This is a genomic window from Mesotoga sp. B105.6.4 (assembly GCF_002896535.1).
Taxonomy (GTDB): domain Bacteria; phylum Thermotogota; class Thermotogae; order Petrotogales; family Kosmotogaceae; genus Mesotoga.
In genome coordinates this window covers 1-45,994 of sequence record NZ_JWIM01000071.1, presented here as the reverse complement: position 1 = coordinate 45,994, position 45,994 = coordinate 1, and the positions used below count along the sequence as shown (strand labels likewise).

Sequence of the window (45,994 nt, the reverse complement as noted above, 5' to 3'; positions counted from 1 at the left end):
TAAAGTTCTTAGATTTCGTGGGTTTTATAAACATGACTACCTAATACCATAGAATACCTTCCAAAAGCAAGTAATTGTATAATCAATACTTAAATCCAACTTTTCATTAGTTACCACTAAAAAATATAGACAAAAAAATAGCGTTTACGAAACCATGCGGGTTTCAGTCGCTATCTTCTCTGTTTTATGGGTTAAAGTGATAAAGTCAAGAGACAATATCTGCAGAATGGATGTAATAGCCACGCTGATGAAGTCTGCAACAAATGGTAAAACAAGGACAATGACAAGCTCCGCTCTTATACCACAGTTTATCAGCAACGTGCCTGCTGCAATCCCCTTTTCCTCGTTTACCGAGAGCAACGAAGGACTTTTTCTGGGCGTGAACATTGGAGGTAGCGGCACTATCATAGCCTCTCTGCCTAATCTGATTGCTTATAGAATCTACGTGAAAGATTGGGGCAGAAACCTCAGATACCCCGCAGTATTCACGATTTCGAGTTCCATAACACTTTTCCTAAGCCTCATTTTCGGCTATCTAAGTCTCAAACTTGTTGGGTTTCAATAGCCTGCAATTGAGAGTTCGGTCACATTATAGTCAAGACTGTTTGGGCTCATCTGCTTTGTATAAAGAAGACGACCGGTTTTTCGATCGTAAACGTTTTGATTGGCGTACGTTCCGTTTGTCTGTTGAAGCATTATAACTTCAGTTCCATCTTGAAGCTTGCCAATGTAGCTCACACTGGTTACAACATTCGTGATGGGATCTCGATCGATGTCCTGTACCTTTGTGAGCGAATTAAGGGCTTGAGCAGAAAGCCATATCGGGCCGTTCAACTGAGCCACACCGGTTACGGTGTGAAATTCCCCCGGAAGGGTTCCGTACTGCATGATTGTCATTTTTACGTAATCCCAGGAAAGCGAGGATGTTACCGGAGTTATCGTAACCTGAGTCTGTGCGGGAGTGGTATATGAGCCGGGTATGTTGATCGTGTAAGTTCCTGAATATGACGTGGTCGTCAATTTCCAGGAGGGCCTTTGAGAGTTGAACCAGGGGAGCTCAACATATCTAGCAGAAAGAAACTCCATTATGTTTTGATGTATATCTGTCCCCGATTGAGCTTGAGTCAGAAGATAAAGAAGAATACCTGAGGCTCGGTCATAAGTATAGACGTGTTTAGCATTTATTCCTCTCGATTCAATCCTGACGGCCTGCACCGTCTGCCCGCCGTATTGAATAGGCATCTCCGCAGCAGTCGTATTATCGCTGTTGAATTTCGACAAGTCGTTGAAAACCGCTGGATTTAACCACAAGTCGGAAACACCCGGTTTCTCTATAGTTCCAAATGAAAGACTGGGATAATAGCCGCCCCTCATCTCCATAAAATAAGTTTGTAAGAGCGCTAAGGATCCTTCTTCCAATGCAACAACATCCATCTGATAGAGGCCTACGCCGGAACCGCCGGTATCCGACAACCCTCCCCCGGGTTTCATCACGGCAGTGCTTGCCCTGTAGCTGAGCCTAAGTCCGGGAGCCATCCATTCAAGGGGACTATCCGAGTATTCGGGAAAGATAGCTAGCCAGACGCTATTAGCAAAAACCAAGGAAAACGCAAAAAACGCAACGAATAGTATGCTTGTGATTTTTCTGGTCATTCGACCCACCTCCTGCTTATTAGATTGTACAGCAGTAAAGGTTCGAAAAGCGACAGAGAAGAAGGCAGGAGATAGTAGGGAGACCCGCGGAAGAGTCTTCAACAATTCGTTTGCAACAGCCGATTTCGAGCGACCAGAACTCGCCTAAGAGAAGCCAAGATTCGATACTATGGTCACCTAATGCTTTTAACAGTCGACTTATCGAGCAAGAGTGGACTACTTCGCAATGACAGTAGTGAATTCAATTGTTGTAGAAGTTATCGGAAGCATATCCGGTCTTATGCCAAGAATTCCCGACTGCGGTGTCGGTTCGGCTCTTACCCGAACGGAGTTTTCAATCCTCGAGTTCCAGCCAGCCTCTTCAAGGCCCCTTACGAATTCTTTCGAGACGTGAAGGCCTCTGTCACTCACATGAGCGAGGTTTGGATCACCGTCTTCAAAGAAGATGCAAAGCGCTATCAGCTTTTTCGAGACACTTCTTACCTCTTTGAAGACTTTCTTGGAATCTTGCATGTTTTGAAACCCTACGGCACTTACGATGACATCTATTGAGTCATCTTTGAGCGGGAGATTTGCTGCATAAGCAATGATTTGAACAACTCTCTCTCCCCAGCCTCTGTAACGCAAGTACTGGAGAAGCCCGAAGCTGCTCGAAGGACTAATATCGACAGCCAAGTATTCTTTTTCGGTAGAAGACAGTAGTTCTTCAAGCAGTCCGCCCATTCCGGTTGCCAGATCGAGGACCAAGCCCTGTTCCTTCTTGATCAGTTAAACGGTACGATTGAGGCTCTCGGTCATCGCTTGGTTGTATTCTTCTGTGTAAAGGACCTCTCTCGACGGTCGGAGAAGTCTCTGGAAGTCGTCAAATTCTCCTCGATACCAGAGAGCGGTAGCCTTTATCAATCTGTCAGCCGGAGAAAGCTCATCCTCAGAAGACTCAAAGAAACGCCTTTCAAGCTCCTCCTGACCGTTCATAAAACCCTTTCCGACCAACACCCATTGATCCTCACCCGACAGAAGGAAATCCAATACTTCCATTCGTTTTCGAAATCTCCGATAACAGGAGGTGCATTCAAAAACATCTTCATTACTTATGATAGAAGAACCACACCCGGGGCACTGCAGAAGCCTCTTGATGTTCATCTTGGCACCTCCTTGGTGGCAAATAGAAGAGGTTATTTGTGTCTTCATTATAATGTTGAAAAGCCAGAAGAGTCAGAAAGGCTCTCTCAAAAGCTCAAAAAAACCTCTTCAATAGTCATGCTTGATTATTCGGTTAGAAGTTGACAGCTCTGTCTGACTGAGGCAAATAAACGAGACAGTAAATCCTATAATTGTTTGCACGGAATCGATTAGCTATGAAAACTCTGTTCGTCATATGTAATGATTTTACCCAAATGGAGGTGGGGAAACGAAAGCCAGAATATGATTGGCGGTAATCTTTGTGTTTCTGATACCCAGAAGTTTTCTAGGTGCCTGATCCACGGGGAAAAAGACATAGTATTCTATGCTGAAACGAAGATCGGGATTATAAGAATCACACCAGAAGTTACGGAGCTCTTCTCTACTACACAGAATACAGCGCTTTCAATATGGAACAACAACCTCTATGACTATTACAATGAATATTCACTTGTTGATGGAAAGGTAGTAGTCAATCGGTTTTCTTCTACACGAATACATGCAGTTTGATTTGGATGGAAAAGATTGACAGCGAGAGAGATACCGTGACTTTCTATGATATGAAAAGAAAATCTGCAGGCAAGTTTGATATGCTTCACGATGCGGACAACCTGCTTCAGAATATGTATGGTATTTTCCTCGACGAAAGAACGTTTGTTCTCTCGACAAACGGACAGGATACGGTTCTTAAGTACCTAATGGAAACAGGCCAAATTCTGCCAATTGCCAGATCTGAATACGGAAAGCTCAGTTCCATATACTTTGATCAGGGAGAAAATGAGTACTATATTGCCATTGCCGAAGAGTTGTCGTCCAACTTAACAGGACTTGTACTGGTAGGAAAAACCATATACTTTACTGCAAACTTTGGAAACGGGCTTTTCAGTTACGGCATAGACGATGGCAAGGCGACACTTCTTACGCCTCTCAATTATCCCACCTCACTGGTTGCAATGTCCTGGTAACAAATCCGTCTCAAAGGTTGTTGCATAATCGAATAGAGAAGTGTTCCGAAAACGGGGAGATGGATCGTTCCTGCTCGAAAAACCCAACTACTCGATTGTGGCTGACCGCTTTAACTCTTTTGAATCCCATTTGGCTGTAAGGTCTGTTTTAGAAGGAAATACAATCGGTCGCGTATATTCGAATGATTTCACAAATCCAAATCTGGCAGTCATATGGCCTCTCACAAATGCTCTATAAGTAGCAGGTGATTACTCAAATCACTTGAGCTGTCCGAATTTCTGCAGAAGGAAATCATCCCGGGCAACAAGAAATGGGGTACTCCAGGTCTGATAATCAGTTTTGATCAATCTTCAGAGTGCAAATACGAGCTCGCTAATCTCTTGGGAGACAAAGCAGACGAGATGCCTAGGAGATATTATAATTCCGTGAAGCTGAGAGAGAGAAAACGGCCACCTACCGGTTTTGAGATCATGACTGTGAAAACAGCGCTGGAGGACAGATCGCTCAAAGGGCAGACCGGCTGGTTCAATGCCTTCTGGCCGGATACTTGCTCCTTTCTGCGCTCAGGAATAGGATACTGCGTGGTGAAGAACAACCAGATAGTCGCTTGGTGTATCACGATATACTCTGGAGAGCGTCGGAAATTGGGGCTAGAGACCCAGGGGATTTTCGGGGGCTCGGTCTCGGCTCTCTTACGTCAGCGCTCTGCGTAAGAGATTGCGTTGATAAAGGGCTCAGGCCCGAATGGCACTGCAGAGAGAGCAACTCAGCCTCAATTGGGGTAGCAGAGAAGATAGGATTCTCGGATCCTGTACATTACAAGAGTCTCTTCCTGAATTTGACAAAGGGCTTATAGTATCTATACCCGGTTAGTTTTCCAAGTCGGCCATAAAAGGACCAGTATCTTGACTTACCCTGGCAATTGAACTTCAGCTTAGGCATTGATTCGTTAAGTCTTAAAGAGAACTTATTGACCAACAGAGATGAAGTAGTGAATTGTGATAACATAAACATGAATTTGTGCTAAACTTTATATGAAAGCCACGGGACAATTTCTCACAAGGCCGGATCGTTGAAGCACGGTTCTCATTTAGTAATCACAGCCTTCCACTCTTTCTTCTGGCTCTTTCCGTAACTCGAATAAGGAGGAATGAAATATGTCTTATAAACACTACTATGTTGGTGACAGCGCTATGCAGTCTGGGGACTACGAGGTTCACACAAGGGACTGCGTTGAGATGGTGAGGATAAAGTCGAGGACTTACCTTGGCTATTTTGACAACTGTCAGGATGCAGTAAGGAAGGCAAGTGATATCTATCCCAATGTGTGTGGATGCAAGTACTGCTCTCCCGGGTGTCACAGGAGGTAGCCATCGCAACTGCAGGGAAGCAGCAGAGTAATTATGGGTTTGGTTAGTTGAATGAGCAGGTTACGTCAATAACAAGATTGAATGCCTCAAGGGATCTCGTTAAGTTGAGTTTTGGTCTAATTTCACATGCCTGATTTTCCGACTTAATGACTGCGTTATCCTCTTTTCGAGAATGCTACTCATCCTAGAATCGTTTCGATCTTAATTGCTTTTGTGTTCTAAGAGACAATTGTGGACTCTTGGAGGAGAAAGCTATTTGAATGACGAAAGAATGAAGGTCGAAATCGATTTTGCAACTGGGAGAAAACACTTTCAGAGGGTTTTGCGCAGCTACGTCTACAACTGGAAAGAATCTGAACTGGTTGACAGAAAAGAACTAAACCTGAATCAATTTGTTGCGTATGATCTGGACTACAAGAATACAAAGAAGGCAAATTACACCAGGATCAGTTCCAGTGTGAACGAATTACTGTTCTCCAAACACTTCATGGGTCAGAAGGAAGTTGAGGAAGAAAAGAGGGAGCTCATTAAGCGCGGGATTGTCGATTCGGAATAAGCTTCTTTGGTTTTTGGAAAAGGATACGCTTCCCAGAGAAACATCGTTCTTTACACTGCTCTGAAGAATCACATAGATTGCCTTCTCTATCTTGATGATGATGAGTATCCAGTTGCCGTTATGAACAACATGGGTTCCGTTTCGTGGATAGGCCAGCATGTTTTGAAACATTTTGAAAACGCATTTGAATTAAATCGACCGGGCCGACATCACCTACGGTTATCACTGTGGTTACATTTCGCCGATCCCATTCATAGAGTTTTCGCCAGCGCTACCGGAAGATACGTTCAGACTGTTTATTGAGGCGATAAGTAATGACATAGTTAAGTGGGAGACCCTTAGAAGACTTATAGTACCTGGAGGAGTCTCGTGCGCCGATCCGGACATACTGAACAGTGGTGAAGTCTTTGAAGTTGAAGAGGTAAATCATGCGAAGTTTATCTCAGGATCGAACCTCTGTTTGAATCTTAAGGACCCGAGCAGACTATTTCCCTTCTATAATCCCCCTGGAGCACGAGGCGAAGATACTTTCTTGAGTACCTGCCTGAGTGACAGGAAGGTGCTGAAAGTTCCACGTTACGCCTTTCACAACGCTTTCTCGACATACAACCATGTTTTGATGGGTGTTCTCCCCACAGTCTCAGACCAATAAGAGCCGACTCGAGAGAGATAGTAAGGCGTTTCTACAGGTCCTGTATTGTCCGGATAAGATACAAGCCTCTGCTTCTCTACATAACTAATCGCGATAACTATTCAGAGAAAATCGAAGAGATGAAAATCGACCTTAGGGAAACATTACCTTGCATTTCATCGTACTTTGGTACCGATTCATTCTACAACATTTCCAGAGAGCTGAATAAGTACCATAAGTCCGTTGAGAAACACTACGAACAGTTTGAAAGAACTAAAGGGATCTGGTCAAAGATATCTGGTTATCTCCGGGAAGCTTATTAAGGATTGTGAATAGGTATTTGATCTGAAGCTTATATGGAGTTCCCAAAGGAAAAATCAGAACTTCTCGGGTTTTTCTGCATGGAGATCGAAGATATGTCCACATTCTCTGCAGACGCGCACGATTACCTTAGAGCCCATCGAAAGAGGCTTTCCCAAAGGCATTAGCGCTGCATAACCTGACCAGTAACCCTTTCCTATGTCCAGCGAGCCACAGTTTGGGCACTTGTCTGTTCGAATCATCGAATACCTCCAGTAGTCATTTCAAAATTGAAATGATCCAGTATTCCATTAGAACAAATCTAGAACGCTTAAACAATCTTGCGTTGCTGTCAACCGCCAGTTGACTCTAGAACCATGTTGGTACTCAGTTCAACAGTAAGCATTTCGCTTATGTCATGAGCGCCGCATTGTTAGAGCTTGAAAATCATGACCAAAGCGGGGGATAAGCCCTTCATCTTTTTGAAGAAATGAAGGCGGCGAAAAGAACCACAACTCCTCCTGCAAGCAGGATTGTCCACCCAAGCCAGTGAACTTGCGGTCCGCCGATTATATTCGCTATTTCCTCTCCAGAACTACCGGGGACATTGCTCTGGATAAGCTCTTTAAACTGAGTTCTCAAGGAGTTCTCGTCGGGCAGGTCCTTAATCACGGTAATCAACCTCGCTACTACAACCCCAATCGAAGCAAGCCCGGAAAGAAAGACCATCGATCTCACTTTCACGATTCCCATGATACCTGCAAAGATAGCAATTGCTAGTGTTAGTGCGCCATACAGATCTCCGCCGTTGAAAAAGGTCGCTTTGCTTCCTCCGGGGAAACGTACTATCGGCAGGAACAAACCAGCTATAATCATTGCCGCTCCGATAACGGCGAGAAAGATGCCCTTTTTCACAATCTCCACCTCTTTTCTGATGTCCAACGAGTATTAGACTTTTATCTAGCCTCGGCCAATAATTTCAGAATACCATTCCAAGGTGTTGGATTCTTATCTCATCGGGAGAGCCCTGATTGTGAAAATGTCGGTTATCAGATCGCGACTTCAAGGTTTTCGTTTCCGAATTCGCTCTCCACAAACAGGAACTGCATTACCTTCTCCAGAGGCTGAACATCCTTCGGACTTTCTTCTGGCATCATGTGGACTGAATTCTGAACTACCATTCTCAGTGGATCAAGGTTCCCAAAGTAGAAGTCCTTATAGATTCTGCTCCACCAGATCGAGATCTCTGTATAAGAGATTGCTTTCAAAGCCTGTAAAGAAAATCTCTACGCAGTCCACGAACTTTCTTTGAATGTCTATTTCTTCAATATATCCGTAGAGTTTCTCACCTGTATTTATCTGAGGGTAGTATATCCGGATTGTGTCTCTGGCCTCATCGAATGTAACTGTGAATTCCATTTTGACTTTGTTTCGTTCTGTGTGGTGTAGTAATCCGAACTCTTCTCAAGAGCGAAAACTGGTGCCGTCGCAAATAAGGCAAATCCTAACAATACTATCAAACTCTTATATCATATAGACCTCCCAACATCGTTAGATAAATCCGATAAAAGTTGTTCAATTATACAAATTCTCATTTTTCCTAGAGAAGATTAACAAACTCTCTAGAGTGAATGGGCAGAAAATCTTTGGCGAAGACGAACAGTATATAGACCTAGATAGGAGTTGTGTTCTCGTTCAAAAAAATGATTAAATTTGATAAAATTGGTCATATTAAGAACTTTGTTTTAGATATCGGAAGGAACAGTTCTTAAGATCGATCTGGTCACAGCTCTTAAATGTTATGGAGGGAAATCTATGAAACCAAAAATATCGGTGCTATTTACAGCCTTACTAGTTGCGTTTCTTATATCACCGCTTTCTGCAGGAAATCTGGAACCTCTAGCAAGAGCCCCGATTATTGCAACGGCGATAGGCGACGGTGCTGCATCAGACGTTCTCGCTCTAGTCTGTGAAATGCACGGAATTGATTACGAGAACATCCTTCAGTTGAAACCCGAAGACTTCACCGAGAGGCTCGACTCGAAGAACGCGCCCGGAACACTTTTTATTGCCCCTGGTGCCATGGTCGAGGGGGATCTATATACCGTATGCGGCGTTGAGGAAATCGATGTCGGTCAGGAGGTCTCCAGAATAGAGGAGCTCGTATCGATAGCGAAAGCGCGAGGAGTTCCTGTTGTAGCCATTCATATTGAAGGTGGCTTCACTTCACCAGACAACGATCCGAGGCAGTCCTTCGACTTGCTTATGCCGAAAGCCGACTACATAATTCTGGTATCACCGGAAGGACCGAGTGAGTATTTCTCCGCGCTCTCGGAGGAAACCGACGTTCAGCTGATAGTGGTCGACAAAGCTGAAAGAATTATCGATGCTCTTGATCTCTTATTCTCAATGGGTGGATCTTGATGTAACGCTCGAAACATAGTCTCACATAATCAGTCTTTAAATCTCTTTGATAGCTTCGGATAGAATGAGAGTCCTCATAAGTCTTCTTTAAGAATCAAAGATTGAAGTTCCTTCCAGGATTGATGGTTTCTGGGTGTTGAAATATTCAAGTATATTAAGACACCCTCACTGTTTATTGACTGAACGATAAGGGCTTTCAATTTGCTGAAAGATTAACATTGCAAAATTAGTTCTTGACCACTTTGCATTCTTCTTGAGTCGATCCAGCTCATTGCCCACCTTTTTGCCAGTGATAGAATTGACACGCGGGAGGAAGGAATAATAACCCCGGAAAGGATGGTTATCTATGGATTCTGAAAAGCTTACGGAGCACGAATGGCACAAAAAGCAGGCGATAGAGAACTTCAACCTTACATGGGACCTTATAGACAAGAAAGACAGAACTGCAGAAGATGACCTTCTTATGATACACACCGCTCACGCATCACGCTTTCACTGGGGTGTGGTGGGTACCCCGATTGAATTTGCGAGGGGCGAGTGGCAAGTGTCCAGGGTTTATTTTTGCTTAACATGGCGGAGTCAGCTTTGTATCATGGTGAGCTTTCGCTGAAATATTGCACCGACAATGCCATAAGTGGTTTCGATCTTGCCTTTGGCTATGAAGCCGTTGCGAGAGCCTACATGATTGCAGGAAAACGTGACCGTATGGATGAGTACATAAAACTGGCAAGAGAAACAGCCGATTTAATCGAGGAAGAGCAGGACAAGGACTACTTTCTTTCGGAGCTGGAAAGCATCTCCCTCTAGCAGAAATTGAAAGCTGGCTGACTGAAAATGATTCCGGACCAAACGCAGCAGAAAGACAAATAAGAAGGGCCCCTTTCGCGGGGCCCTTTATTCAGAAAGCAAGCTAATTGACTTCCTGCAGAGCTGCCTCTTCAAGGTATTCAGCGAGTTCAAACAGGTCTACTTTGTAGACTCCCCATCCTGCCTCATCAACCTCTAAGAAATCTATTCCGCGAATTGCATTCCTCTCAACGTATCCCTGACCTTCTGGAGAAGATCGATAGAGAAGAGGTCCGGCGGTCTCGATGGGAAGAATCTTCCAGTTGTTCGTGGGGGCGGGATCTACTTCGCCAATATATTGTATGTACTTTATTATTGCCTCCCGGTTTATCTCCGTTGTGGCAAGTATAACGTTATCGGCTACATGTGGGAAATTTCCTCCTCCGCTCCCTCGGTAGTTGTTTGTCACTACCAGGAACTCCATTGACGCATCAAGCGGATTGCCTTCGAAAACGGCAGAGACCAACCGTTGACCCACGGGTTTAGTAATGTCGTAAACGTATTCTATTCCTTCAATCACATCGAAGTTGTATTCCCTGAAATCGTAGTTGACAATATGTTGCGGCTCTGCAGACGACGGGTCGATCTGATTGAAGTTACTTGCGGCCGCCTCAAGCCAGTCTTTTATCTGTTTGCCGTTAAGTTTTGCCACATATATAGTATTCGGGTAAATGTAGATGTCAGTAATTGAGCCGATCGAGATGTCCCCTTGAACGTGTGTGAAATATGTCGGGCCCTGTCTGCCAGCAATGAATGGAGCAGCAGCGCTGAGAATTGGGAGCCACTCGTATTCGGAACCAGCAAATTCACGCTCCGCCCACCATATTTGAGCTTCGTTTATGATCTGAGTGACAGGATTGTCCATTATTCTTGAGAAGTAAGACGTTATCTCAGTATCGGTCCAGCCGATGGGAGTTCTTACATACTCAATCGTCGCTTCGTGCTTCGGCCAAACGAGTTCAGCCAGAAGCGGATGAGTTTCGACATCGGCGTCAACGGGAACAAGAGCTGCCGAACCATCTAACACTTCCCACTCTCCCGTATTCCAGTCATAGGCGAGGTCGAGACTTATTACACCTAAGTGTGAACCCCAAGAGCCCGGAAGTACAGTAGGAACACCGAAGATTAGGCCCTTGTCGTTATCGATGCTCTCGATGTCTGCGAAATCCCCAGGGAAATGAGAATGTTGGTGACCAAGAATCATTGCGTCAATACCTTCGATCTGAGCGAGATAATAGGCGGCGTTCTCCTGAGCGTCATAACTGGTTATTTCATCTGTGGAGATTCCCGTGTGGGCAACTGCAATTACGAGGTCTGCCTGGTCTCTGAGGATAGGAATGTACTTTTCTGCTTGTTCGACAATACCCTGTGTGAAGACGTTGCCTTCAAGATGACGTCTTCCCCAGCTCATAATCTGAGGTGGCGTGAAGCCGATCACACCGATCTTGATCGGGATTCCATCGACTTCTCTCTCGAGAATTACGTATGGGTCGGTCAAGAATCCCTTGGGATCATCTGCAAGCCTTATGTTTGCTGATACCCAGGGAAAAATCGAATTGCTTTTCGCGCGTTCAAAGAAATCCAGGCCAAAGTCAGTAACATCGTGATTTCCGACGGAGACTGCATCGTAACCTATGTAGTTGTAGGCACGGACGATGGTCTGGAAGTCGAATCCCTTAAGAGGATTCACATCGGCCTCGTAATCTCCGACAAGGCTTCCCTGAATGAAGTCGCCTGTGTCGAAGAGCAGAGTGTTCGGATTATCACTCCTAAACTGTTCAATTAGCGTGAAAACCTTTGCAAGACCTATACTTTCATTTGGCTTGTCCCCCATGTAGTCGTAGGGCATAATGTATTGATGCATGTCTGTCGTACCCATTATGACAAGGGTATGGACAGTCTTCCCAGCAGCGGAAAACAACGCACTCGAAAAAGCTACCAGAATCAGCAGAACCAGTGACAGAACCTTTCTTCTATCAGGCATCTAACCACTCCTCCTTCACTATACTGGTTGCTTTCTACTATGTGAGTTAATGCAGCAACCGTTTTGGATTATTATTATACAACCAGACCTGACGGTAGGCAAAGAAGTACATTACCTGTTCCAAAGTCCTCTAGAATATTGGCAGGAAATACAGAGTATTGCAGTGGAGAAGTCTTATAACACTTTCAACCAGGGTACGTTTAAGTCACAGATCGTCGAGACTGCCGAGTCATAAAGTGCATTTGCAGCCTCTGAATATCCCCCAACAAATGCTCTCACCGCACCCATTCTCTTTAACCTCCGGAGTCCTTCTGTTAACATTGCCTTTCCCAGACCTCTCTTGTGGTACTCAGGCACAACCCCAACCGGCTCATAATATCCGGTTCTGGTGACGTCATCATACCATATCGTGCAGAAGCCGGCTATCTCGCCGCCGGGAGCAACTGCGACAATATCTAGATCTCTCCTGTACAGGGGTTGCTTCTGGATATTGAGATACCATTCCCAGCCCTCGTAATCTTCGTCCGGCTCGTCAGGATGAAAGGCCCTCCAGGAGGCCCAGCTTCTGGAAGGTAGTTCTTCTGCATTTCCAAGAGAACGGATTTCGAAACCTTTTGAGATCGAGACCTCTGCAATTTGACCTTTCAAGTCTCGTCGATGCTGATGTTCTGGCCAATCTCCTCGCGAATAACCTCTTCTCTTCAAAATCTCTATCCTTCTTCTTCCTGAGAATTGGCGAACACCCAGAGCCTCTTGACTCCGTCATTCTCGCTAAAAAGGTGCTTCTCCGAGACTTCAAGCATCTCTTCTTCCAGCTCTTCGCAGTCAAAAACGGATGTACCTGAGAATGGACCTCGCCGAACCCCTCGCAGCTGACGGCCGCTACAATCTTCTTGTTGCCGTCTTCCCAGAATATATTATGCTCATTCAGTGAATAGACTTTCAAACAGTTTTTCATCACATGCCAACGCCAGTAGTAGAGTCTAGCAACATGCCAGGAGTACTCGCGCAGTCCATTGTCCGTAAAAACCTTCCTCAGGAACTCTCTCAGCTTCCAGTAATCCTCTTCACTCTCATATCTCCGCATTCTGTACTCCATTTTCGCCTCTCCACCACAGCAATTTCCAACGTCAATTCTACTATTTCATAGTTAAAGCCGGGCTGATTTATCGTCCGGCGACTTTGGCTTAATGAGATGTAAACTTGTCTCTATTCCTGCAAGCGGTACTTCCCATACGCGTCCGCTGCCTTGAGAGCAGAGAATACTGTTTCGGGTGTCACCTCAACCAGTTCGTTATGAATCGTCTCGCCTTCTGCGGAGGAAGTCTCCGCGACTTTCATCAGCTGTTCGTATGTAGCGTTCCCCAGCCCGATACCTTCAAGCGTTGTTGGAAGTCCGACTGTTTCACAGAAGTAGAACACTTCATCGATTACAGCGGGATCCTTTTCAGTAAGGAACAGCGACGCAAGCGTTCCGAAGGCTACTTTTTCTCCGTGGAAGAACTCGTGAGTCTCTTGCAAGATGGTGAGTCCATTGTGAATCGCGTGAGCCGCGGCAAGTCCTCCACTTTCGAATCCAAGGCCGCTCAGCAGAGTATTGGCCTCGATGACTTTCTCGAGAGCCGAAGTTACCACCTGTGCCTGGCAGGCGTTCTTTGCCTGCTCTCCATACTTCAATAGAGTTTCGTAGCAAAGTCTTGCAAGGGAGTAAGCCGTCATCGAACCAGGATTACCCGTCATGTTCTTGGCGTTTCCGATCTCGCAAGATCTTGCTTCAAACCAGGTTGCAAGAGCATCGCCCATTCCAGAAACAAGAAACCTTGCGGGTGCGGAAGCGATAACCTTGGAATCTACCAGAACAAGATCGGGGTTTTTCGGGAGGAAGAGATATCTCTTGAACTCTCCTTCAGGTGTATATATTACAGATAGCGCGCTGCAAGGCGCATCCGTTGAAGCAATGGTTGGAACAACGGCCACGGGAATCTTAAGGTTGTGAGCAACAGCCTTGGCTGTGTCCAGTGTCTTTCCTCCTCCAATTCCGACAAGCACGTCGGCCTTGCTTGTGGCTTTGTCGGAAAGCCGATCGATCTCTTCGTCGGAACACTCTCCGCTGAATTCAATGATCTCGGCAGAGACTTCTTCAAGCAATGAATCCTTGATAGAAGGAATTATGTTCTCGTACACGAACGGATCGGTTATAATAAAGGCGTTTTCACCGAATCTTTTCAGTTCCTTTCCCAGAGAATTCAGCGCATCGGCTCCCTGAACGTATCTCCCAGGGAAGATCGTAGCTTTTATCATGGACAACACCTCCTTACCTAAATAATTATAACGCAAAAGCCGACTAAGTTTGTGAAATAAAGATCAATATTTACTGCGCTTTTTCCCTTGATCACTGAATATTCTTGTAAGCAGCTCCGGATGCTATAATTTCAAATAGGATGTCCTTAGTGCGGACTATCTACCGAGACAATCTATGCAATTGTTTGAAGGAGGTGTTGTGAAGTGATTTACTACGTAGATGACAGCGCAAAGCCGGCCGGAGAACACGAGATTCATACCGAACACTGTGAGAGACTGAGAGAAGTGAAGTCGAAGACTATGCTGGGAGATTTCGTGAACTGCTTTGGAGCGCTTCAGAAGGCTCGCGACCTTTACCAGAATGTTGACGGCTGTGCTTACTGCTGTAGCGAATGTCATAAGGACTGACACATGTACAACTTGCTACACCCTAACTCGACAATCTATCGATGAGTTTACAACAAATGTCTTATATCTTATCTGAACAGCCTTGAAGGCTGTTCTTTTTATCGACCGATTTTCTGTTGTAACTCGAGAGCTCACGTCCAAGATTTTCTCATGGAATACTTGTTCTCAGAGTGGGGTTCGTTGTATCGCCAGACGGAACTTCTCCATCATTCCACGAATGCTATAATCTGTGAAGGTTTCGAGAAAACACTGTTGAAGAGATTGAAGAAGAGAGTGATCAAATGGATAGAGTAATTGTGGTTGGGAATATCGATGTAGATATAATAGCAGGTCCGGTGGATGACTGGCCCGAATGGGGCACGGAGATCGGCGTTGATTCAATCGAAATGCGTATTGGCGGCCAGGCGGCAAACACGGCTGTTGTGCTTGCCGATCTCGGAGTACCGGTGGATATTGTGACGGTAGCGGGAAATGATCTCTTCGGGAAGACGTTCAAGGAGAGATTCAAAGATATGGGAGTGTCGGTAGAAGGGTTTGATCTTATCCAGGGCAGAACACCATGTACGGTTGCGATTACCCATATAGACAGCGAGAGGAGTTTCATCAGTAACGAGACGATAATGCACCATCTAGATGTTGACTTCGTTGAAAACAAACTCACTGGTGTTGAGGGAGCGCACATTTTGTTCTGCGGGATAAATGTTCTTAACGGTCTAAGAGAAAGCAACCTGCAGACATTGCTGGAAGCTCTCAGAAAAGAAAACACAATCTATCTCGATCCCGGATGGCCACCGGATGGCTGGAGTCTTTTCAGAATTCAGATTCAGAGACTGCTAGATTCGGTGGACTGGTTTATGCCCAATGAAGCGGAGCTCATGGAAGCTACTAACCAGTCAACGATAGAGGCTGCAACTGAAACGTACCTCGAGGACTATGAAGGTCAGGCAATGGTCAAGATGGGTTCCAAAGGTTCTCTTATGATTGGAAGAGAGAATTCAAGACTCTATCCCACAGCGGAATCCAAGAATGTTTTAGATACGATAGGTGCTGGAGATTCTTTCAACGCTGGGTTCATATACTCTAATTCGTCAAATGGTGAGCCAGATATTGATTTTGCGCACAGAGTAGCTAGAGATTGGATAGAGGGGCGATACAGAAGTAAGATCATGATCTAGAGAATAGCAGTTATGTTGCTCGATGTTAACGCAACGGTCGGTAGGAAGCGGCTCCGACATTTCTGCTCGCAGTATAGAGGAGGGTTACTATTATCGGAATGGTTCCACATAACGGCTCATTTCTCCTGCTTCTCTTTTGCCAGAGGGTCGAGAGATAATCTGCATTTGGATTGAATGGAGGGGTTGAGAAGAGTGCTTCTTAAAGAAGGGCAAAGAGTTCTCTTTCAAGGAGACAGCGTAACAGATGCCGGCAGAGACAGAGAAGACTTCTTTGGTCTGGGAAACGGTTACCCCGCTATTATTTCTGGGCTTGTCGGAGCCTCATATCCCGGGTTAAGAATAGAGTTTCTAAACAGGGGTGTCGGGGGCGACAGGGTGAAGGATCTTCGAGAACGCTGGAAAGCCGACTGTATTGATTTATCGCCAGACTGGATTTCAATGCTGGTCGGGGTAAATGACTGCTGGCGGTTCTATGACAGCAATGACAAGACCGAACCAGACATCTTCGAAAGAGACTATAGGTATCTGCTCGAATCAGTTGCCACTATCGGGGCGTCTTCAATAATTATGGAACCGTTCTTTCTCCCGTTAAGAGGCGAGATGGAGTCCTGGACAGAAGACCTTGGACCGAAGATTCAGATAATCAGAAGACTTGCGAGGGAATATGAGGCCATTTACGTCCCGCTTGACGGGATTTTCGCTTCTGCGGCTACAAGAAGAGAGCAGGGTTTCTGGGCAGAAGATGGTGTCCATCCCACTCCTGAAGGACACTTTCTTATCGCCCTCAAGTGGCTCAGTGCTATGAGTATTGCGATTTAACAATTGTCGAGAATGAGCAGATGAGGTGCCTACTGAGAATTCATTTCTCAAGAAGACTCATTGCTTGGCTGACACTCTCAAACTAGATAATTGGTTCTGCGCGTTGATCAGCGAATTCATTCTCTGTGAAGCCCATCCGGGCAAGCATTGTGAGCGATAAAACCAAGAGAAAATCGTTGTGCAATTTCCATGGATTCAATTCCGGTTTCTGGATTTTGGGAGCATTTGAGAACCGAAAGACTGGAATGGCAGGTGTAATAAGTAGAAGACAACTCAGGAAGCATCTCACAAAGTTGGCTCTATGGTGTAATTCACAAGACTGTCATAGTACTCGCGGTTCCTTTCGTATTCTGAACGGTAGATTATGCTTCTTGAGTCGAGCGCGTGGTCTATTGCGAGAATGCCATCAAGGTGATCTATCTCATGTTGAAGCAGCTCCGATTTTGCCTGATCGACTCCCTTCCACTCGTGTTCGATTCCCCTTTCATCTTCATACACGATATCTATCGAAAGACTTCTCTCGAGCCTAATAAGCAGATGTGGAAAGGACATGCAGTCATCCCACATGGTAAATGTGGATTTGTTGCGCTCGGTAATTCGCGGGTTCACAATAATGAAACTCCCCTGACCTAGATTGAGCGCAACCATTCTCTTAAGAATGCCGATTTGCGGGGCTGCGATACCACGGCCAAAGCCGTTTTCATTTCTGAATTCATGGAGGGCCTGCTTAAGCATAGCGAACTGCCCTAGCATCTCCTGGCCTCGAAAGTCAGTGACGGGAGATGATTTTTCCCGTAGCAATGGATTTCCAAGAAGCAATACTTCACTAGTCATAATCAACCTCCGAAAGGCCTTTGTCTCTTTTCAAGAGATTTGCAAGAGCTACTGCCGTTCCGAGAGGAAAGAGCATGGTTCCAGCTTTCAGAAAACCGGCAACGACCACTCCCCCAGAGGAAAGTATGTCTTCAAGCCCTATCTTGCGCTCAAGACTCCCGCAAAGCAACTCCTCCGGTATGGCAATCAATGCGCTCACCTCCTCGGGGTCGAGTTCGAAGGGAGCATCATCTGTGAAATATGCATTGAAGCACGCTATGAAGTACGGTCCTTTCTCGGGCAAGCTCTTTCGTCGATCAAGCATTTTGTAGATCATTCTGGGGGCTGGGGATGGAAGTTCGATGGTGTCGACAACACCTCCGTTTGACTGAACAATATCCGTCCGGGCTGAATGGGTTATTTCTACCGTCTTTCCAGTCTCTTCGACTGCTTCGCGTTTTGCTGCCTGGATGAAGCTCTCGCCTTCTTCAAAATGGCCGCCTATTCCTGCGAAGAACCTCTCTCCCGGTTCTGTTCTGTGCCTTTTCCCCGAGACCTGAAAGAGATATTGCCCTTTATAGTTGAGTATCAGTCCTGTACCTTTCTCCGAATCGTCGGGAAGATAACTGTCCAGATTCATAAACACCCCTAAACTCTGATTCTTGGAGATATAAACTCACTTCTCTCTTATTTATTCTTCACGGATTCACAGAAGGAAGTCCCTTCTGATATCGTTATGGATGATCCTTCAGATGCAATATCAATTGCTCTTCAGAGTCTTCTTGATCGTATCGGCCGCCAGCTTTCCCGTAAGTATGCTTATCGGTACGCCAGAAGGACTGTAAGTCCACTGGCCTGCCTGAAGAACATCCGGTATATGCGTCTTGACTGAGCTGTTTACTTTCATCATGCTGGAGACCACAGGTATCGGTTCTTCGAACGACCAGCCTACGATCGATCCCTCTGAGCTGCCGACATAACTCTCTATTGAAAGCGGGCTGCTGGAGAATGAAAAGAGAATCCTGTCTTTCAGAATCGGGTACACTGAGTTTGAGAGAACCTCGATTACTCTCTTCTCGAGTTCTTCTTTCAGCTCCTCGTACCAGCCGGATTCATACGCTCTTTTCACGATCTCGTATTCGAAGAGAGTGCTTACAATCAGGCCGGTCTTTCCTTGAGGGGCAAGGTTCTTGTCTTTGAGAACGGGGATCGAGATCTCGTAGGTACCCAGTTCGCAGAATCTGTCCAGCCAGCTCAAAACCTTCTCTTTCGAACTCTCCGACCAGTTCTCCAGAAGAGCCTTCATTTCGCTGCGATGAATTTCTCCCAATCCTTTCCTCGAAGGAGTATAGAAGAAGTGACCGCTGGCTATCGCTTCAAATTTTTCGGGAGGTTCATCCACCGCGATGAAGATGCTGAAAATAGAATCGGTACCGTGTTTCTTCGATATCTCGGATCTAAATGTGTTAACCATCTTTGCTGAGGTTTCGGGCAGGCCGTCTGTTTTCACAATTGAGTAAAGCTTCTTTAGGTCGGCAGCCCAAACTAGTTTCCTGTATTTGTAGGATCTTCCACCGGTATCGACAATTACTTTTCTTCCAGCATTGACCTCTGTTACTTCCCTACCTGTCTCGATTTCCCCGCCAAATTGGACTATCTTTTCTCTTACGCGTCCGGCGATAGTTCCAACTCCACCTTTTGGGTAGAAGTAATCCTGATAAAGGTAGAAGTAGCTCATGGCGAAAAAAGTCGGGGTGTTCTTGAAGAAATGCTGGTCTATTGTGTCTCTCAAAGACCTATCTTCAACAATCTTCTCAAGAAATTCCTCTACGGGTATTTGGAATTTCCCGATTCTTCTGAGGGTGAGGAGGAACTTGAAGAGCCACGGCAAGTATACTTTCACAAAATATGATTTGTTGTTCTTGAAGTCCATGAAAAGAGGATTATCGACTCCATAAAGAATCTCCATGTCCTTCATAATCCTCTTTATGAATGAAATCACTCTCTCGATCTCTTCATCGCTTCCGGGATACATCTTTCTCAGAAGATCTGAATACTCCTTAAGGCTCTCCTTTGAGGTCACACGTATGACAGTGTCTTCAATTCCCACCGATACGGGACTCTTGACTATTTCGATTTCTATTCCGAGTTCCCTGAGCATCGGCAGAATGATACCGGCGCTTTCAAGTGCTCTGACTCCTCCGTCAAACTGAAACCCATCCCTCCAGAAAGAGTTGATCAGGCCACCACACTTCTCGTTCTTTTCCAGCAGGAGGACTTTGGTCCCTGCTTTTGCAATATATGCGGCGCTGGTCATTCCAGCTATTCCTCCGCCAACGACTATAACGTCATAGGTCTCCATGATTGAGGCCCCCCATCCGCAGGCTTTCCTGCCAGAGTTCTTCAGCTGTTTCGGTATCAAGGGCCGGCGGGGCTGGAATCTCTTCGGTAGTCAAATTGAAGAATCTTCCACTTATGCCTTCTACATCGCGTGAAACACCCAGATAGTAAAGAGATTCAGCTGAAATCTCCGGTGAGCGGGAAAATCTGTCGACGAAATTTTTCTTGTACCATTTGTAAAATGCCCCGTTTTCTTTTCCTGTACCCGTTCTAACTGCACCGGGGTGCATAGCGTTGATTGTTACACCGCTCCCCTTGAAGTATTCGTTGAATACTATCATACTGAGAAGTTGGGCGGTCTTAGCGGAACCGTAGGCTTTAAGGCCATTGTAGTGTCTCTTCTGCCAGTTAAGGTCATCTGTCTTAATTCCCCACACAGCAAAGCGATGACCTTCTGAATTCACAAGTAATACCCGCGACTTCTCCTGTGCCTTAAGCTTGTCTCTTAAGATGTAGTTTATAACGAAAGAAGAGAGATAGTTCACGGCATATGTCATTTCAAGGCCATCGACAGTCAGTTCTTTTTGCTTAAGGAAGACTCCGGCATTGTGTATGAGGACATCTATGGGATCTTCAATCTTAGATAGCTCTTCCCCAACCCTCTTGCTGTCTTCTAGGCTGCTGAAGTCGGCTATCATATATGAAGGTTCAACTCCGAAGTCCCGTCTGAGCTCTTCGCACAGGCCTTCCGATTTCTCTTTGTTTCGGTTTATGGAAAGGATCCTTGCCCCATGGCTGGCATACTTCCTGCACGTATAGTATCCAATACCCGATGTGCCTCCGGTAATAACCATTAGGCGATCCTTGAAATCATCATTGCAAATCTTTGGATCAGACTTGTTGTTCTTCATCATCGCGCGAATGTTTGACCATTTGTATTGTTTCCAGTATTTGCGGATGGGGCTCCTGCCTCTCTCCATATGCAGCAACTACCCGAAGTGCTTTCTCATGAAACGCCTGTAAGGCTTTCTGAATGAAGGTATGTTGTCAAAGATAGTACCCCAAAGGTCATAGTAATCTCGCTGCTCGATTATCTTTCCCTCTTCACTAATAGATAGACGGCTCGCACCGTAAATCACGGAAGTCCTCGTCTTCTTGAAGAGTATCGTCATCTCCCATTCAACAAAGACTACTTTATCTTCCATAATGACTCTAAGAACAGCCATCTTCAGCTCTTTAGATCTCTCGGCAAGCCTTTCTGTCATTTTCTTGAATTCTTCGATCCCCCGGATTTCCTGGATCGTGTCCTTAAAGAGAATTTTGTCGTCATAGTAAGGAAGAATGTGAGACCAGTCCGGTTTCCCTTCGGTGTTGTAGGTCTTTGACCATAATTCTCTTATTTGATCCGCACTTGTTATACAAAACGTATCCATAATCACTACTCCCTAAAGCAGACAGGAGGAGAAAGCTTCCAAAATCCTGCATGTGCTTCCAGCAATTAGTTCGCAAAAAACATCTTAAGAAAATCGTATCACGGCGCCCCTTAAGAAAGTATATTTGGAGGATAACAAAATAGCAAGCTCTCGTTCCTCCTAATGAATTGTGAACAGGAAGCTTGAGAGAAGGAGTTTTCTCGATACAATACGTCCGATGAACGTCTCGCTACCGCAAACTAGAGAAACCCACTGCGGCATGATATGAGCTTCGAACGAGAGGACCAGATGCCACGAACAAGAACCCCATTTCCAGAGCGAAGGTCTTGAAATTTTCAAACTTCTCCGGCGTAACGTAATCGACGACCGGTAGGTGTTCATGAGAGGGCTGAAGGTACTGCCCAATCGTCAACATGCTGCAGCCGGCCTCAAGCAGGTCGTTTATTACGGATCTAACTTCCTCTTCGTTTTCGCCCAGTCCAACCATTATTCCAGACTTGGTTACTATTGTAGAATCGATTTCCTTTACTCTTCTAAGAAGCTCAATTGAGCGGCCATAAGCCGCTCCGGGTCTGACCTTGTCGTACAAGGAAGGTACCGTTTCCACGTTGTGATTCAGCACGTCCGGATGCTCTCTGACGATTTTTTCTAGTGCCTTCCAGTTACCATTCAGATCAGAGATCAGCAGCTCGATTGTCGTATCAGGACAGTTCTTTCTCAATTCACGGACCACATCGACAAACTGAGAAGCACCTCCATCATCTAAATCGTCCCTTGTAACCGAGGTGATTACAGCATGTTTCAATTGGAGAACCTGAGCAGCATGAACAATGCTCTCAGGTTCCTTTGGATTGGGAGAGCCGGGTATTCCTTTCGAAACGGCGCAGAATCGGCAGCGCCTTGTGCATACGTTGCCTAGTATCATGAAGGTTGCGGTTCTGGAAGCGAAACATTCACCTACATTGGGACACCTCGCTTCTTCGCAAACGGTGTGAAGTCGTAGGCTTCGCAACATGATTTTTATGTCACTCAGTTTACTTCTGTCAGCGCAAAGCTTTTCTTTAAGCCATTTTGGTTTCTCTATCACTTTGAACACTCTCCAGCCATTCTCTCGAAATCTCCACGAGCTTGCTTTCAAAGATAAGTGCGAACTTCTCTTTCACTCTCTCAATGATCTCACGGAAGTCTAAACTGACTATAAAATCATCCATCGAAACAACTGCATAGTCCTTTATTCCGCAAGGATTTATCAGTTTGAAGTGATCTTTGTTCACCTGAACATTCAGAGCAAATCCGTGCATTGTGTACCATCTTTTTACCGCTATACCGACGGCGGCAATCTTCTCCTCTTTGACCCATACGCCCCTGTATTCCGGTTTTCTTCCTGCTTCTATACCGTAATCTTGCAACAACGTTATTACTACCTCTTCAAGAGAGTGCACGTACCAGGGAAGATTCTTCTTCCATTTTCCAAGATTCAGAATCGGATATGCAACAAGCTGACCCGGGCCGTGATAGGTTATATTACCTCCCCTGTCGGTGTCTTGGAGCGCGACCCCCAGGCGTTTGAGCTCACTCTCGTCAACCAGAAGATTCTCTCTTCCTCCCGACCTACCTATAGTCAGCACCGGTTCGTGTTCAAGAAGAATCAATATGCAGTCCGCTTTTCCCGTCATTACTTTTTCAAGCGCTCTATGCTGTATATTTAGCCCGTCAAGGTAGTTTGTGAGCCCATTAAGACTTATTGAATAGCAAATTCGATTTTCCAAGGTCACTCAGCTCCAACCTTATCTGATTTTTCGGTAACTGAAGAAGGTAATGTTCTAACCAATTCCGCATATTTCATGACTTCTTCTCGACTTAAGGGAGCGGGGCGGGTTTCTCCAGCGACCCACAACGCTACCTGATCAAAGAAATGAGGACTTCTCGGATCTTCGGATATCCCGGGCGGCAGAAACGCTCGAGAGTTGTCGATGTTCGAAAGGTCCACTACCTGAGTATAAGAATTTCCCAGCTGAGACCAGATGGTATTTGCTGAGGTTGTCGTGAGAGACGGCATGATTCTATTTGCATTCGGAAGTATTGAGGGAAAACCCTCAAGATTAGCCTGATAGACCATCACTTGTGGTCTGACTTGAGAAGTGCCTTCTCGGATGTTGGCTGTTGCAGTCTCAATAACCTGATTGACCCAAACCGCGAGTTCCTCCTCGTCCGTCAACATGCCGTAGATCTCATTTTCGCTCAAGACGGAACGAAGGAGGAAAATGTTTCCCGCATGGCCTCCGCCGTATTTTGAGGCTAGAGTGGCAGTAGAAGAATCGACCCTCAAACTGCGATGCATTGTTTGGACAAGAGTCTCAGCAATATCTGCTGCCCTGCTGTTCTCAACCAGGCGATAGTCCCAATCACTGAAAACGTTTAGAAGCCTCGATGAGCTTTGAGACAACAGATTCCTTTGAAGCAAAATGCCGGCGAGATTGAGAAAGTCCCTGGCAATTGCCGAGACATTGTCTCGATGAATTTCGGAAAAGCTCTCAAAAGTGAATTCGTTCTGATTATCGAGAAGCTCGTAAAGTCTCATGCTTCTAGGGTTATGTCCGGTCCCTCCGGTGCCTATCGTTAGGGAATACGGATACCAGTCGCCAACGGGCAGGTGATTTGCGCTGGCAACGAACCCCAAAGATGGATTCAAAACATGGGGAAGATCTTCAAAGGGCAAGTATCCCGTCCATTCCTCGTTGCCCGTCCAGCCTATCTGGGGAAGGCCAAGTCTTCCGGAACGGATCGGAATTGCCGCAGCCGTATGGTATCCGATATTTCCCGACACGTCGGCATACACAACATGTATCCCAGGGAACATGTAATCGCTCAATCCGCCGGTGAATTCTTCCCAGTTCCTTGATCTCATCATGGATAACATACCCGTTATCGGTGTCTTCATCTCGTCAATAGCAACGTATTTCAGTGAGAAGTTTTCTGCACGCCCTGCTCCTTTTAGAAACGAGTCTACGAGGGGACCATGAATAGTCTTACTAACTGTGATTTCAACCGGTTCTTCATCACGAACGTTAATGACCTCTGTGGTAGACTGCACAGGATACCAGACGTCTTTGAAGAGAAATTCGGATCTATCTTCACTTAGTCTCTCCTGAAAGAGGTCTCCATTGTCAGAACCGAGCGCAGTTGCACCCCAAGCGAGATATTCGTTCCAGCCAATGAGAAAGCCCGGCGAACCTGCAACGCAGATTCCTCTCACATTGTAGTTGCCACCGCTGAGATGTATTTCATACCAGAGAGAAGGAAGAGTAACGGCAATCTGCGGGTCGCTCTCAAGGAGAGGACTCCCTGTGAGAGTCTTGCTTCCCGATACCGTCCATGCGTGGCTGGCCTTCAATGAGTCCCATTCAAACCGCTCACTTGACTCACCCGGTCTTTCTTCCATAAGGCGTCGGTATGCGTCGGGGTCGGTTCGAAGGAAGTCGGATTCAGTTACAATCGCAGCTGAATTGTCTATGACGATCCGGTCTTGAGTTACGCCGCTCCGCAACCGCTGCTCGTAGTTTCGAAGGGCCGTGACTTCGTTTTGCCACGACCGATCGAACCTCTCTGATAGGCGCATCCACACAGCAATACTATCGGCAACCGTCCATGGATCCGGGACGATTCCAATCTCATCGAAGACAGGATTCAGGTTATCGAGATTAGTCTCAAGATAGTAGTTTACTCCTTCAGCATAGGCTTCGAGTATAGACTTCGTCTCACCGTCCAGATGATTGGCGATCTCTTGCGCGTGTTTGTAAAGCCCGAGCGTACGCATAAGCTTGTCCGACTCTAGCCAGTCCTTGCCGTAGATCTCTGACAGCTTTCCCGAGACTTTTCTGCGTGAGAGCTCCATTTGAAACATTCGGTCTTCTGCCGTTGCATAACCTGCTCCAAAAAAGAGCTCCGAATCCGTATCTGCATAGACGTGGGCAACTCCCCAGTAATCACGAATTATCTCTATCTGACTTGCAAACAACGTCATAGGGGAAGTTAAAAGAGCTGCAAGCATGAAGATTGTGAGTATCCAAAATCCAGTTTCTTTTCTCATGTTCACCCCCTAGATTCATCATCTGGAATGACCTTCCAATTATAGAGCACTCCATCCTCTGGATGAAATTGAGGCGAGTATCGCTCTTTTTGTGGCAGTCGAAATAGTCAAAGGGATCTCATTGTTGACTTAGCATACCTTTCCTGTGACCTTTGCAGGATTATGATGGAGGAATTCAAAGACTCATTTCATCCGTGAATTGCCTGAAAGATTTATGACAGCGAAAGACTACGTGATAAGTCTTCGACAGTGGAATAGGTTCATATGGGCTTTGTTGGGCAGAATAAGCGGAGAGGTTTCCCTCTCCGCTTCATCTAGTGATTCAGATCAATTGGCAGGATTAATTATTACTATTCTTCCCTCATTTACAGGAGCGATCGTTCCATGCCTTTCAACGTACTCCGCGAAGGCGTCTCTCAGGAAAGACTTTGTCACAATAGTCTTCTCCATTTCGAGGAACATTGTGAACTTGTCTCCTCCGCCCGTGAGGAAGTCGTTAGCCGTAAGGGTATAGGTCTTTTCGAGATCGAGAGGTACACCGTTGGATGTAACGGATATCAATCGCTCATACGGTGGTTTTGAAGCGTCGAATGTGTATTCAAGCCCCGATACCTGTAAGAACTGACCGGCGGCGGCCGGGTAGGCCGAAATGCCGTGTTCAAGGATGTCCCATATCTGTTTTCCGGTAGCCTTTACGGCAACTACGAGATTGTCGAACGGGAGAACAGTATATGCGTCCTTTATTGTAATATCTCCCGCGGGAACACTTGCTCGAACTCCGCCTCCGTTCTGGATTGCGAAATCAGTCCCCGTCATCTCTCTCAGACTGTCGGCTATAGCGTTGGCCAGATTGGATTCTTTGAGGCGCACAGTTCCTCTTTCTCCATCGAGATCGACTTCGGTCCTTCCAATTACTGTACCGAGCCTATCGTCGAGCTGCGAGACATAACTCTCTACCACTTCAACCACGGCCTCATCCTGCGGCAGATTTTGGCTCATGAAGACGTGAGCAAAGTTGATTCCGATTACCTCGCCTCTGTAGATATTTAGATTAGTCTTTGAGATCAGCTCTGCATGTTTACCTGAAGAGATTACCCAGCTTCCGTTTATCTTCTCCGGGAAAGCGACAACGTCTCTTCCACCTTCAAATACCAGATCGTATCCGGAGACCCTTATCGGTAGTACTCTGTTTCCACTGTGCAAGTGTGCAAGGGCGAATACCAGATCTACCTGGGGAGACACTTCATCCAGGACTCTCTGCGCGGCCGAATACTGCTCTTCAAATGTTATTCCGGCAACATTTCTGGGGTGTGTATACCAGGCGCTACTGTCATCGGTAAGTCCCACAATCGCTATCTTGAGACCCGCAATCTCCTTGATTATGTATGGCTCAAGAAAGTATGGGGATTCTCCCAGGTATAAAGTATTGGCGCCAAGGAATGGGAAATTCGCAAGCTGGCTGTTTCTTTCCATAACGTTGAATGGGAAATCGAAGTCGTGGTTGCCGAGTACCATCGCATCGTAACCCATCATGTTCATTATCTTTATTACAGGTTCACCTTCGAAAAGATTGGCAACATTTGTGTTATAGGGAGCATCTCCTACGTCGAGAAGGAGAAGGTTGGGCTGCATTGCGCGTTCGGTGTTGACAAAGTATGCCATTTTCTCAACCGCTCCGACGGGATATTTCGCCCCACTGGGGAAGTATGGCTCGATGTGACCATGAATATCTGCGGTCGCCAGAATGGTGATAATCGTGAAGTCTGGGTTTTCTACGAAGTTGGAAAGGATTTGCGCAGCTTCCTCTCTTCTCAGTGGTCTGTCAAGAGAAAGCAGCTCGGCAGGTGCGTAAACTAGCTCTCTAAGTTTTGCTTCATAATCTAAAGGCTCATCTACTCCGAAAAGAACCTTTGCTACAGCAAGTCCGAATTCAGCTGCGGTTATTGGTTCAAACGGCCTATATTCTCCGTTGACCACCTCTTCCGCACGGACCTTTATAAGCCCCTCGATGTATTCCTCTCCTTCGATATCGACGATATCTTTGGCAGACGGAACAACGAAAGCCTCATCAATAACACCAAGTGGATCGGTGTAGACGAACTTCTTCTCAACCTCTTCTTCGATCTTCATCGAATGAATCGTTGACAATTTGAATGTCTTGACAATCCACTCGGCCGCGTCAGCTCTTGAAAGAGCCTCAGCTGGATAGAAATACCCATCAAATGCCTCAACTATTCCCGAGGCATGAAGTTTTTCGATCGCAGCAGAATACGGACTGCCCGCGATATCTTTGAAGGTTGCAAAGGATAGAACACAAACCAGAATCAGCGCAATCAGTACGAACTTACTCCTCAACATGATATCCCTCCTCTTTGTAAGGTGCTGTAATAATAAAAGAAATCATAAATCTCCAAAATTGATTCCACCCACGGACCGCGAAGCAATCCTAAGAATAGTATAATGCCGCGAAACGATATATCAAGCTCAAGTTTAGTCATTCATCAGTAACTGTTTCAGCGATTATAACAGCCTTACATAACGATACTCATAACTTGTTCGAAAACTCCCATATCTCCTCTGTAATCCTTGGAATTCCAGGTATCTAATGCATTGAGATTGTGTTCTAGCAAATATCATGTGGTGTTTCAATAATGAGAATTCATCTATCCGCACAATCTCCATAAGCGGAGGCCACAGCCAAGGGGCCAAGCGGGGGTGGGGTATAGGGTATAGGGTCTGGTAAGAGCGTTAAAAGCTGTTCTTGGAAGAGCGGCTGTTTGTTCCGATGCTGTGAGTCCAGGTTCTTCGTTATTGGTCCAAGATTCCGTAGTGCCGAAGACAGAGCCGTCCCTGGTCATTCTCCTCAGATCATGAACTCGTCCTTCGAAAGAGCCGCTGTGCGCTTAAAAGCGGTGAACCCGCTGGTCGCTCGAAATCGGCTGTTGCAAACTCCAGAACAACAAACTCAAATTCCGTCATGCTGAACATGAGGCCCGTTCTTGATGTTTCAACACACCCCGTCGACGATGGAGCCGTCGACACCCCTCTCGAGAGGGGATTAAAGTGCTCTTCAGGGCTTTTCAAGATCTCAGATCCTTATTTGGCCTGTTTGCTTTCCCCTTCTCTCTACTCTATGAATGAATGGTTTGACCAAAAGCGAAGAACAAATCCTCGCTCTGGAACGAAGAACATGTTTTCCTCGTCGGACGGAGAACCGTTCAACGGCCAACCGCTTTCTTTGCTCCTGACCAATTCCCGACCTCCGACCCCCAACCACGATTTTCCATAAGACCAGATCCTGAACAGGAGCACTTCAGCCGACAAAGTAAGTTCGTCCTGATCAGATTACTTTACTTTGCTTGCTCTTTTTCTTTGGTTTTTGCCTCATGGTGCGTAAGCGCCAGCATCACTTCCCCGGATTCCCTTCCGGGCATCACTTCCTCGCGCCAGCGAGCCTCACTTCCTAGCGAAGCCAGCCTCGCGTCTTATTCCGCTCTTTCCTACAACCAACCTCTAGCCTCGTTTTTTGTTCTCACAACTCACAACTTGCAACTTGGAACTGATCCTTTGCTCTTCATCCGCAAAGCTCAAGTATCGCCTGTGTGAATATCTTCGCACTGGTCAGCAGATCTTCAATCACTGCAAATTCATCGGGGCCGTGCATATTGTTCTCGCTTCCAGGCATAGTACAACCAAATGCCACACCGTTTTCCAGTCGATGAACGTACGTTCCACCTCCCATCGAGATGCAGTATCCCTTCTTTCCGGTGTAGTTTTCGTAACATCTAAGAAGTGTCTTGACGAATTCCGAGTCACCGGGAACGTGGTGAGGAGGTTTTATATCATCGTTTTGCAGAACTATGCCATACTCGGCCAGTTTTGCCTTAATTACGTCAAGGAGGTTCTCTTTCGTTGCGCATAAAGGAGCCCTGCAATCGAACGTCCCGTTGAGGCTTGAACCATCGTAATCCATCATATTAAGGCTTATTGTAAGCTTGCCGGAGAGTTCATCGCTCATCGCAACGCCAGCAGCCTCACCTAGCCAATCTCCGTGAGGAAATACTGAGTTCAGAGCTTTCAGCCGTTCAAAGCCGGTACTATGAGAAACCGGGAGTCTTGAGATGACCTCCAGCAAACCCGTCAAAGCATTTCTCCCCTTATCTGGAGTCGAAGCATGACCTTGAAGTCCTTTAGCCGTGATTGTAGTCTTTTCCCCCTCAGTGGTTAAGTTGAACGAGATGCCACTCAGTTCGCTTACGGCATCACAGTAATCTCTGATCTCTTCAGGATCGATTCCTTCGACAACCGCAGATGCTTCACCGGGAACGACATTGCTCTTGATGCCTGCCTTGAAGCTTACGACCCTTGGAGTCTCGGTTGACTCTTCAAACCTGGATTCGAACTTTCCCTGGAGCCCTCCCTTTTCTATATTCACAACCGGGAAACTCGCATCCGGCGAGAAGGTCATAGGAGCCTCCTTTTCGATTCCATAGTAGTAGCGTATGTCGGATGATCCACACTCCTCATCTGTTCCTAAAATAAGTCTGACGCCGGCTTTTAGGGGGATGTCAAGATCCCTTACAGCCTTCATGGCGTATAGAGCAGCTACTGCAGGACCTTTGTCGTCGATCGTTCCGCGACCGTAAAGCTTTCCGTCCTTGACGACTGGGTCGAAAGGCTCCGTAACCGACCAGCCGTCTCCCCCAGGTACTACATCGAGATGGGCCAGGATGTCCAGCTTGTTTTCGAGTTCATTGAAATCGACAGCACAAACGTAGTTGTCGTAATTCTTGGTCCTAAATCCCATTTCAGATGCCATTTCCAGAGCTGCAGCCAGTACTTCCGCCGGCCCATCGCCATACGGTCTACCCTCTTTCGCTTCTTCCCTGTCGCTCTTTATTCTTATCAGTCTCATAATGTCTCTTATCATGAGTCCTTTGTTTTGCTCGAAGTAGTCTTCAATCAGTTTCTTCATAAGAATCAATCTTCACCTCCACCTGTTATAAGTCTCAGATAATGCGTATCCGCGTCTTGCTGCTGCATCGAAAAGGTAACCTAGTGATTCCTCTATCTTGCCTCTAGGTGCAGCAACGTTCATCCGTGTGAATCCCTTTCCCCCTATTCCATAGTTTATACCACGGTCTAGGTCGAGGTATGCCTCATTAAGCAGAAAGGATTGCAGTTCGTCATCATCTAACCGAAGGCCGCGCCAATCTATCCAGATCACGAAGGACCCCTCTACTTCGGATACTCTAACATCTGGAATGTTGCTTCTAAAGAAATCCCTGATCATGTTTATGTTCTCAGCAACATATTTCTTCATCTCCCGTACCCAGTCAGAGCCTTTCGGTCCGTATCCGGCACATACCGCCGCGTGGGTCAGAGGATCTATGCTTCCATAATGATCGGCATCCCGCTGAACCCCGAACTTATCTCTTGTTTCGGAATCGGGGATAATCATATTTGCATTGTTAACGCCCGTGAAATTGAAGACCTTTCCCAGCGAGGTCGCAACTATCGAGTGGCTTTCGTTTCCAGCGACCTTAGCGTAAGGAATTGTCGAATTGCCGTTGAAGGTTATCTCTCCGAATATCTCGTCACTGAAGACAAGGACGTTATATCTTTGAGCAAGTGAGGAGATTATCTCTAGATCTGAAGGCCGCCACACTTTCGCAATGGGGTTGTGAGGATTGCACAATACGAAAAGCCTGTTCTTATCAACCTTCATGCATCTCTCAAGGTCGTCGAAATCCATCGAGTACTTTCCGTCTTTGTAGATCAGAGGATTGCTTACTATCTCTCGATTCGTCCTTCTGACTGCCTGTTCATACCTGTTGTAGACAGGAGGCTGTACGATAACGCCGTCTCCCTCTTCTGTGAATGCCCTTATTGTCGTTGCGACTGAGTGAATCGTGCCGTAGGTAGGAACTATCCAGTCTTTCTCTATCTCCCAGTCTCGCATGTTCTTCATCCACCAGCGTATGCTTGAGAGATACTTATCATCGGCAAGAGTGAATCCCATAAGCCCAATCTTCGCTCGCTTTACAAGGGCGTCGATTATTACCGGAGCGGTCTTGAAGTCCATCTCGGCACCGGCATAGGCTTCGTATGGGGGCTTGTAACGGATACAGTCAATAACCTCGGCGGAAACAAACTCATGATACCCTCAGACAACTTCGCCGCTCATTCTATTTCTTCTTCGCTTTCACAGAAAATCGCGATGATGAACTCAACGAAACTAACCGTGGAGACAATGCTTCTGTTGTAATGTGGGCAGAAACGACGGCGATTTTCACAACGTATATTCAGGCCGGGGAGGAACAGGTTCCTGTTTTACAGACGCCAGCCACGATTCCGCTCGTCGCCGCATCCAGTGTTAACGGAGGCAAGGTTGTCGCCGTTTCCTGTGCTTTTACCTTTCACGGTACTCTGATGGGATTAGCTCCAGGCAACACTGACCTATTTAGAGCCATAGTCGGATGGTAAGCATCGATGAAAGAGTGGAGTGACTACTGCAAGTTTCCGGATTTGTCGTTATTCTCAGGTTTGATAATTGTATACTTCTCGAAAAGTCGGACGGTAATGATGCCGCATAGCGCTCCGAGTACAATCCCGGTGATAACGTCCGAGAAGTAACTGAAATAGACGTATATTTCGGCAAGCGCTATGAAAGCAGAGAGAAGGACAAGGGGGACTCTGAGCATCTTGACGTTGTTCCAGAGAACGGCGGTGTAGGCAAATGAGATAGTAACCGGAGAAGATGGGAATGAGTAAGTTTCGGGAGTCGGAAAGATTATCGCGTACCCCTCGATGAACTCGAGTGGCCTCAACCTCCCGAAGACGGGCTTAAGGATAACGAAGGCAACAAGCAGACTTATCGCTAGCCCCAGCGAAGTCATGTAGCCGGCCCTGCGGAACCTCTTGTCGAAGAGGAGAAGGACCGTCAGTAGTATCCATACGAGGGCCCCCCTTTCGAGAAACAGCATAAATGAAAGGAACAGATCCATTACCTCTCCAGATATTGCCGAGTTCAGCGAATTCATTAACGAAAGCTCAAATTCATTCAACGCATCCCACATAAAGCCACCACCAAAATCCTATCAAAAGAGGCGGCTCAACACCGCCTCTCGATAATAACACCTTCAGTATCCTATTTATCTTAGAATATCTTGAATAGCGGCGATCTCTGTGTAAGTGAGACCGGCCCTCTTCGTCAGGTAGTCAAGCGCAACGCTCTTGACGTTGACATCGTCAACTGGATTGCCATTGTTCATAAGAACGAAGAGATCGGCGATAATCTTCTTCACTGCATCGTAGGCTGCCGTTCCCTGCTTCACATTGTAGTAGTTCTCATAGGATTTGACATAGTCCGCGTAGATCTCGTCGGTCTTTGCGTTCATAATCGCTCCAAGCAGAGCGGAGGCGATTCCGGCCCTGTCCTTGCCTTCAACGCAGTGGATCAGATACGGCGGCTCGTGAGAGATCATGAACCTCAGGCCCTCTCCAAGTTTCTTCGCGAAGTCTTCAGCAAGAGGATCTACTCCCATATTTAGGTTTATCAGGTTTCCGGCTTCACCGATTGCCTTGTAATACTCCGAGTACTCCCAGTTCGATGCAAGCTCTTCGTCCGAATCGGAGAGATTGATTACAGTCCTGATTCCCGCTTGCTCTATTAGGGCCGATGCGTAAGGCGACCTGGGATCGCTGATTGAAGGATGGGAACATCTGTATAGCTTACCGGGTGCGATCTCTCCAATCGTTACTTCCCTGAAGTTTGCAAAGATCTCATCGCTAGCATAATCATCCCTTACATCCGTTCTTACAAGGTGTCTGATCTCCAATTCGTCCCTATAGGCCCCCTTCTCAATAAGCCCCATATTAAGAGGATCTCCAACGGCAAGTCCGTAAGTCTGACCGAAATTGCCATAGTTGATGGCCAGAAGAACATGGTCGCCGGAATACCTTGCCAGCGGCTGTCCCCTGTCGACATCGCCGTATGTAGTTACGAATGGAACCATGATCGTTGTAGTGCCCATAGTCACGTAAACAAGATCTCCAGCTTCAATGGCGGCATAAACAACTGCTTCCATCGGAATATTCGTATGAACGTTACCGTACTTATCAATCTCGGCCACTGCACCAACGATTCCGGCAAGCATCAAAGCTGACAGAACCACAAAAACACCCAGTAACAATCCTTTCTTAAGCATAAAACACCTCCACCTATCCTATTTAGACGTTAAGATATTTGCACCATAATTATATCACCAGCGACTTTTAATCACGAAGAGACCAATCATCATTATCCACATGATACGATGATCAGACAACCGAATAGCTCTGTTGTCACGCACTGCGACTCCCGCTACTCCGTTTATACCACACATGGAGACGTACAGAAACGAACTAAGAAGTGTTCGCACTTTTTTCCGAAGAATTCTCAAGAAGAGAGTCTGGCCGCTAGAGACTGAATCGACCAGCTCCGTTCTAGAATCAATAGGGAGATGTTTGGTAGATAGGTACTCACTTTTCGGACGAACTATTGATTTCATCTCCTAATTCGGATCGTGGAGGAGAATGAGATGAAGAATGTTCGCCTGATAGTGGTTTTGGCACTTGTTTTTTTCTTTCTTACAGGCTGTCCTATCAAGAATGGCAAGCCAGAATGGGGAGTTGTAGAAACGATTGTCAAGAATATTGGAGAGCACTTTCAGATCAACCTTGCCGAGTACAGCTCAGACCCGGACGGCCATCTTATATCGTACAAGCTAATAGGAGGACCAGGAACCATTACAGGGAGCCTTTACGAGTGGACAGTCAGCGGGCCTCTCGGCAACATCACAGTGACAGTAAGGGCGGAAGATGAAAAGGGATTGTCTACTGACAAGACATTCACGATAACGGTCAAGTCGTTCCCCAACGTCCCGTCAAGTCCTTTCCCGGCAAATGGTGCAAAGGATACGAACTTCGAGGTGACCCTGTCCTGGGAAGGCGGAGACCCCGACGGAGATCCGGTACTATATGATCTCTACCTCTCTACAGCTCACAATCCCACTCTTTTCATATCGAATCGAACTACTAACAGCTATACCAAGAGCGGTCTCTCGCCCAACACAACATACTACTGGAAGATAGTTGCAAGAAACGAGGGGTCGTCTGGCGTAGCCGGCCCAATATGGAGCTTCACAACAAAGAAATGAAATCCAGCGAAGGGCAATACAAAACTGTATATAGGGGGAGAATCCGCAAAATCGAGATGTTCGCTGTGCTCACGGGAAGCCCAACATTCTGACCGGGATCATGTAAAAATCACGAAAAAGAACATTTGTCATCCCGATATGCAACTGATCGGGATCTCGAATGTAAGAGTCGCTTTTCGCTGAACGCTGAAAGATCCGCTTGCTAGAAGACGCTGTGCGCTTTGAAGAGCCGTCCTCCGATAAGATCATATTGAGAAAGAGCATTGTCGAGATGTTCGCTGCGCTCACGAGAAGGCGAGAGAAAAGTCAGTCACCTTCGGTGGCCAGTCAGGCTTCGCCTGGCCAGTCTCGCCTTTGGCGAGGCAAGTTCCGCTTCGCGGCCTAAAAGCCAGCGATCGCTCCAAAGAACCGCTGTTCGCTTATCGCTTGGATGAGAAGAAGTTCTCCGTTGGGTGTCCAAGAGGAAAGATCTGTTCTTCGTTCCAGAGCAGAGCGAGGATCTGTTCTTTGTTCTTGGTCAAGGTCATATTTCCAGAGCATGGCACACCCAGACCAGAAAATTGTAAGGCCGACGAACTGAGCTGGTTTTGACAAACCAGATTCCACCATTCTTTGCTCGATAGGAACTCTAGCTCTTTGCTCTTGGCCAACCACCAACTACGTATCACCAATAACGGCTCTTAGCGCGAAGCTTCTTCTAAAACTCAAAGCGTCTTCTCTGGCTCCAGCGGAGAGCGGAGGACCGCTGACGGTTAACGTATTTTGCTCTTTCCAGCGTTAAGCGGCTCTTATAGAAGGACGTTTCTCTTGAAAGCACAAATCAATACTCGTTGGATCTGGAAATGAGCCATTTGCCAGATTCGTTCTTAATCCTCCAGATGTAAGTCCTGTAGTCAATCGGTCCGGAATTCCATTTGATTTCTACGCTGAATTCCACTCTGGCTTCCGTGACTCCCTCGTTGAAATCAACGTCAACGTTGCTCGTCCTGTTGAAGTGAATGACGTTTCTTCCTTCAAATCTGCTTGAATAGGCATCGATGATCTCCGAGTGCGATTTGGACGCCGTGTTTATTACGGCCAGATTTGTGTACAGCCCCGCAAGCTCTACAGAGTTCTCCGCTTCCCAATACTTCTCGAAATCGCTCACAAGTCCACTCACCTTTATCGTCGGGCCTAAAATGAAACAACCCGAAAGCAACAGCAACACAACGACCAAAGATAATATTGACAGAATTATCTTTTTCATCTCTTCGCCCCCTCTGCAAAATAACTTTCATCCGAAGCACATTCCATGAAACTCCTGTCCTCTCACTTTCGTCCCTTGCTTAAGTTTCATCTCGATCCTTGCTTTAGAAAGAATGCCCGCCTGCAACGCTACTCTCGATTAGCGCCTTCGCGCCTACTACCTAATCCCCGTATCGAAGTTCATCTCTACCTCATCTTCTTTTTTGGAGTTCGATCGTCTAGTCCTAAGTCTCAAAAATATCACCGATACCTGAGAATACGCTCATCTGTGCTCTTGATCTTCAATCCCCGCTCGAGCGGTGGAGAGTGTGCACCTTGAAGCCCGTCTGCAACCATGCTCTCATCAAAGCGTTCCAGTCAACGAGAAGAGCTCCTATCGCTGTAATGTCATTAGATCTCACAGATGACTGTTCTGAGCGAGATGCACCCCCATCTCCAGTTTGCTGCTCTCCTCCCAAATACAATGGAGCGAAAGTCTTTCTTCATCCATGCATTGAAGAGGACAAGAAATTCTAGCACCTGCATTGTCGAAATCGGCTCGCGGGAAGGACTCATTCCCTTTTCCGACACACCGCTTCGATGAAGACCCCACGCCTCGATAGCAATGCTTAACACCCTATTAGTGACAGTTCTCTCTTATTTCATGTAGATGGTTTAGACTAAAGATCAGAAGTAGACGGAGGTGTTACCATGAAGAAGCTTCTTTTTGTGCTGCTCGTATGCTTTGTAATAAGCTCGATCAGCCTTGGACAAGGCGAGGCCGGCATCTTGGTGGTCGGCGACCCGGACGGCCAGTACTCAACCATACAGGCAGCAATAGATGACGCGAAGGCCGGAGATATGGTGATGATTCTCCCCGGAACATACAGAGAGGGTCTGACTGTAAGCAAGGAGATCAAGCTTATAGGATCGTCCAGAGACGAGGTTATAATAACACCCGAAGAAGGAAAGGATCTCGGGATATTTGTCAGGGGCGCTGCAAATTTCTCGATCGAGAGCGTCACTCTCATTTCGAGCGGCGCGGCAATCAACGTATCGAGGTCCTCGGGCAAGATAGTAGACTCCTTCATTGCGGGCGGAAGATTCGGAATCTCTTTCAGCGGCACCGGAATGACCCTTGAAGTAATCGACTCACATATAACCTGCTATCTCGGAATGGACAATGAAGATCATCTCGAAACCAGACTCGCAGGAATCTACGCATATGGCAGCGCAACAGTGATTGCAGAGAACTCCGTATTCGAAAGAAACGGAGTGGGGATAAGCCTAACCAACGATATCAAGTACCAGATCCAGAACTGTACATTCACAGGAAACACGATAGGAGTTTCGCTCGGTGGAGACGCAACCGGTTCTCTTGTGGGAAACATAGTCACGAAAAACGTCGAAAACGGAATACTTATAAACTCATCTTCCACAACCACACTCAAAGACAACCTCTTCCACGACAACATCTGGCACGGACTCGATCTTTACCTCAACAGATGTACCGAGTGCGAGTGTGGGGGCGAAGAATTCAACGGCAAGGTCGTTGGATCGGGGAATGTATTCAAGTCCGAAGACGAGATCTGCCCGATCGACTACTGGGATGAAACCTTCTACAGTTTCGACGAGGATCTGGGAAAGAGCGAGGACGAAGACTGAACCCGACAAACCCCCAGGACATCGGCAATGCCTTGGTGGTTTTTTTGTATAACCGTAGTCTTTAATTCTCCGGGCTCAAATGCGTTGATTTCAATCCTGATGATAATTATAGCCATACAGCGATAGCTACGGATCGTGAGCTTGTTTGAGAGAGTATGGTATACTAATGTTGGGTGATGAGATGTCGAAAATCGACTGGGGCAGAGTGCAAAACAAAGTGAGCATAGCGCTATCAATAGGACTGGCGGTTGCTGTAATCATCATGGTGTTCGCTCTCATAAACCTGACAAAAGCAAACTCTTCCTCATAGGCTTTCATAGACTCAATCAACGAACCAACCGCTGTCGAATCGAACAGATGAGAAGGCACCCACTACAACGCATTGACTAGTTAGGTGCCCAGCCCGTCTATGGGAGGCAAAGACTCTCCCCGCAATGTGCAAATAGACACCCAATTCTTATCGATAGCTCTAACTCAACTTCGACAGCGAGTAATCTAAAAACAGCTAAACAAGGGGAAAAATGAAAAGAAAAACAGACGTACCACCACAGTGGTCAATTATGCAATCTCTTTGAGTAGATCCGGTGGTCTTATTTTGAGTGATTTGAAAGCGTCGTAAGCATTGCCCATCATTTTAGTTCTTGCAAGAAAGCGTTTGCCTTCTACCGTTAACTCAACTGCCCTTATCTCTTTCAAGTCTTCAAGTATTTCTGCTTAAGAGAAAGTACTTCCAATCTGAAGCTTTCTACATAAGGCAGTCTCCATTACAAGCGCAAGGGAACAGATCATTATGTGTCCCTTCACCCTCGTCTTGCTTATCATTCCTCTATCGGCTACTACTATAACCCTGTCTATGTTGAATCTTCTTCGTATATCCTCAAGAGCTATCCTGAAGGTATCTGTGTCAGCAGTGTTTCCAGGAAAGATTTGGTGAGCAACAGGGAAACCATCCTTCGTCATTAGTACCCCCATCACCACTTGCTTGCAATCAGATCTGTGATCCTTAGAACGACCATAAAATGACAGGTCGGGTCCTTCTCCATGGAAGTATATACTGGTTGTGTCCCAGAAGACTAGATCGAGATTCAAGTTGAAGAGAGTCTTCACATTGCTGAATAGCTCTTCCTCCACCTCTTCCTTGAACTTCTCAAGATAATCCAGTCCACGGTAGTAATGGTGGAGACTCAGCTGCTCGAACTCAGGTCTGTAAACCTTGTTTACCCACTTGTCTACTCCTCTCTTCGATCTCGGTTCGACAAGTCTGTTAAGTACCATAGCGAATATAGCCTCAACGTAATCGCTAACGGCATCCGTATCTCCCAGCAGTCTCCTGTTTTATATTCTGCAGCAAACACAGTCTCCTCAAGACTCTTTCAATACCTAGTTCCTTCCATAACTGCTCGAAGATAACAACAGGTCCCCACAGATAGGTTTGATTCACATTAAGGGCTTCTTTTCTAATCCATTCTTTCGTAGAGAAGTTCTTCAGGCTTTCAATTAGCCTATCTATCTGGCCACTGTTTTGGAGATCATCTACTCTCCCCAGATTAACCAGAACTCTCTGTCTAGTCTTATTCCCCACTCGTATATTCTCTACGAGTTGCAGGTAACTCCTGGTGGACCCGTCTTTGTTTTTGAAGTGTTTCAGTCTGCAGCAAACGCACCTAATGATATCACTATACAAAACGGCAAGTCAAACGCAGGTTTTCAAAAGAAAGATGTGGCTACTGGTTGGTTTCTCTTATAGGTGAAAGGAGTAACGTCAACCGACTACCGCTTTCACTTTCGAATCTTGAATGCCCTCTATCTGCCAACTCGCAGCTAGAAAGTGATGGTCGAGTTGGCAATAGTCCAGCTCTTATTCCAGAATGTGTAACTTACGTCTGGAATCCCGTCACAGAGGTCTTTCAACCATCCGGCCATGTGCACTCCGCCATTTACGTCGAAGCCTGCTGTAACTTTGTAGCCTACCTGTGTTGTGCTTCCAGCCGAGGCAATGGTTTCACCTTTCAGCCACGGGACAAACTGGACAAAAGGACCGGCGATATAGTAGACATATGCCGATAGAGTTAGCGGGAGAGAGCCTTTGGCCCAGGCATTCACTTTTGCGTTCGCGTTGAATTGGAGACCAGAGTAGTTTGCTGAGTACGAAACGTTCTTGCTCCAACCGTTCTGATACGTGACCGTTAGCGTTGTGTTTGCCGAGAGTGTTGTCGACGCATTGAAGCCTATTACACCGGAAATACCAGCTTCAGCGTTCGCATCGAACTTGACTTCCATGACGAGTGTTACCGGAACACAAGATACCCAGAAGGTTATCCACTTGGTCTTGGTTGTTATGTTCTTTGTCCAATTCTTTGTGATCGCCGCTCCGGATGAGACCTCAATGAACGGCGTCAATGAAGGGCTGAAACTTACAGTTGTCTGGAATTTCTTCAAGACGTATTTGTATTTCCACCAGCTGACTTTCTTCCATTCGTGCTCCCACAGAAGTGATGTACCGAATGTTAAGCTGACGGTCAATCCGGGCTCGACTGTCAAGGTTTGGTACGAAAACTCGTTCGAGAATGTATGTGAAACATAGAAGCTCCACGAACCGGAATAATCTTCTTTGAAGACATAAGGTTTCGGTTCGGTCAACGCGCGAGTTTTCGAACTCTTGAAAACAACGGTGAAGGCAGCATAATCTCTCAGCTTCTCCATTAGATCTTCGTTGTCGGATTTCACTAGGTTGCTTGGCGAACCGCCTCCGGTAGTGGTCTCTTCCTTAAGGGTGAGCGTATTTTTGTCATAGGTAAGACTTGCCTTGAACTTCGTGCCCCCACCCAGATCTATTGACCAATCTTTTAGAGGTTTGTCGCCGTGAGGGGATAGTAACTCGAAGATCTCCGATCCCTCCGGAAGAACGATTGTAGTTGTCTTTGTAGTAATGAGCGAGTTCTTGGAGGAGCCTAGGAAGGCAGTCTCAAATGCTTTACCGTCTATCAGGTCTTCGAAGTACTTGAGCATTATCTTCTCTTCAGAGAAATTCTTGCTCGAGAACTCGTAACTTCCCGGGAACTCCTTCGATTGCTTGATTAGCCCGCTTACCTTCATAGTAATAACACTCTTGTAGTTGCCGTTCTTATCGACCGATATGTCTATGTCTCTGTCTCCAAAGTTAGGTACGGATGCGTAGAGAAAGAAGTAGCCCTTGGAGATTTCGTCATAGAAGTTACTGAAAACCTCTTCACGCACTTCGCGATCGGAAAGGGCTTCACTGTGCTGAATGTATACTTTTGCCAGATCAGAGGATGGGACATATTCAGTACGGGTAATTACCGCGTTACCACCTGGTTCAATTACGATTTTGTCCTCTACCGTACGCTTGAACTGAGTAGAAAAGACCAATACCGATGACAAAACGATTACCGCAATCAGGATCTTTCTGAACATGCTTACACCTCCTTTGAAGTCATACGTCTGAGTATAGCACCAAGGGTTAGTCGGTTTTTCCAGTTTGCAAGAGAGATGATTTACCGCGGATGGTCATACAAGAGAGGTTGATTTCGCATCGGGATTGAAGATCGTAACTGAACCAAAAGAATGCTAAGGAAAGATGACTGAAAAAGGGTGAATTTCGCCTAAATTGAGCAAGACGAAAAAGGCTCCTAAGAGCCACCCTCATCGTTGTCCGTCAATATGCGTGAGAAATCCGGGCCACCAGCTCTGTACCTCCCGAGTATCTTGAATACCTGGAGTGTAAGCCAGCGAGAAGGTTCCTTTTTTTGACCGAAATCCCAGTTCTTCCAGGCCATCCAGACTGATTCGGGTATGAATCTCCCAGAAGAGGTACGTTTTGACTCCACTATTTCTATCATTTCATTGATGCGATGGTCATCAACTTTTGTGGATGACCTTGAGACAACATCGAGTACATGGAGTATATCGAACCAGACTTCCGGACACTTCAACTTCGAGAAGTCGGTACCCATGTAGAATATGTATGGATGATAATCTCTTCTCCTCTCCCAGAGCGAAAGAAGAGACTCCACGCCGAGCGAGACATTATTGCTTCTCCTGAACTCGGGGATTTCGAGAAGGAGCTTTGTCATTATGAGAGTGGCGTAGGGACAAGGGTCTTCCTTTCTTCCAGGTCCGCGAAAGCTTCCGAGTTCTGGTGATGCGTTACATGGCCAGCCGTTGTCTCTTACCAGTTTTGCAAGGTATTCTACAGCCATCAGCACTCGTGCATCCTCTTGAAGTCCCATTTTTGCTAGCGAATAAAGTATTACCGGAGCATCACAAAGCGCCCATGCAAAGTGATCCGTTCCCAAACCGCCGAATTTTACAGGAATATTCATGAGAATCTGAAAAGGACCCTGTGAAGAGCGATGCTCAAGTATCTTCTCAATGATTTCTTCAACCCCGGGATCATCTTTTCTTACTCCAAGATCGGCTAGAAATGTCAATTTGTGAATCAAGTGTCCGGCATTCTTGTGGCTCGTAAGGACAGAGCCTGGCCAGTCTTGGAGCTCGGCGATCAACGATTTTATCTCCGGACAGTGGAGCATTCTCTTTCGTGATTCAATGACATCTTCGTTCTCTTTATCCTGAAAGAGGAGATCCAGTCTGGTCTTGTACTCAACCCATGTAGAACCTTCAAGGAGCCACTCTATAGTCTCATTCATGATTCGCCTCCAAAAAAATGGCAAGAGCCTTCTAGGCATACTCTGATCTAGATCTTAGCACTGAAAGGGACAGATACAAGTGAATGGCGAACCAATAATCGTTATCCGGAAAGCGAAAGAGAGATGTTCTCTACGGAAACGGTCTTTCTTGCGCAAAGTTGTGATAAAATCACGATGGCAGATGGAGTCAAGATTTTACCAGATGCCTGTAAACAGGAGGGGTGATCATTATGTCAAGAACGGTATTGATGCTCGCCGGTGTTGTGGTGCTGGTCATGGCTCTGCTAGCTTCACTAAATATCTCGACCGTTGTAGAGCCCCTCTGGCACGTCATCTTCAAGTGGATCGGCGGCGCCGCAATGATCCTTGTCGCTTATATGGACAAGGGCAAGAAGACCTAGCTGTTCTCAGTCGATTGCCGGCCCGGGGAGTATTTTCCGGGCTGATTATTCTTCGCGTTCGATACCGCAGTAATTCGGAAGTCAGACAACAAGCGTTTCAACTCCTCAATTTCAATGTTTTCAGGATTTCCGAGGCTGTCTGCAAAGTACTGTTGGGTACATCATAACGGTCACCCTCACTATCGCTCTTGTCGACAAAGAACTCAGGTATCAGATTGTGCTTGGAGTTGATGCCGCATGCTTCGCCGGATTCTGCTTCAAGCTGCGGTTAGTGCGCTATCGTATTACTGTCTGGTGGGATTGCTGTTTTTCTCTTCAAGCGCTTCGATCAGCCTTCTTATTTCGGGGGAGTCGACTGGCAACTCTTCAGTAATTGAAAGAATCTCTTCGATAAGAGGATCTAGTCTCAGTCCATCGCTATGTTCCGATGCTTTGCTCTCTTTGCTTGCTTCGGCTTCGATGGTTTCAACGACCATTTTCTTGAGAGATATAGAAGTTGCCCGAAGCGAGTTTCTGATGATCTTTGCAATTTCCACTCTCAGTACCGGATTAGTCAGCCACCCGTTGTCTAGAATGATCCCGACACGGTAGTCGTCCGAGCATGATGGATCTTCCGATACGGCGTACAACAGGATTCTCCACAAGATGGGAGCTTTGGATCTCCGCCACCATTCGTAATAGAACTCCCTGTTCTTGTCATCGGTTTTTATAAGGAAGAGGATAGTGTCTCTCATCATATCTATGAATATGTGGAGCCATTCGGGCCCCGCCTCTCCTTCGCTCTCTTCGATTACTTTCCTAGCGCCGCATATGCTGTCGTGCTCTCTCAAGGTACTGTTCAAAACAGACATGTCGGCGACCGCTTTCATAAGCTGGGAGGTAAGGATCGACAGTATGTCTTCATAAAGGATGGCGAGGTTCGGTTCGAGCAGTTCCGACCAGAGCCTCTTCAGGCAATCAGTCGTTACAAGGGGTTCAAGGTCGTATTGTCTGTGGAAGAGAGAAAGCGTCGCCTCTCTTCCCGTCTGGGATAGAGAAAAGAAGTTCTGAATTGTCTTCGTTATTATCCAGGGATTTTCAGTTATTTCGACCTTCTTCAGAGCTTCGAGCATAGCTTGATCGGGTGTGTCGTGTTTGTGCCAGTTGTTGAGAATCAGGTTGAGCCATTCCGCCAGAAAGTCGCCCGGTTTCTCTATCTCATTATTAGCGAGATACTGGACGATTGAGGAGACCAGATATGGGTTCAGCGGAGAGTTTCTTGAGACCAGAAAGGTAAGGTGCTCCTGATCTGAACTTTCGAAGGCTGTCTTAACGAACCAGTCGGCAAGGTTTCTCTCAATCTCGTCAAGTGGGCCGTCTTCATTGAAGAGGCTGTCGAGAAGTCCCCTTGAATCGAGCCACCGCACCCAGTCGAAGTCATTTGCAAAACGGCAGAAGACCTTCGTGAGATCCTCACGATTGAGGCAGTATGTCAGGTAACTGTCTGCTTTCCTATCTTGGCCGGGCTTTTTGGAGACGAACCTGCCGATTCTCTCGGTATGACAGTTCAGGTCAGAACTTGCGAGAGAGGTCCACTTCTCGAGTGCCTTTTGAAGCTCGAGATGGGCAGTTGCTTCTTCGGGCACGAGCGGGTATGAAACGGGGATTACGTTGATTTCCTTCCATCTCTCTGCATCGCTAGCGCTGACGAGAGCGTATCTGTTTGACTGCCTTATGTCCAGACCTCTGGCCAGATAATCAACAATGGTGTCCCTGTGGCTGTAACCTATAAACAAAATCGTGTAGTCGGAGAGATAGAGATCGCGCAAGAAGTCTCTAGCCCAGCCCTCTGTGAGATATGCCCTTCCGAAGTCTCTGTTGGTAACTACCAACAATCTTGCGTCCTGCTCTACGTTTCCGTGCAAATAAACGATTCCCCTGAAATCGTCGCCTCTTGGAAGTGCGGGAGCTCTGAAGGTTTCAAAACCCGCATATCTATCTTTGTACTCCCTGATGGTTGTGAGAAAGTGGGCATCGTAGTTGGTCGTAACGATCTTCAGGTCGTGAGGGCCTTTGAATAGAAGTGGGATCAGCCTGTGAAGCTCCGATGGCTTGGAACTCTCTTCACTCATGATCTGCCAGACGATTTCGTGGACGCCCTCTTCTTCCCGTTTCGGGTTCAGGCTTCCGAGAAAGACGTCGGGCGGCTGGACTCTCTGCTGCCTCGCGTAATACTTCTGCCTGTATCGCTTCGCGACGGCTTTCGCAAGGTCAACAAAGCCTGGAATGTTCGAGGGGGAGGCCATCGAAACGCCGGCTCCAGCAAAGACGACGAGCCTGCCTTCCTCCTGGGCCCTGATAAGCTCGGTGGGGACGTTCACATTATCCGTTATGAACATGATCTTTCCCTCTTTCTTCCGCGATGTGATCGACTTTTCAAAGGAGCGGAACCTGCCTCCGCAAGACATCTCTTTGATGCAATGATACTACTTCTCAGCTGACTGCGTTTCATATGTGGCTTCTGAGAAGAAGCCTTGCTCTGAAGCTGGCGAAGAAGGCAGTCCTGCCTAAGCCGCTCGAAAAGAGAGTACGCATCGCCGGAGGGCCCATAGAGTTACAGCGGAGGCTTCCGATTTTGAGGCGGGCCAAAACAATAGAGAGTAATAGGATTACCGACAGGGTCTCCATGCATATGAGCAAAAACACCTTGTCCAAACGTTAGGGTGGGATGCCGACGACTTAATTTGACAAACGCCTTAGCCGAACTCGAATAAAAAGCTTTCCCCATTCCCCAGTTCGACAAAAGCACTGTTGCACTGCTGGGCAGTTCTGGGCACAATGGACGTTCCCATGAAGATAATCCTCATCTGTCAGTGGCCAACGGTTCGCCGGAAAAAGCTTGAGAAGTGCGGGAACCTTTCGAAAGTTAATAAGAGTATGCGTTATAGTAACCTATATGCGAAAGTACTAATATAGATTCTAAATATACTTTATTTTCCTTCACTATGCCTGGCATTCAACACATAATGTAACTTTTGCGGCAATGCGTCGGATTAAAATGCTTTGTCGAAGTCCCTTCAGAGAGTCATCAGTGCAAGCAATCTCACCAAAAAATTCTCCAGAGGCGGATTATGAGATCAGTGTCTAAAAGTATACAGTTCATCGATGAGAAATGATATTAAATGACCATGAAATCTCAATTTCTAAACCCTTGGAGTTCGAGTGCTTTTCATTCCGCTGATGCTAGACTGAATTAAAGAAAGAAATACGCCCTTCTCTTGAGTTTATCACTTAATCTTCTGAAAACAGCTGAACAAGCCAAAGCATTTTCGGAAACGAAGAATTTTGCCACTACAAACTCTGTATTCAGAGAGTGAGTTCTTCTTGAGGCGTTACCTTGTCGGGTTGTGTTATCTTCATTAATGAAAGAATCTTCGAAGCAAGGGGTAGTGATTTGGCTTTCATGTAGTAACTTTGCTCACCATGGCTGAACTTCATCACTTTGAGTGAGTTTATCGCTTGTTGTATCTCCTGGGTTGAAGTGTGTATTCCTTTCTTTCTCAT

General features: G+C 46.5%; 45 protein-coding genes. 15 read left to right on the top strand and 30 right to left on the bottom strand.

Translation table 11 applies throughout. The annotated features are described in order from the left end of the window. Nucleotides 1-196 precede the first annotated feature (196 nt). Nucleotides 197-565 (top strand): hypothetical protein, encoded by a 369-nt coding sequence (locus RJ60_RS12900; RefSeq protein ID WP_103134970.1) that lies wholly within the window; start codon nucleotides 197-199, stop codon nucleotides 563-565. Here the strand turns inward: RJ60_RS12900 and RJ60_RS12895 are convergent. The 3 genes from RJ60_RS12895 to RJ60_RS12885 form a co-directional block, all read right to left on the bottom strand. Beyond that, nucleotides 559-1,653: a hypothetical protein gene (locus RJ60_RS12895; RefSeq protein WP_103134969.1), complete on the bottom strand. Its 1,095-nt coding sequence runs from the start codon at nucleotides 1,651-1,653 to the stop codon at nucleotides 559-561. The two genes, RJ60_RS12900 and RJ60_RS12895, sit on opposite strands and share 7 nt — an antisense overlap. 216 nt (nucleotides 1,654-1,869) lie before the next feature. Next, entirely contained in the window at nucleotides 1,870-2,400 is a 531-nt protein-coding gene (locus RJ60_RS12890) for a class I SAM-dependent methyltransferase (protein WP_103134968.1), read from the bottom strand. Between the two features lie 21 nt (nucleotides 2,401-2,421). Next, a complete protein-coding gene (locus tag RJ60_RS12885) occupies nucleotides 2,422-2,796 on the bottom strand; it encodes a hypothetical protein (RefSeq protein WP_103134967.1) in 375 nt (124 codons plus the stop codon). 554 nt (nucleotides 2,797-3,350) lie between these two features. Between RJ60_RS12885 and RJ60_RS12875 the strand changes: the two genes are divergently transcribed. From RJ60_RS12875 to RJ60_RS16340, 5 genes are all read left to right on the top strand, one after another. Then, the gene (locus tag RJ60_RS12875) at nucleotides 3,351-3,800 is read left to right on the top strand and encodes a hypothetical protein (RefSeq protein ID WP_103134965.1); all 450 of its coding nucleotides are present in this window, start codon (nucleotides 3,351-3,353) and stop codon (nucleotides 3,798-3,800) included. 267 nt (nucleotides 3,801-4,067) lie between these two features. Beyond that, nucleotides 4,068-4,514 carry a GNAT family N-acetyltransferase gene (locus RJ60_RS16585; RefSeq protein WP_103134964.1) on the top strand — a complete coding sequence of 149 codons (447 nt, stop codon included), beginning with the start codon at nucleotides 4,068-4,070 and terminating at the stop codon, nucleotides 4,512-4,514. Continuing rightward, a complete protein-coding gene (locus RJ60_RS16580; RefSeq protein ID WP_180979953.1) occupies nucleotides 4,412-4,657 on the top strand; it encodes a GNAT family N-acetyltransferase in 246 nt (81 codons plus the stop codon). The genes RJ60_RS16585 and RJ60_RS16580 overlap by 103 nt, the downstream gene beginning before the upstream one ends. Before the next feature lie 301 nt (nucleotides 4,658-4,958). Further along, on the top strand, nucleotides 4,959-5,171 hold the full coding sequence (locus RJ60_RS12860) for a hypothetical protein (RefSeq protein ID WP_103134962.1): 213 nt from the start codon (nucleotides 4,959-4,961) through the stop codon (nucleotides 5,169-5,171). Between the two features lie 256 nt (nucleotides 5,172-5,427). Beyond that, the gene (locus tag RJ60_RS16340; RefSeq protein ID WP_258006327.1) at nucleotides 5,428-5,727 is read left to right on the top strand and encodes a hypothetical protein; all 300 of its coding nucleotides are present in this window, start codon (nucleotides 5,428-5,430) and stop codon (nucleotides 5,725-5,727) included. A 1,008-nt stretch (nucleotides 5,728-6,735) separates the two neighbouring features. Here RJ60_RS16340 and RJ60_RS12850 read toward each other — a convergent pair. From RJ60_RS12850 to RJ60_RS12840, 3 genes are all read right to left on the bottom strand, one after another. Next, complete coding sequence (locus tag RJ60_RS12850) at nucleotides 6,736-6,921, bottom strand: transcription initiation factor TFIIIB (protein WP_099830143.1); 186 nt, start codon at nucleotides 6,919-6,921, stop codon at nucleotides 6,736-6,738. 211 nt (nucleotides 6,922-7,132) lie between these two features. Further along, entirely contained in the window at nucleotides 7,133-7,573 is a 441-nt protein-coding gene (locus tag RJ60_RS12845) for a hypothetical protein (protein ID WP_103134961.1), read from the bottom strand. A 134-nt stretch (nucleotides 7,574-7,707) separates the two neighbouring features. Continuing rightward, the gene (locus RJ60_RS12840) at nucleotides 7,708-7,926 is read right to left on the bottom strand and encodes a hypothetical protein (protein WP_103134960.1); all 219 of its coding nucleotides are present in this window, start codon (nucleotides 7,924-7,926) and stop codon (nucleotides 7,708-7,710) included. Between the two features lie 547 nt (nucleotides 7,927-8,473). Between RJ60_RS12840 and RJ60_RS12830 the strand changes: the two genes are divergently transcribed. Together RJ60_RS12830 and RJ60_RS16335 are read left to right on the top strand one after the other, a co-directional pair. After that, a complete protein-coding gene (locus RJ60_RS12830; protein WP_103134959.1) occupies nucleotides 8,474-9,082 on the top strand; it encodes a DUF6305 family protein in 609 nt (202 codons plus the stop codon). 585 nt (nucleotides 9,083-9,667) lie between these two features. Then, entirely contained in the window at nucleotides 9,668-9,889 is a 222-nt protein-coding gene (locus RJ60_RS16335) for a hypothetical protein (RefSeq protein WP_258006326.1), read from the top strand. 103 nt (nucleotides 9,890-9,992) lie between these two features. Here the strand turns inward: RJ60_RS16335 and RJ60_RS12820 are convergent, their stop codons facing one another. The 3 genes from RJ60_RS12820 to RJ60_RS12810 all read right to left on the bottom strand — a co-directional run bounded on the left by RJ60_RS12820 (nucleotide 9,993) and on the right by RJ60_RS12810 (nucleotide 14,213). Next, nucleotides 9,993-11,912 carry a bifunctional 2',3'-cyclic-nucleotide 2'-phosphodiesterase/3'-nucleotidase gene (locus RJ60_RS12820; protein ID WP_103134958.1) on the bottom strand — a complete coding sequence of 640 codons (1,920 nt, stop codon included), beginning with the start codon at nucleotides 11,910-11,912 and terminating at the stop codon, nucleotides 9,993-9,995. Between the two features lie 174 nt (nucleotides 11,913-12,086). After that, entirely contained in the window at nucleotides 12,087-12,617 is a 531-nt protein-coding gene (locus RJ60_RS12815; protein ID WP_180979952.1) for a GNAT family N-acetyltransferase, read from the bottom strand. 504 nt (nucleotides 12,618-13,121) lie between these two features. After that, nucleotides 13,122-14,213, bottom strand: coding sequence for a glycerol dehydrogenase (locus RJ60_RS12810; RefSeq protein WP_103134956.1), 1,092 nt, complete (start codon nucleotides 14,211-14,213; stop codon nucleotides 13,122-13,124). 204 nt (nucleotides 14,214-14,417) lie between these two features. On the opposite strand from RJ60_RS12810, the gene RJ60_RS12805 reads away from it, so the two are divergent. From RJ60_RS12805 to RJ60_RS12795, 3 genes are all read left to right on the top strand, one after another. Further along, entirely contained in the window at nucleotides 14,418-14,621 is a 204-nt protein-coding gene (locus RJ60_RS12805) for a hypothetical protein (RefSeq protein ID WP_103134955.1), read from the top strand. Between the two features lie 281 nt (nucleotides 14,622-14,902). Then, a complete protein-coding gene (locus RJ60_RS12800; protein WP_103134954.1) occupies nucleotides 14,903-15,796 on the top strand; it encodes a carbohydrate kinase family protein in 894 nt (297 codons plus the stop codon). Nucleotides 15,797-15,988: 192 nt separating this feature from the next. Further along, nucleotides 15,989-16,615: an SGNH/GDSL hydrolase family protein gene (locus RJ60_RS12795; RefSeq protein ID WP_180979955.1), complete on the top strand. Its 627-nt coding sequence runs from the start codon at nucleotides 15,989-15,991 to the stop codon at nucleotides 16,613-16,615. Between the two features lie 285 nt (nucleotides 16,616-16,900). Here RJ60_RS12795 and RJ60_RS12790 read toward each other — a convergent pair whose 3' ends face one another. The 14 genes from RJ60_RS12790 to RJ60_RS12720 all read right to left on the bottom strand — a co-directional run bounded on the left by RJ60_RS12790 (nucleotide 16,901) and on the right by RJ60_RS12720 (nucleotide 33,501). Further along, nucleotides 16,901-17,449 carry a peptide deformylase gene (locus RJ60_RS12790; RefSeq protein WP_103134952.1) on the bottom strand — a complete coding sequence of 183 codons (549 nt, stop codon included), beginning with the start codon at nucleotides 17,447-17,449 and terminating at the stop codon, nucleotides 16,901-16,903. After that, complete coding sequence (locus tag RJ60_RS12785; protein ID WP_103134951.1) at nucleotides 17,442-18,068, bottom strand: NUDIX domain-containing protein; 627 nt, start codon at nucleotides 18,066-18,068, stop codon at nucleotides 17,442-17,444. Before RJ60_RS12785 ends, RJ60_RS12790 begins: the two co-directional genes overlap by 8 nt. A gap of 120 nt (nucleotides 18,069-18,188) precedes the next feature. Continuing rightward, a complete protein-coding gene (locus tag RJ60_RS12780; protein WP_258006325.1) occupies nucleotides 18,189-19,790 on the bottom strand; it encodes an NAD(P)/FAD-dependent oxidoreductase in 1,602 nt (533 codons plus the stop codon). Beyond that, nucleotides 19,777-20,748, bottom strand: coding sequence for an SDR family NAD(P)-dependent oxidoreductase (locus RJ60_RS12775; protein WP_103134950.1), 972 nt, complete (start codon nucleotides 20,746-20,748; stop codon nucleotides 19,777-19,779). The genes RJ60_RS12780 and RJ60_RS12775 overlap by 14 nt, the downstream gene beginning before the upstream one ends. 9 nt (nucleotides 20,749-20,757) lie before the next feature. Further along, nucleotides 20,758-21,201, bottom strand: a complete 444-nt coding sequence (locus RJ60_RS12770) for a nuclear transport factor 2 family protein (RefSeq protein ID WP_103134949.1) — start codon at nucleotides 21,199-21,201, stop codon at nucleotides 20,758-20,760. Nucleotides 21,202-21,430: 229 nt separating this feature from the next. After that, complete coding sequence (gene lipA, locus RJ60_RS12765; RefSeq protein ID WP_103134948.1) at nucleotides 21,431-22,288, bottom strand: lipoyl synthase; 858 nt, start codon at nucleotides 22,286-22,288, stop codon at nucleotides 21,431-21,433. Further along, on the bottom strand, nucleotides 22,263-22,976 hold the full coding sequence (gene lipB / locus RJ60_RS12760; RefSeq protein WP_258006324.1) for a lipoyl(octanoyl) transferase LipB: 714 nt from the start codon (nucleotides 22,974-22,976) through the stop codon (nucleotides 22,263-22,265). Before lipB ends, lipA begins: the two co-directional genes overlap by 26 nt. Next, nucleotides 22,973-25,291 carry a penicillin acylase family protein gene (locus RJ60_RS12755; protein ID WP_103134947.1) on the bottom strand — a complete coding sequence of 773 codons (2,319 nt, stop codon included), beginning with the start codon at nucleotides 25,289-25,291 and terminating at the stop codon, nucleotides 22,973-22,975. The genes lipB and RJ60_RS12755 overlap by 4 nt, the downstream gene beginning before the upstream one ends. Before the next feature lie 327 nt (nucleotides 25,292-25,618). Beyond that, nucleotides 25,619-27,649, bottom strand: a complete 2,031-nt coding sequence (locus tag RJ60_RS12750) for a 5'-nucleotidase C-terminal domain-containing protein (protein ID WP_103134946.1) — start codon at nucleotides 27,647-27,649, stop codon at nucleotides 25,619-25,621. A gap of 768 nt (nucleotides 27,650-28,417) precedes the next feature. Beyond that, a complete protein-coding gene (locus tag RJ60_RS16330) occupies nucleotides 28,418-28,543 on the bottom strand; it encodes a hypothetical protein (protein ID WP_258006323.1) in 126 nt (41 codons plus the stop codon). A 322-nt stretch (nucleotides 28,544-28,865) separates the two neighbouring features. After that, complete coding sequence (gene pepV / locus RJ60_RS12740; RefSeq protein ID WP_103134971.1) at nucleotides 28,866-30,266, bottom strand: dipeptidase PepV; 1,401 nt, start codon at nucleotides 30,264-30,266, stop codon at nucleotides 28,866-28,868. Nucleotides 30,267-30,278: 12 nt separating this feature from the next. Continuing rightward, nucleotides 30,279-31,376 carry a MalY/PatB family protein gene (locus tag RJ60_RS12735; RefSeq protein ID WP_103134944.1) on the bottom strand — a complete coding sequence of 366 codons (1,098 nt, stop codon included), beginning with the start codon at nucleotides 31,374-31,376 and terminating at the stop codon, nucleotides 30,279-30,281. A 424-nt stretch (nucleotides 31,377-31,800) separates the two neighbouring features. Next, entirely contained in the window at nucleotides 31,801-32,370 is a 570-nt protein-coding gene (locus RJ60_RS12725; protein WP_102819441.1) for a phosphatase PAP2 family protein, read from the bottom strand. 75 nt (nucleotides 32,371-32,445) lie between these two features. Beyond that, nucleotides 32,446-33,501, bottom strand: coding sequence for a tyrosine-protein phosphatase (locus tag RJ60_RS12720; RefSeq protein WP_103134942.1), 1,056 nt, complete (start codon nucleotides 33,499-33,501; stop codon nucleotides 32,446-32,448). Between the two features lie 372 nt (nucleotides 33,502-33,873). Between RJ60_RS12720 and RJ60_RS12715 the strand changes: the two genes are divergently transcribed. Continuing rightward, nucleotides 33,874-34,491, top strand: a complete 618-nt coding sequence (locus RJ60_RS12715) for a fibronectin type III domain-containing protein (protein ID WP_103134941.1) — start codon at nucleotides 33,874-33,876, stop codon at nucleotides 34,489-34,491. Nucleotides 34,492-35,311: 820 nt separating this feature from the next. On the opposite strand, the gene RJ60_RS12705 is transcribed toward RJ60_RS12715, so the two are convergent. Further along, nucleotides 35,312-35,737, bottom strand: a complete 426-nt coding sequence (locus RJ60_RS12705) for a hypothetical protein (protein WP_103134939.1) — start codon at nucleotides 35,735-35,737, stop codon at nucleotides 35,312-35,314. Nucleotides 35,738-36,426: 689 nt separating this feature from the next. Between RJ60_RS12705 and RJ60_RS12695 the strand changes: the two genes are divergently transcribed. Both RJ60_RS12695 and RJ60_RS15645 read left to right on the top strand, forming a co-directional pair. Further along, on the top strand, nucleotides 36,427-37,380 hold the full coding sequence (locus RJ60_RS12695; RefSeq protein ID WP_103134938.1) for a nitrous oxide reductase family maturation protein NosD: 954 nt from the start codon (nucleotides 36,427-36,429) through the stop codon (nucleotides 37,378-37,380). Nucleotides 37,381-37,546: 166 nt separating this feature from the next. Continuing rightward, nucleotides 37,547-37,690, top strand: a complete 144-nt coding sequence (locus RJ60_RS15645; RefSeq protein ID WP_180979956.1) for a hypothetical protein — start codon at nucleotides 37,547-37,549, stop codon at nucleotides 37,688-37,690. A gap of 404 nt (nucleotides 37,691-38,094) precedes the next feature. Here the strand turns inward: RJ60_RS15645 and RJ60_RS16325 are convergent, their stop codons facing one another. The 4 genes from RJ60_RS16325 to RJ60_RS12680 form a co-directional block, all read right to left on the bottom strand. Continuing rightward, complete coding sequence (locus RJ60_RS16325) at nucleotides 38,095-38,655, bottom strand: IS1634 family transposase (protein WP_258006322.1); 561 nt, start codon at nucleotides 38,653-38,655, stop codon at nucleotides 38,095-38,097. Between the two features lie 25 nt (nucleotides 38,656-38,680). Beyond that, entirely contained in the window at nucleotides 38,681-38,962 is a 282-nt protein-coding gene (locus RJ60_RS16320; protein ID WP_258006321.1) for a hypothetical protein, read from the bottom strand. Between the two features lie 239 nt (nucleotides 38,963-39,201). Further along, complete coding sequence (locus tag RJ60_RS12685; RefSeq protein WP_103134937.1) at nucleotides 39,202-40,815, bottom strand: hypothetical protein; 1,614 nt, start codon at nucleotides 40,813-40,815, stop codon at nucleotides 39,202-39,204. Between the two features lie 215 nt (nucleotides 40,816-41,030). After that, nucleotides 41,031-42,050, bottom strand: a complete 1,020-nt coding sequence (locus tag RJ60_RS12680; protein ID WP_103134936.1) for a hypothetical protein — start codon at nucleotides 42,048-42,050, stop codon at nucleotides 41,031-41,033. A 230-nt stretch (nucleotides 42,051-42,280) separates the two neighbouring features. Between RJ60_RS12680 and RJ60_RS15640 the strand changes: the two genes are divergently transcribed. After that, the gene (locus RJ60_RS15640; protein WP_180979951.1) at nucleotides 42,281-42,451 is read left to right on the top strand and encodes a hypothetical protein; all 171 of its coding nucleotides are present in this window, start codon (nucleotides 42,281-42,283) and stop codon (nucleotides 42,449-42,451) included. Nucleotides 42,452-42,735: 284 nt separating this feature from the next. Here RJ60_RS15640 and RJ60_RS12675 read toward each other — a convergent pair whose 3' ends face one another. Next, nucleotides 42,736-44,829 (bottom strand): SIR2 family protein, encoded by a 2,094-nt coding sequence (locus tag RJ60_RS12675; protein WP_103134935.1) that lies wholly within the window; start codon nucleotides 44,827-44,829, stop codon nucleotides 42,736-42,738. A 967-nt stretch (nucleotides 44,830-45,796) separates the two neighbouring features. Continuing rightward, the coding region (locus RJ60_RS15850; RefSeq protein WP_103134934.1) for a hypothetical protein at nucleotides 45,797-45,994 on the bottom strand (198 nt) is incomplete at its 5' end.

What these genes read in the sequence shown, in the direction of transcription:
- RJ60_RS12895 (WP_103134969.1), bottom strand. Translation starts at nt 1,653, where the DNA reads ATGACCAGAAAAATCACAAGCATACTATTCGTTGCGTTTTTTGCGTTT.
- RJ60_RS12885 (WP_103134967.1), bottom strand. Translation starts at nt 2,796, where the DNA reads ATGAACATCAAGAGGCTTCTGCAGTGCCCCGGGTGTGGTTCTTCTATC.
- RJ60_RS12875 (WP_103134965.1), top strand. Translation starts at nt 3,351, where the DNA reads ATGGAAAAGATTGACAGCGAGAGAGATACCGTGACTTTCTATGATATG.
- RJ60_RS12860 (WP_103134962.1), top strand. Translation starts at nt 4,959, where the DNA reads ATGTCTTATAAACACTACTATGTTGGTGACAGCGCTATGCAGTCTGGG.
- RJ60_RS12850 (WP_099830143.1), bottom strand. Translation starts at nt 6,921, where the DNA reads ATGATTCGAACAGACAAGTGCCCAAACTGTGGCTCGCTGGACATAGGA.
- RJ60_RS12830 (WP_103134959.1), top strand. Translation starts at nt 8,474, where the DNA reads ATGAAACCAAAAATATCGGTGCTATTTACAGCCTTACTAGTTGCGTTT.
- RJ60_RS12820 (WP_103134958.1), bottom strand. Translation starts at nt 11,912, where the DNA reads ATGCCTGATAGAAGAAAGGTTCTGTCACTGGTTCTGCTGATTCTGGTA.
- RJ60_RS12810 (WP_103134956.1), bottom strand. Translation starts at nt 14,213, where the DNA reads ATGATAAAAGCTACGATCTTCCCTGGGAGATACGTTCAGGGAGCCGAT.
- RJ60_RS12800 (WP_103134954.1), top strand. Translation starts at nt 14,903, where the DNA reads ATGGATAGAGTAATTGTGGTTGGGAATATCGATGTAGATATAATAGCA.
- RJ60_RS12790 (WP_103134952.1), bottom strand. Translation starts at nt 17,449, where the DNA reads ATGACTAGTGAAGTATTGCTTCTTGGAAATCCATTGCTACGGGAAAAA.
- RJ60_RS12785 (WP_103134951.1), bottom strand. Translation starts at nt 18,068, where the DNA reads ATGAATCTGGACAGTTATCTTCCCGACGATTCGGAGAAAGGTACAGGA.
- RJ60_RS12780 (WP_258006325.1), bottom strand. Translation starts at nt 19,790, where the DNA reads ATGGAGACCTATGACGTTATAGTCGTTGGCGGAGGAATAGCTGGAATG.
- RJ60_RS12775 (WP_103134950.1), bottom strand. Translation starts at nt 20,748, where the DNA reads ATGGAGAGAGGCAGGAGCCCCATCCGCAAATACTGGAAACAATACAAA.
- RJ60_RS12770 (WP_103134949.1), bottom strand. Translation starts at nt 21,201, where the DNA reads ATGGATACGTTTTGTATAACAAGTGCGGATCAAATAAGAGAATTATGG.
- RJ60_RS12755 (WP_103134947.1), bottom strand. Translation starts at nt 25,291, where the DNA reads ATGAGAAAAGAAACTGGATTTTGGATACTCACAATCTTCATGCTTGCA.
- RJ60_RS12750 (WP_103134946.1), bottom strand. Translation starts at nt 27,649, where the DNA reads ATGTTGAGGAGTAAGTTCGTACTGATTGCGCTGATTCTGGTTTGTGTT.
- pepV (WP_103134971.1), bottom strand. Translation starts at nt 30,266, where the DNA reads ATGAAGAAACTGATTGAAGACTACTTCGAGCAAAACAAAGGACTCATG.
- RJ60_RS12735 (WP_103134944.1), bottom strand. Translation starts at nt 31,376, where the DNA reads ATGGACTTCAAGACCGCTCCGGTAATAATCGACGCCCTTGTAAAGCGA.
- RJ60_RS12725 (WP_102819441.1), bottom strand. Translation starts at nt 32,370, where the DNA reads ATGTGGGATGCGTTGAATGAATTTGAGCTTTCGTTAATGAATTCGCTG.
- RJ60_RS12720 (WP_103134942.1), bottom strand. Translation starts at nt 33,501, where the DNA reads ATGCTTAAGAAAGGATTGTTACTGGGTGTTTTTGTGGTTCTGTCAGCT.
- RJ60_RS12715 (WP_103134941.1), top strand. Translation starts at nt 33,874, where the DNA reads ATGAAGAATGTTCGCCTGATAGTGGTTTTGGCACTTGTTTTTTTCTTT.
- RJ60_RS12705 (WP_103134939.1), bottom strand. Translation starts at nt 35,737, where the DNA reads ATGAAAAAGATAATTCTGTCAATATTATCTTTGGTCGTTGTGTTGCTG.
- RJ60_RS12695 (WP_103134938.1), top strand. Translation starts at nt 36,427, where the DNA reads ATGAAGAAGCTTCTTTTTGTGCTGCTCGTATGCTTTGTAATAAGCTCG.
- RJ60_RS15645 (WP_180979956.1), top strand. Translation starts at nt 37,547, where the DNA reads ATGTTGGGTGATGAGATGTCGAAAATCGACTGGGGCAGAGTGCAAAAC.
- RJ60_RS16325 (WP_258006322.1), bottom strand. Translation starts at nt 38,655, where the DNA reads ATGGTACTTAACAGACTTGTCGAACCGAGATCGAAGAGAGGAGTAGAC.
- RJ60_RS12685 (WP_103134937.1), bottom strand. Translation starts at nt 40,815, where the DNA reads ATGTTCAGAAAGATCCTGATTGCGGTAATCGTTTTGTCATCGGTATTG.
- RJ60_RS12680 (WP_103134936.1), bottom strand. Translation starts at nt 42,050, where the DNA reads ATGAATGAGACTATAGAGTGGCTCCTTGAAGGTTCTACATGGGTTGAG.
- RJ60_RS15640 (WP_180979951.1), top strand. Translation starts at nt 42,281, where the DNA reads ATGTCAAGAACGGTATTGATGCTCGCCGGTGTTGTGGTGCTGGTCATG.
- RJ60_RS12675 (WP_103134935.1), bottom strand. Translation starts at nt 44,829, where the DNA reads ATGTTCATAACGGATAATGTGAACGTCCCCACCGAGCTTATCAGGGCC.